Consider the following 55,822-nt stretch of genomic DNA (forward strand, 5'->3'; position numbering starts at 1 on the left):
TCGACCTGCTCAAGCAGCTGCTGTCGGCAGCACAGCTGGTCGGCTGGGGCGCGCTGGGGCTGTACCTGCTGTGGCGCGCGGGCGTCAAGATCGCGCAGGTCGGCCTGGACCGCCGGTCGCCGGGCCGCGACGCGCTGCTGACCGTCGTGCTCGCCGCGCTGATCGGCATCCCCGGCCTGGCGTTGTACTTCATCTCCTACCACCTGGGGTTCAGCCTGGCGGTGCAACCGTCCACTTTGGGCGACACGTGGTGGCGGCCGATCTCGCTGACGCTCTCGGCGTTCGGCAACGCCTTCGCCGAGGAAGTCCTGGTCATCGGCTATCTGCTCACCCGGCTCCGGCAGCTCGGCGTCCGGGAGAACAACGCCGTGTTCGGCGCCGCCGTGCTGCGCGGGTCGTACCACCTGTACCAGGGGTTCGGCGGGTTCGTCGGCAACTTCATCATGGGGCTCGTGTTCGGGCGGCTGTGGCAGAAGACCAACCGGCTGTGGCCGCTGGTCGTCGCGCACACGCTCTTCGACTTCGTGTCGTTCGTCGGATATTCGCTGCTCAAGGGTCACGTTTCCTGGTTGCCCTGAGTACGCTCGGCGGGTGATCGACGAAACGGCACCTCCCCGGGTGGACAGCGAAGTCGGACCCCTGCGCGCCGTGCTGCTGCACCGGCCTGGCAACGAGCTCAAAAGGCTGACGCCCCGCAACAACGACCAGCTGCTGTTCGACTCGATCCCGTGGGTCGACCGGGCCCAGGCCGAGCACGACGCGTTCGCCGAGGTGCTGCGCAACCGCGGCGTCGAGGTCCTGCTGCTGGCCGACGCGCTCCGGACGGCCCTGGACGACGACCGGGCGCACGCGGCGGGCGTGCACGCGGCGGTCGACGACCGGCGGCTGGGCGGCGACCTCGCCGACTCGCTGCGTTCGCACCTCTCCGGCGTCGACGCGGCCGGCCTCGCCGAAGTGCTGATGGCCGGCATGACGTTCGAGGAACTGCCGTCCGCGGAGGGGGCGTCGCTGGTGCGGATGATGAACCACCCGCACGACTTCGCCGTCGATCCGCTGCCGAACCTGCTGTTCACCCGCGACTCGTCGGTGTGGATCGCCGACCGGGTGGCGATTTCGTCGCTGACGATGCCCGCGCGTCGCCGCGAAACCGCGGTGCTCGACCTGATCTACGCCTACCACCCGCAGTTCCGCCACGCCGCCCGCGCGTACGGCGCGCATTCCGCGCCGATCGAAGGCGGTGACGTGATGCTGCTGGCGCCGGGCGTGCTCGCCATCGGCGTCGGCGAGCGAACCACGGCGGCCGGCGCCGAGTCGCTCGCCCGGTCGGTGTTCGCCGACGGCATCGCGCACACCGTGCTGGCGGTGCCGATCGAGCAGTCTCGCGCGACCATGCACCTGGACACGGTGTGCACGATGGTCGACGCCGACGCGGTGGTGATGTACCCGCTGGCGCGCGACTCGCTGACGGCGTTCACGCTGCGCCCGACCGGCGACGGCGGCGTGAAGGTCGCAGGCCCGGCGCCGTTCCTGGTGGCCGCGGCCGAGGCGATGGAGATCGACCGGCTGCGCGTCATCGACACCGGGCTCGACCCGGTGACGGCCGAACGCGAGCAGTGGGACGACGGCAACAACACCCTCGCACTGGCCCCCGGCGTCGTCGTCGGCTACGAGCGGAACGTCGAGACCAACGAGCGGCTCGAAGCGGCCGGCATCGAGGTGCTGCCGATCGCGGGCTCCGAGCTGGGGTCCGGCCGGGGCGGGCCGCGATGCATGTCGTGCCCGGTCCGGCGCGATCCGTTGTGACAAATGAAGTAAGCCTTCCCTAAAATAGCGCGTCATTTTAGGGGAGGCTTACTTCATTTAGGTGAGTCTTCTTTAGGAATGGTAACCCTAATAGGGCCAAGATCACCAGTACGAAGTGGCATTCAATCCCTTTCTGAAGTATGTTCTTGGACATGGCCCTCACCAAGAAGAAAGAACCGCGCTCGAAGTTCTACGAACTGCTGCAGGCGCAGATCCACAACGAGTTCAACGCGTCCCAGCAGTACATCGCGCTCGCGGTGTGGTTCGACGCCGAGGACCTGCCGCAGCTGGCGAAGCACTTCTACAAGCAGTCCGTCGAAGAGCGCAACCACGCGATGGCGCTCGTGCAGTACATGCTCGACCGCGACCACCACGTCGAGATCCCCGGCACCGGGGAGGTGCGCAACGACTTCTCCGGCGTGACCGAGCTCATCGAGCTCGCGCTCGAGCAGGAGAAGGAGGTCGCCGCCGACATCTCCGCGCTGGCCAAGGCCGCCCGCGCCGAAGAGGACTACATCGGCGAGCAGTTCACGCAGTGGTTCCTCAAGGAGCAGGTCGAAGAGATCTCCCAGATGAACACGCTGCTGAACGTCGTCAAGCGGGCGAACGGCAACTTGTTCGAGGTCGAGAACCACCTGTACCGCGAGTCCGTCGGCGACGCCGGCACCGACTCCCAGATGCCGCCGGTGGCCGGCGGCAAGCTCTGACGCACTTCTGCGTCTGACGGAAACCCGGGCTCTCCCCCTGTGGACAGCCCGGGTTTCCTTTGCGCCCGGACTCAGCCGGCGCAGTCCTGGTCGACGCTCATCAGGCTCGTCTGCACGACCCCGGTCTCGCCGAGCTTGAAGTGGTATTGGGCGGCGGCGCTCGCCGGGGCGACGACGCCACCGGTCTCGGCCTTGGCCGTGGGATAAGCGGCGAGCACCTGGTCCTTGGTGGCGCCGGCGCCGATGCCTTCGGCGGTGTGCGCGACCACGTCGGGGGTCACGACGACCAGCCCGACGGCCTTCGAAATGACGACGCTCGCGGAGGCGGGCAGCCCGCTGCCCTGTGCCTTGTAGACGGTGCAGCTCGCGCCGGCCTCCGGGTCGCTGAGCGCGACGGCCTGGGCGGTCACCTCGGCCTCGGACATACCGAGCTTGAGCTTGCCGAAGCCGTCGGCCGCGAGCAGCGGCCCGCTCGACACCGCGGGGAGCGTGGACGGCTTCTGGGTGGCCGACGGCCGCCGCGGAATCGACGTCGGCGAATCCGGCGGCGCGGAGACCTGGATGCTCTGGGTGCTGGCCGGCTCGGGCGCCGACGTCTCCGGCGCGCGACCGGCCGTGAGGTTCTCGGGCGGTTTGACGCTGCTCTCGGTCCCGTCGGCGGACATCACCGCAGTGCCGTCTTCGGCGTGGAGCCGGATCACGGTCAGCCCACCCGAGACGGCGACCACGGCCGCCGTGACCCCCGCCGCGGCCAGCACGGCGTGCCGACGACGCCGGCGGCGACGCGCACCGGCGACGATGACCGTGCCGGCGCCCGGCGGCGGCGGCAAGTCGAGCCGCTCGTCGGCGAACAGCGCGCGCAGGCGCTGCTCCAGCTCGTCCTCGGAGATGTTCAACCCGCACCACTCCCTTCGCCTCCGCCGTCGCCCGGCTTCAACTTCAGCCGCAGCGACGTGATCGCCTTGCTGGCCTGGCTCTTCACCGTGCCCTGCGTGACGCCGAGGGCACTGGCGATCTCCGCTTCCGAGAGACCTTCGTAGTAACGCAGCACCATCACGGCACGTTGTCTCGGCGGCAGCGTTCGTAACGCGCGCCACAGCGGCTCGTGCTCGAACGGGTCAGCCGGGACGTGCGGGCTGGTGTCCGGCAGATCGGCGACCAGGTTCTCGCGACGCGTGCGGCGCCAGCGGCTCACGTGCGCGTTCGCCATCGACCGGCGGACGTAGGCCAGCGGGTCACCCGTCTTCTCGTGCACGTAGGACCAGCGCGAACCGATCTTCTCGAGCACGGTCTGCACCAGGTCCGCCGCGTCGTGCGGATTGCCGGTGAGCGCGTGGCCGTACCGCAGCAACCCCGGCAACGTGGCCTGGACGAAGTCCCCGAAGTCGACGAACTCGCCCGGCAACGTCGCGGCCCTCCCTCGGCCTGCGCTGGTCACCCAGGTCTCTCCCCCGGTGAAGACGGGTGCCGCAGCGGTCACCGTATCGCCTCCCATCGGGGTCGGGTAGCCAGAAGCCGAGTCACCTTCCTCCCCAACACGCATCACAGCCCCCTCAGGTTGCCTGCGTTCCCCGCCAAATCCCCAGACGTTCGGCGGGGTGCTGAGTTGCCCACCTCAGCGGTGTGCGAGCGAGGCCGGCAGCCGGAAACCGCCGCCGTCCGTCTCGCGGAACTGGTGCACGCCGACGACCGCGGCGCGCGGGATCGGGCCGTACACGTGCGGAAACCGGATCCCGGCGGGGTGCGGCGGCGCGCCGTCTTCCCAGCGTACCGGCGCCCCGACCTTGGCCGGGTCGATTTCGAGCAGCACCAAGTCGGTCCGGCCCCGGAAGAGCGCGTCGGCCGGGAGGTGCGCGGTGCCGAAGTCGGAACAGTGGATGAACCCGGCTTCCCCCAGCGACGGCGGCCGATAGTCGCCGTCCGGTACCACTTCGGCCCAGTCGGCCGCCCCGCAGATGTGAAGTATCACGCCGAGAATCGTCCCACCGGCGCGATCCGGCGGCGGTGTCTCGTGCGCCACATAATGCCTGGTTGAACGCTCATCCAGCGTCGCCGGACCACCGGTGTGTCCCGGTGGTCCGGGCGCTCGCTCCCGCGGTCAGCGCAGGGTGAGCTGACGGCCGATGAGGCCGTCACGAGCACGGCGCTCGGCGGCGTTCAGCGGCTCGCCGTCGAGCGACTTCAACGCCGTCTCGAGGCGGGCGCCGAGAGCGTCCTTCGCCTCCGCCCACTCACGGGCGTGGGCCTCGGGGTCGAGGTCCCAGACCGGGACCAGCAGGCCGTGCGCCCGGAACGAACCCGCGTAGCGCGAGCCCTCGCCGAGCCCGAGCTCGCCGGCCGCGGACAGCCGGGCCAGGGCCTGGAGCAGCAGGTTCTCCGGCTCCGGGCGCACCCAGCGCAGGTGCGCCTTCTCGCCGGCGAGAACCCAGTAGGCACCCGAGCCGAGCCGTTCGGTGGGCATGATCGCCGCGTTCGCGCGCTCGAGCGACACCGCGACGTCACCGGTGGCGTCGGCATCCTCCGGCAGCCACCAGGCGAAGTCCTGGTGCAGCGTGACGTCGAGCTCGGCACCCGGCGTCAGCAGGTCCTGGAGGCGCGCGTGCTCGTCGGCGGACGGCGGGGTGGTCGTGTCCGGCACGCCGAGGACGTCGCCCTCCTTGGCGTCCAGCAGCCACTTCAGCGACCGGCCGAGGTCGCGGCTGATGTCCGAAGAGCGGGTCTGCACCTGCAGGCCGAGGTAGCGCTCGCCGTCCGAGCGGACGAACGCGGCCGCCGCCATCGGCAGCACGGTGCCGAGCGTGACGTCGCCGCCGTCGGCGAGGGTCAGCTTGGCCGTCGCGGACGGCACGAACTCACGCAGCGCGATCAGCTCAGGCTCCGCCGCCAACCCTTCGAACGGCTGGCCGACGAAGACGTCGCGCACCTTCGGCTTGCGGTCCGACGCCTGCTTGGGACCCTTCTTGCGCGCGCCCTTGCCCACTGCTGCCTCCTCTGGCTCGGCTTCAGACGCTATCGAAGGGTTACCCTCGCGACGTGTTCGACCCCCGCGATCCCGCCTTTCTCGAAGACCCGTACCCGGCGTTCGCCGCACTCCGCGCGAAGGGCGACGTCCATTTCCACGACGGGCTGGGCCTCGCCGTCGCGGTGTCGCACGCCGCGTCGTCGGCGGTCCTGCGTCACCGCGGGCTCGGCCGGATCTGGCAGGACGCCCAGCCGCTCGAACGGTTCGCCTCGTTCAACCTCCTGCACCGCAACTCGCTCCTGGAGAACGAGCCGCCGGCACACACGCGGCTGCGCCGCCTGATCGCGGGCGCGTTCGGCCGCGGCCACGTGCAGCGGCTGCGTCCGATGGTCGCGACGCTCGCCACCCGGATGGTCGACGACCTGGCGGCCGCGATCGCCGCCGACGGCAGCGCGGACCTCCTGGAGCACCTGGCCCAGCCGCTGCCGGTCGCGGTGATCGCCGAGTTGCTCGGCGTGCCCGGAACGGACGGACCGCGGATGGTCCAGCTGTCCAACGCCATCGTCAAGATGTACGAGTACGGCCTTTCCGAGGAGGGACGCGACGCCGCCGAGCGGGCGTCCGCCGAGTTCGTCGCCTACGTCCGCTCGGTCGCATCGGCCCGCGCGGACTCGCCGGGGGACGACATCGTCAGCGACCTCCTCCGCAGCGAGCTGACGCCCGACGAGCTGGTGGCCACCGCCGTGTTGCTGCTGATGGCCGGCCACGAAGCGACGGTCAACGTGCTCGGCAACGGCATCACGGCCCTGCTCACGCACCGGGACCAGTGGGAGCGCCTGCTGGCCTCACCTTCCCTTCTGGATTCGTGTGTCGAGGAGCTGATTCGCTTCGACGCGCCGTTGCAGCTGTTCGAGCGGACGGCGACCGAGGACGTGTCGATCTGCGGATATGTCGTCGAACGCGGACAGAAGATCGGCGCACTGCTGGGTGCCGCGGCTCGCGACCCGCAGGTGTTCGACGAGCCGGACCGCCTGGACATCGGCCGGACGCCGAACGCCCATCTCGGGTTCGGCCTCGGGATTCACTACTGCGTGGGTGCTCCTCTCGCTCGAGTGGAGATCGCCGCCGCGTTGAGCGCGTTGGCGGAGAAGCTGCCGGGATTGAGGCTGGCCGAGGCTCCGCGTCGACGGCCGGAGTTCGTGATCCGCGGCTTGCGGGAGCTTCGGGTCACGGTGTGACGGTGTCCCGCCGTGATCGGGGCGGATCTCGCGTGACCGGAAGCGGAACTCGCGTGATTGGAGGGGCATCTCGCGTGATTGAGGGGGCATCACGTGTGATTGGCGGGTCGACACGGGTTGTCATGGGGTTACTCCGGTGAAGAGGTTGTCTTCGAGGTCGGGGCCTGGGGTGGGGTGGGCCAGGTGGTAGTCCTCGTAGGGCCAGACTTGGCGCTCGATTTCGCGTGAGTGGGCGAAGAACGGGTGGGCCGGGTCGACCTGGGTTTCGTGGGCCAGGAGGGCTCGGTCGCGGGTCGCGAAATAGGACTCGCAGCGGACTCGGGTGGTGACCGTCAGGGTTTCTTCGGGCGGGAGTTCGTCGAGGACTGGGCCCATCGCGGAAGCCAGGCCGGCGGCCAGGGTGGCGTCGTGCAGTGTTTGGAACCAGGCTCGGCTCAGAACCGCTTGGTAGTACAGCTTTTGTGGTTGCCACGGTTCGCCGGTGCCCGGGTAGCGGTCGGGATCGGCGGCCGCCGCGAACGCTTCGACCGTCACCTCGTGGGTGCGGACGTGGTCCGGGTGGGGATAGCCGCCGCTTTCGTCGTACGTGATCACGACGTGCGGACGGAACTCCCGGATGAGGGCCACCAGCGGCGCGGCGGCTGCTTCCAGTGGCAGGGCCGCGAAGCACCCTTCGGGCAGTGGCTCGCGCAGGCCGGAGTCGACCAGGCCGAGGAAACGCTGGCGCACGCCGAGGATCCCGGCCGCGGCGGCCATCTCCCGGCGACGGACCGCGGGCAGGTCGGCGCGGGTTTCGGCGGTGTCGACGGCCGGGTTGAGGATGTCACCGCGTTCGCCGCCCGTGCAGGTGGCGACGAGGACGTCGACACCTTCGGCGGCATAGCGGGCCAAAGTGGCCGCGCCCTTGCTGGACTCGTCGTCGGGGTGGGCGTGGACGCTCAGGAGGCGAAGGGTCATCGGGTGCTCCTCGGGGGGAAGAAAGCCGCGGGGATCAAGGTCAGGACGGACATCGCCAGTGCCTTCATTAGGTTGAACCTCAGATTAGGTTCGACCCACTCACTGGGTCAAGCACAATCTTGGGTCCGACCCAGTAGAGTGACACCATGAGTGAGGGACTCCGGGCCCAGAAGAAGCACGAGACCAGGAAGACCATTTCCGACGTGGCGACGCGGCTGTTCATCCGCGACGGCTTCGAGGACGTGACGATCGCGGAGATCGCCACCGAGGCGCGGGTGGCCAAGATGACCGTGACGAACCACTTCCCCCGCAAGGAAGACCTGGTCTTCGACATCCGCGCGGACTTCACGACGTGGCCGTCTTCGCTGATCCACGACGGCGTCTTCCACGACACCCGCGAGCTCTACTTCGAAGCACTGGACGCCCACCACGCGCTGGCCGGCTTCTCGGGGCGCGGCTTCGCGCGGATGATCAGGCAGAGCCCGGTCCTGACGAACGCGCTGCACGAACTGCACCGCGAGCGCGAAGCGAACCTCTCGAGCCTGCTGACCGGACGCCACCCCGGCGACGGCCTCAAGCCCGCGCTGGTCGCCGCGCACCTCACGACGCTGCTGCGGGTGCTCTTCGACGACGTCTTCGACCGGACGATCGCCGACCAGCCCAAGGACGCGATCGTGGACGCCGTGTGGCCCGTCGCGGAACAGGCCTTCGACCAGCTCGAACCGGCCTTCGGCGGGTACTAGCGCGCGGCGCCGGCCGGGCGCTTGGCGCGCAGTTCCGGCTCGGGCGCGCCCTCGACCTTCACCACGCGCATCTCGCGCACGGCCAGGGCGTCCGAGGGCGCCAGCAACGCGGAAAACCGCCGGACCACCAAAGCCGTCACCACGGCGAGCGCGGCCGCGGAGAGGTCGGTGAGGGCGACCAGGACGACACTGTCCGCCATCGACTGCACGTCGTCACGGAAGCGCCAGACGATCGACGCGCCGAGCAGGACCCAGTTCAGCAACCAGACGCCCCACCACACCAGCACTTCGCGCGACGGCTTCGGCCGGACGTCACGCGGGCGGCGCAGCACCGCGTGTTCCAGCTCGCCGACGACGGACAGCGCCAGCGGGAGGTTCGCCACCGGCACGACGACGCCGACCAGCACCTGCCACACCGGCCTCGGCGGGTCTTCGCCCGAGACGTCCGCCGCCGCCTGGCGGGCGACCAGCAGCCACCAGACCGACAGGCCGGCGGGCAGCAGCGCGAGGACCGAGGACAGCAGCCCGGCGGTGAGCACGAACCCGTCGGAGAACGCCACCACCGAGCGGGACAGCGCGGAGTCGCGGCCCTGCACGAGCAGCACGTACCGCCAGATCTCCGCGCCGGCGGCGGCCACGGCGAGCACGGCGAACGCGGCGAGGACGACGACCAGGCTGCGGCTGAGCACCGGCACCCGGTCGATCGGGCGGATCTCGTCGGACGCCGTGCCGGGCACCGACGTCGGGCGGCGCCAGACCAGGCTGGGGAAACCCCAGCGGGGCGGCACCGGGTACGACGGCGGCCCGGAGTACCGCTCGGGCACGACCACCCGGCGCCGCGGCCACGCCCCGGGCGGCGGGGTCGCCACCCAGCGCAGCTTCGGCCGGTGGACCGGACGGCGGTGGTAGGGGTACGGCTCCGGCTGGGCGGCCAGCGTCCGGCCCTGCAGCTGCTGCGTGGTGGGGGCCGGGGCCTGGCGCGGCCAGTACCCGGGTGGGGGCGACGGAGGCTGACCCGGGTGCAAGGCTAGATCACTTCGGGTTCGATGCCGGGGTGCTCGCCGACCATCGGACGGCCTTCGCGCTGCCACGCGCCCATGCCGCCGGCGACGTTCACCGCGTCCCAGCCGCTCTGGTTGAGCCACGCGGCCGCCCGCGCGGACCGGCCGCCACTGCGGCAGATCACGTGGATCGGCTGGTCATCGGGCAGATCCGCAAGCTCGCCGACGCGCGCGGGAAGCTCGCCCATCGGGATGTGCACGGCGCCGGGCGCGTGCCCGGCGGCCCACTCGTCGTCTTCGCGGACGTCGAGCAGCACGAGGCCGTCCTTGGGCAGGTCGCGGACCTCGGCGGTCGGCAGTTCAGCAGGGCTCACCACGATCCCCATGCTGCCATGCGGGGGCGTTGCCCGCGCGTGAGGTCGCCGACGCGCGCGGGCAGTGACGACCCACTCAGTGCGCGACCGCCTTTTCGGCGCCCGCACCGGTCAGCGCGCGCACCTCCATCTCGGCGTACTTCGCGGGGTTCCGCTCCTTCGACAGGACCGTGCCGAGCCAGCCGAGCAGGAACGCGGCCGGGATCGAGACCAGGCCAGGGTTGTCGAGCGGGAACCAGTGGAAGTCGACGCCCTGGAGCATCGACGCGCTCTTGCCGGTCTTCGCGTCCACCGGCTTGCCGGAGACCGCCGGCGAGAAGACGATCAGCACGATCGTGACGACCAGCCCGCCGTAGATCGACCACAGCGCGCCCTGGGTGTTGAACCGCTTCCAGAACAGCGAGTAGAGAATCGTCGGCAGGTTCGCCGAGGCCGCCACGGCGAACGCCAGCGCGACCAGGAACGCCACGTTCTGGCTCTTCGCCAGGATGCCGCCCGCGATGGCCAGCGCGCCGATCACCAGTGCCGTGATCCGGGCGACCCGCACCTCGCCACCCGTGGAGATCTGCCCCTTCTTGAGCACGCTCGCGTAGACGTCGTGCGCGAAGGACGCCGAAGCCGTGATCGTCAGGCCGGCGACCACCGCGAGGATCGTCGCGAACGCGACCGCGGAGATGAACCCGAGCAGCACCGGGCCGCCCAGTTCGAGCGCCAGCAGCGGGGCCGCCGCGTTCGTCGTGCCCGGGGCCTTCGAGATCTTGTCCGGCCCGACGAGCGCACCCGCGCCGTAGCCAAGCACCAGCGTGAACAGGTAGAACACGCCGATCAGCACGATCGCCCAGACCACCGAGCGGCGCGCGTCGCGGGCCGTGGGCACCGTGTAGAAGCGCATCAGCACGTGCGGCAGGCCCGCCGTCCCGAGCACCAGCGCGACGCCCAGCGACAGGAAGTCGAGCTTGGTCGTGCCGGTCTTGCCGTACTGCTTGCCCGGGTCGAGCAGTGCCGCGCCGCCCTTGCCGCCCTTGTCGACGGCGGCCTGGAACAGGCTGGACAGGTTGAAGCCGTACTTGCCGAGCACCCACAGCGTCATCGCGAACGCGCCGACGATGAGCAGCGCGGCCTTGATGATCTGCACCCACGTCGTGCCCTTCATGCCGCCGATGAGCACGTAGAGGATCATGATCACGCCGACGACGGCGATCACGACGTCCTGCCCCGCCTCGCCGGAAATGCCGAGCAGCAGGTTCACCAGACCGCCCGCGCCGGCCATCTGCGCGAGCAGGTAGAAGAACGACACGATCAGCGTCGAAATCGCCGCCGCCGCGCGCACCGGCGTCTGCTTCATGCGGAACGCGAGGACGTCGCCCATGGTGAACTTGCCGGTGTTGCGCAGCAGTTCCGCGACCAGCAGCAGTGCGACGAGCCAGGCGACCAGGAAACCGATGGAGTAGAGGAAGCCGTCGTAGCCGTTGATGGCGATCGCGCCGGCGATGCCGAGGAACGACGCCGCCGAAAGGTAGTCACCGGAAATGGCGATGCCGTTCTGCGGGCCGGTGAACGCGCGGCCGGCGGCGTAGTAGTCCGACGCCGTTTTCGTGTTGCGGCTGGCCCGGAACACGATCACCAGCGTGATCGCGACGAAGACCAGGAAGATGATGATGTTGAGGGTGGAATTGCTGCCCTCCACGCCCGCCGCGAGGTTCATCGGCCCGGCTCCCCTTCGATCCGGGCGCGGATCTCGTCGGCGACGGGGTCCAGCCTGCGGTTGGCGTACCGGACGTAGAGCCCGGTGATCACGAACGTCGAGACGAACTGCAGCAGGCCGAAGACGAGGCCGACGGTGATGTTGCCGAACAGCTTGGTGCTCATGAAGCCGTGCGCGTAGTCCGCCAGCAGCACGTACAGCAGGTACCAGAGCAGGAACAGCGCGGTCATCGGGAACACGAACACCCGCAGCCGGCGGCGCAGGTCCGTGAATTCGGGACTTCCCTGGATTCTCTCCCAGTCGGTCTGCGGCTCCGCGCCACCGACTTCTTGTTCGGTGCTGCTCACAGCGGATCTCCACCTTCCCGTTCTCGTCCGATCGGGCGCCAGAGCTTAAGTAGAAACCCACTGGGAGATTCCCGCACGCCGTCATTTACCAGACCGCGACTCACCCGATCAGGTAAAGAATTTCTGACCGGCTGTCAGCACTTCACTTGCGGTGGCGGCCGCGGCCCGCGATGCGGGTCTTTTCCTCGGCCTGGCCGAACCGCGCAACAGCCCTGTCCCGCATGAAGCCGAGCGGGTCGGGCGCGTGCAGCCGCAGCATGATGTCGTGGACGTGCTCGGGACGCCCGTAACCGGTCACGCGGCTGACCAGATACGTCGTCACGAAGGCCATCGGGACGGTGATCAGCGCGGGCTGGCTGACGAACCAGGGCGCCCAGTCGCCGGTGTAGCCGCTCACGACGTCGAGCACGAGCGCGGCCAGCACCAGACCACCGCCGACGAACATCCCGGCCAGCGCGCCGGGCCAGGACAGCTTGCGCCACCAGATGCCCAGCACCAGCAGCGGGCTGAACGTCGACGCGGCGAGCGCGAACGTCAGCCCGATCGACAGCGAGATGTCCTCCGGCCGCAGCGCGACCGCCAGCGCGATGGGGAACAGCGCGACCAGCCCGGCCGCCACGCGGAAGTCCCGGACCCGGCCGGGCAGCAGGTCGGTCGACACGACCCCGGCGACGCTCACCAGCAGGCCGGAAGTGCTGGAGAGGAACGCGGAGAAGGCGCCGGCCGCGGTGACCGCGCCGAGGATCTGCCCGCCTGCCCCCGGCAGGATCGCCGACGGCAGCCGCAGGATCGCCGCGTCCGTCTTGCCGGTGACCAGCAGTTCGGGGACGTACATCCGGGACAGCGCGCCCAGCAGCGTCGGGAACAGGTAGAACAGCCCCAGCAACAGCAGGACGTGCACGGTGGTCCGGCGCGCGGCCTTGCCGTCGGGGTTGGTGTAGAAGCGGACCAGCACGTGCGGCAGGCCCATCGTCCCCAGGAACGTCGCGAACATCAGCGAGTACGTCTGGAGCAGGTCGGTGAGGCTGCCCGAGCCCGGGTGCAGCCAGTTCGCGTTGTCCGCGGTCGCGTCGCTGACCACCGGCACCGGCGTACCGGCCATGAACTTCAGCGTGGTGCCTTCGGAAACCGTGTGGGGCGCCAGCGGTGTCCAGTGCGTCGGGCCGGCCGCCGGGCCGTTGTCGGTGCGGCCGTAGGCGTACAGGTACGTGTCGGACGTGACGTGCAGCGTGACGTCGGTCTGCACGTCCACCGTGGTGTCGCTGACGAACACCGGCGGCGCGGGTGCGCCGAGCGGCCGGAACCCGTCCGGCCCGCCGCCGGCGAAGAAGACCATGCACAGCACGAACGCGGGCACCGAGATCGCGAACAGCTTGACCCAGTACTGGAACGCCTGGACCACGGTGATCGCGCGCATGCCGCCGGAGATCACGTTGAAGGTGACCACGATCATCACCGCGACCGCACCCGCCCACGCCGGCACGGGCAGGATCGTCGCGAGGGTCAAGCCGGCGCCCTGCAGCTGGGGGGCCATGTACAGGATCCCGATGAACACGACGAACGCCGTGGAGAACCGCCGCAGGCCCTTCGAGCCGAGCCGCATCTCGACGAAGTCGGGCAGCGTGTACGCGCCGGACCGGCGCAGCGGCGCCGCCACGAACAGCATCAGGGCGAGGTAGCCGGCGGTGAAGCCGATCGGGAACCACAGCGCGTCGGCGCCGTCCTTGAGGACGATCCCGGCGATGCCGAGGAACGACGCCGCCGACAGGTACTCGCCCGAGATCGCGGCGGCGTTGCGGCGGGACCGCACGGTCCGCCGGGCGACCAGGAAGTCGTGCGTGGTCGTCGCCGAACGCGAGGAGCGGTGACCGAGGTAGGGCGTCACCACGGCGACCAGCACGATGCCGGTCAAGGCCCACGGGTTCAACTGCACGGGAGGAATCCTCGCACGTCTGTGCGCGAAACTAGTTTTCGATCATGTCCACGAACGCGCGTTCGTTGCGCTCGGCCAGCCGGTTGTACCAGATTCCGACGCCGAACAGGAACGGGAACGGCAGCACGCCGAGGATCAGCCAGGCCACCGGGATGCCCAGCAGGCTCAGCGAGGAGAACCCGGGAACCACGTAGAACAGCACCGGCAGCGAGCCGAACACCACGACGACGAGCAGCGCGAGCAGCAACGCGGTCCGCAGCTGCACCTTCACCAGGTGGTCCTGGACGAGCAGCTTCCCCCAGCTGGTCTGCTCTTCCAGCTCGACGCGGGCGCGCAAGGTGCCGGCACCGCGACGCGGGTCGGCGAGGATCACCCGCTCCCGCTTGGGTTTCGCGTGGTGTTCCGGCTTCGGCGGCTCGTCGTCCGGGGCCGGCGGCAGCGACTCGACGACGGCCCGGTCGCCCGGCTGAGACTGCGGCTGCGGCAGTGGCTGCGGCAGCTGCCGATGACGGGGCCGCCTCCCGAGCGTCGGATCGGGTTCGCGGACGCCGTTCGCGCGGCGCTCGTAGAAGTCGTCGGTCATGGCCGGTCCCGGCTCAGCCGTTCCGGCCCGAACCGACCAGCCGGTCCTTCAGCGCCCGGGTGTGCCGCCTGCTCACCGGCAGCACCTTCTCCTCGTTGCCGATGACGACCTGGTAGCCGCCCTGGCCCATGCGCAGCTCGGTGATCAGCGGGAGCGCGACCAGGAACGACCGGTGGATCCGGACGAACCCGGCCTTCTCCCAGCGTTCCTCCAGCTGGGCCAGCGGGATGCGGACGAGGTGGCTGCCTTCGGTGGTGAACAGCCGGGCGTAGTCGCCCTGCGCCTCGACCCAGCGGACCGACGAGCGCGGGATGAGCTTGGTGGTGCCGGCGAGCTCGACGGGGATGACCTCGTCGTCGTTCTTCACCGGCTCGCCGCCCATCGCGCCGGGCGGCGGCGCCGCGGCCGCGGCCAGCTTGTCGAGCACGCGGGAGATCGCGCGGTCGAGGCGGTCCTGCTGGTACGGCTTGAGCACGTAGTCGAGGGCGCCGAGGTCGAAGGCGTTGACCGCCTCCTCGGCGTGCCCCGTCACGAACACCAGGCACGGCGACGGGCGCAGCGCGGCGAACACCCGGGACATCTCCATCCCGGAGAGGCCGGGCATGTCGATGTCGGCGAAGACGGCGTCGACGATCGGCAGGCCGCGGTCCTTGCGCTCGCGCAACCGCGGGTCGTCGGTGGACAGCAACCGCAGCGCCTCGGAGGCGTCGATCGCCGGGAACACCTTCGCCACGTGCGGGCTGTTGCGCAAGCAGTGGACGAGTTCGTCAAGACCGTTGGGCTCGTCGTCCACAGCCAGGACCACGAGCTTCCGGGTGTCATCGTGAGCACTCACAGTGAAACGCATCCTGCCCATTGCCGAGTGCAATGTCCAGCCCCCGTCCGCCTTAAGTGAGGAGACCCGCGACCGGAGCCGCGGGCCTCCTGCTCTCAATGCACGAACGTGAACCAGTTGAGGTTCACGAAGTCGGCCGGCTGGCCGCTCGTGAACGTCAGATACACGTTGTGGACACCGGTGACCGCGCTGATGTTCGCCGGGACGGTCCGCCAGCTCTGCCAGCCACCGGTGTTCGCCACCGCGAAGCTGCCGATGGGCGCGTTGGACCGGCTGTCGAGCCGCACCTCGACCAGTCCGCTGACCCCGCCCGCGGCCCCGGACGCCACGCGCGCCTGGAAGTTCGTCGCGGCGCTGCCGCCGAAGTCGATGCCGGGGTAAAGGGCCCAGTCGCCGTTGCCCGCGGGCCCGATGTTCTGCCCGCCGCCGGTGTCGGTGGTCGTCTGCTTGGCCAGGCCGTTCTGCTGGGTGTAGGACTCCGCCTGGATGGTGGCGTAGGCGCTGCCGCCGTTGCCGGGCGGAGTCGTCGTGGTGGGCGGGGTCGTCGTGCCGCCACCGCCGCCGCGGGTGGTCACCGTGACGTAGTCGACGACCATGGGGTGCCCGGGCACGATCCCCGGCCCCGGCGTGGTCGTGCCGGAGTTGTTGTTGGGGAACGCGCCGCCGATCGCGACGTTCAGCAGCACGAAGTAGCCCTGGTGCGTGGTCATGTTCGCCCAGGTGGTCGCGTCGAGCTGGTTCTGGCTCACCGAGTGGAACTGCTGCCCGTCGACGAACCAGCGGAGGACCTGCGGGCTGCTGCTCGCGTCCCATTCGAAGCGGTAGGTGTGGAAGGCCGACTGGCAGCTGCTGCCCGGGCAGGCCCGGTTGTTCGGCAGACCGGTGGTCTCGTTGCACGGGCCGCCCGGGTTGACGCCGCAGTGCAGGACGCCCCACACGGAGTTGATCCCGTTGACGTTTTCCATGATGTCGAACTCGCCGATGGCGGGCCAGTTCCAGTAGTTGCCGCGGTAGGGGCCGCCGAGGGCCCAGAACGCCGGCCAGTACCCGAGCGCGGCCGCGCCGGTGACGTCCGGCATCTGGATCCGGCTTTCGATCCGCATGACGCCGCCCGCCGGGGGCTTGAAGTCGGCGCGCTGGGTTTCGATCCGCGCCGACGTCCAGTTGCCCGCGCCGTCGCGCAACGGCGTGATGCGGAGGTTGCCGGAGCCGTCTTGAGAGACGTTGCCGGGGCTCGACGTGTAGTTCTGGATCTCGCCGGTGCCCCAGTTGGCGGGGCCGCCCGGGTAGCTGTGGCCGGTGTCGATGATCCAGTTCGCGCCGGACGGGAGCGAGCCGGAGCCGCCGGTGAAGTCGTCGGCGAACACCGTCGTCCAGCCCGCTTCGGGCGGCGGGATGGACGCCGCGGCGGGCAGGGTCAGGGGGATGGCGATGAGTGCGGCGCCGAGCACCGCGCCGAGAACGAGCCTGCGGGAGTGGGGCATCGGGTGCGACCTCCTTGTCGACCGGATTTGTTGCCGTTCACAACAAAGCCCGTCGACAAGGAGACCCGAGGACCTCCTGCGATTCCAGAGGCGTTACACGGGAAGGGTGATCCAGGTCACAAAGTCTGCCTGGAAGTACCCGAACCGGACATCGGCGTCAGAGGCCGAAGCGCGACCAAGCCACCTTCTGCGACACGGCCTCCAGCACCGCCGCCGCCGCGGCCGGCGCGCCGAGACCCAGCCGGGCCAGCAGCGGCCTCTTCGGCTCGGCCACCGAGATCTCGGCGTCCGGGAACCGCTCGGTGACGATCTGCCGGAGGCTGCCGAGGCCGTCGACCAGGCCCAGCTCGACCGCCTTCGCGCCGAGCCAGACGTCCCCGGTGAACAGGTCTTCCGATTCGGCCAGCCGGTCGCCGCGGCGCTCCTTCACCCAGTTCACGAACAGCTCGTGGAGCTGGGTGTGCATCTTCTTGAGCCACTCGACGTCTTCGGGCTTCTCCGGCGAGAACGGGTCGAGCCGCGACTTGTTCGCCCCCGCCGTGTGCAGCCGCCGCTCGATGCCGAAGCGCTCCAGCAGCCCGGGGAACCCGAACCCGCCGCTGATCACGCCGATCGAGCCGACCATCGACGTCCGGTGCGCGTAGATCTCGTCGGCCGCGCAGGCCAGCCAGTACCCGCCCGACGCGGCGACGTCCTCGCAGAACGCCAGGACCGGCACGTTCTTTTCGTCGGCCAGCTGCCGGATCCGCTCGGCGACCAGCCCGGACTGCGTCGGCGCGCCACCCGGCGAGTTCACCAGCAACGCGACGGCCTTCAGCCGGTCGTGGCCGAACGCCCTGGTCAGCGCCGATTCCACCGCGGTCAGGTTGATCGCTCCCCTGGCCAGCGGCGACGGCGACGGCGTGATCACGCCGTGCAGCCGCACCACGGCCACGACGTCCTTGCGCTCGACGCGGTCGGCGAGCACCGGGATCCGCGAAGCCAGCTTGTCCGTAACGCTCATGACGCCAGGCTAGCGGGATTCAGCCCATGGGGAGGATGCCGGAACGCGTGCCGTTGACGCCGTTGACCTCGGCACCGTTCAGCTGGGCCGGACCGCCCTGGTGCGGGACATCGGCCTCGCCGGCGTCGTTCTCGGAGCTGTAGTCCGGCATGTTCGGCCGGACGCCCGGGACGAACTTCGGCACCCGCAGCGTCACCTTCATGCCGGCGCCGGGCGCGGTCTCGACCATCACCGCGTAGTCGCTGCCGAAGACCTGCTGCATGCGCTGGCTGATGTTGCCGAGCCCGACGTGCGCGCCGGTGCTGTGCGCGTTCTTGACGTCCTTCAGCCGCCGCGGGTCCATGCCGATGCCGTCGTCCTCGACGCTGATCAGCGCCTCGGTGCCGTAGTCCTGCGCGATCACCGTGACGCAGCCGCCGCTGGGCTTGCTCGCGAGGCCGTGCTTGACCGCGTTCTCCACCAGCGGCTGGATGATCAGGAACGGCACGACGACGCTGAGCACCTCGGGCGCGATCTTCATCCGCACCTCGAGCCGACCGCCGAAGCGGGCGTTCTCGATCGTCAGGTAGCGGTCGATGTTGCGCAGCTCCTCGGCGAGCGAGGTGAACATGCCCGACGTCCGGAACGAGTACCGCGTGAAGTCCGCGAAGTCCTGAAGCAGCTCCCGGGCCTCTTCGGGATCCGTGCGGATCAGCGCGGAGATCGTGTTGAGCGCGTTGTAGACGAAGTGCGGCGAGATCTGCGCCCGCAGCGCCTTGATCTCGGCCTGCTGGAGCTGCTGCTTCGACTCGTCGAGCCGGGACAGCTCGAACTGCGTGCAGACGAACTGGGCGACGGCGTCGGCCATCTGCACCAGCCGCCCGCGGGTGCGGCCGACGACGATCAGCGCGGCCTCGGTCTCGCCCTCCACCAGCAGCGGCACGATGACCGCCGTCTTCATCCGGCAGGTGCCGCGGTGGTTGCACGGCATCCGGTCGTGCGCCACGACCTCACGCCGGTGCTTGCGGATCGCCGCGCCGATGGCGTCGACGAGGTCGACGTAATGCTCGTTCGCTTCGCCGTCCCAGGACAGCAGCGTGCCCTCGCTGTCGGTGATGCCCACGGCGACGCAGTCGAGCATCTGCAGCAGCTGCGTGGTGATCTTGTCGGCGGCCTCCTCGTCCAGGCCGGCGCGGAGGTTCGGCGCCGCTTTCGACATCCGGTGGACGGCCTGCAGCATGGCGTCCTCGACGACGCTCGCCGGCTTGCGCTGCTTCACGAGCAGCACGATCACCACGATGGCGAGCAGAGCCGCGACACCCCAGGGGACGACCTGCGCGAGCGGAAACCCGGACACGGCGTCCATGCTCTGCGCTCGACCAACCGGGTGCAAGGCCTGATCCCACTTTCTGTCCAACTGTGATGACCGAGGGTTGGGAGGACCCTACCCAGAGTCTGATTCACCCCTTGACAGTCACTGTCCGCAACGCGCGGGAGGCGTGCCCTGTTCCACCCCTTCCGGGGAAAGCCGCAGGAAAACCGCGCTTTCGCCGGCGGCGAACACGACGTCGGCGTCGGACGGCACAGCACGTGCAGCCGATCGGGCGAATCTGCGCTACTTGAGCAGGCGCGACATCCGGCGGTCGGCGAGCGGCTTGCCGCCGGTCTGGCAGGTCGGGCAGTACTGGAACGACTTGTCGGCGAAGGAGATCTCGCGGATGGTGTCGCCGCAGACCGGGCACGGCAGCCCCGTCCGCGCGTGTACCCGCAGGCCCGACCGCTTCTCGCCCTTCAGCCGGGCAGCCTTCTGTCCCACCGAGCGCTGGACCGCGTCCGTCTCGATCTCGACGATCGCCTCGGCGAGGGTCTCGAGCGCGCCGTCGTCGAGCTTGCCGATCGTCGCGTACGGAGACAGCTTCGCGCGGTGCATGATCTCGTCGGAGTAGGCGTTGCCGATCCCGGCGATGAGCGACTGGTCGGTGAGCGCCCACTTCAGCCGGGTGTTCCTCCCGGCGAACAACTCGCGCAGCCGGGCGGCGTCCAGCACGAGCGCGTCCGGGCCCAGCCGCGCCACGCTCGCGATCTCCTGCGGGTCCTCGACGATCCACACCGCGAGGCCCTTCTTCGTGCCCGCCTCGGTGAGGTCGAAGCCGGGCCCGGTGGCGGACTCGAGGTGCACGCGCAGCGAGATCGGGCCCTTGCCCGGCTTCAACGGCGCCGCGGCGAGCCCGTCGGACCAGCGCAGCCAGCCCGCGCGGGCCAGGTGGACGACCAGGTGCAGGTCACCGGCGACGACGTCGAGGTGCTTGCCGTGCCGGGTCGCGCCGGTGATTTCCCGGCCGTGCAGATCCGTCCACGGCGGCATGGCCGTCTTCAGCACGCTCAGCGACGCGACGTCGATCCGGAAGATCGTCCGGCCGACGGCGTTCTCGCGCAGGTGGTGAGCCAGTGCTTCGACTTCGGGCAGCTCGGGCATGGCTCCAGTCTCCTACTCGACCGGGTGCAGCGGCCCGTCGAAGTCCGGCAGCGAGTGCCGCTGGATGGTCTTGGAGATCTTCTTGACCTCGCCCTGCACGGTGAACATGCCGCGGATCGTGCCGACCCAGCGCTCGGACGGCCGGTCGCCGGTCACGTCGCCCTCGGTCTCCGCGACCACCGTCCACGGACGGCGCAGGATCCACCGGAGCGGGAAGAACAGCACCACGAGCAGCAGTGCCAGCAGCACCCACGCCGGGATGTTGACCTGGTCCGGCGTCCACACGACGAGGATCACGGCCAGCAGCGTGGTCACCACGATCATCGCGATGCCGGGACCGTAGCTGCCCGCGACGTCGTGCTCGAAGTCGTCGGCCGTCGCCGGCGCCCGCCATTCCATCTGGGCACGGACCACCCAGTCGCGGCCGTCTTCGCCGCGCACCAGCCGGTTCATTCAGTAGCCTCCCGGGCCGCCCGCAGGGTGAGCACCTCAACGGTACCGTGCACGGGCTCACCCGCGCGAGGGAGGAATCGGGCATCCCCACCCGCCGAACCTGATCATCGCTGATCAGGACTCGCCGCGGTGGTCGAGGCCGAATCGGCCGGTTCGCCCGAATCGGTGACCTCGGACGTGCCGGCCGGGCACGGTTTCCCCGAAGTCGGCGTCACCGTCGTCGACGGCTCGGTCGTGGCCGTGTCCTGGTCGTCCTTGGGCTTGGGGTCATCGGCAGCCGTCGATTCCCCGGCAGGCGTCGACGACGCGTCGGGACGGCCGGTCGGCGACAGCGCGGGCGCGCCGGCGTCCTCCGGCACGGTCTTCCCGGCGGCGGACTCGGTGGTCATCGTCATGTCGGGCCGAGACGTGTCCAGCCGCGGCGACGTCGCCGGGTTCACCGGCGCGAACGACGAGGACGCGAGATCCTCGCGCGGGGTCACCGCCCCGGCACCGCCGCCCGTGTCCCCGGTGGGAACGTCCCCGGCCACGGACACGCCGGGCACCTCGTTCGCAGCGACCTGGCGGCCACCGGAGTGAGCACGGGCCGGAACGGCGATCCCGGTGCCGCGGCCGTTGAGCACCCCGATGCCGATCCGCGGGTCCTGCTGCGGCTGCGGTGGCGGCTGGTGGTGCGTCTCGGACGGCGGCACCACGACGAGCTCGGGCGCACCGCCGGTCAGCCCGACGTCCTGCACCGCCGTCGACCCGAACAGCACCGGCCCCGCCGCCACGCCGACCGCGCCCACGGCGGCGGTCGACGCCAGCGCGAGCCCGATCTTGACCTTCGAACCGACCAGGACACCCTTGATCGTCGCGCCCAGCCCGGCCAGCACCCCGCCGCCACCCACCGACGCGGCCGCCGGCACCAGCAGCACCAGCACCCCGGCGTGCGCGCGCAGCGACGAGCAGACGTCGCGCAGCTCGTCCTGGGTCGCACGGCACGACGGGCAGCCGTGCAGGTGCGCCTTGATCCGCTCGGCCTCGGCACCGGTGACGCTGCCCGCGGTGAACCCGCCCAGCTTCTCGACGACCGCACGGCACGAATCCGGCCCGCGATTCACCGAAAGGTGTGCCTGCAGGTACGCCGCGCGCAGCCCCTGACGGGCCCGCCGGGCCAGGGCCGCGGTGGCGTTGGCGCTCAACCCGAAATGGGGAGCGACCATCGCGGGCTGCTCGCCCTCGACCTCGGTCTGCCACAGCACCGTCCGCCAGCGCTCCGGCAGGCTGGTGAACGCGGTGGTGATCAGCGTGTGCTCCGCGGTCCGGGCGTGCGTGTCGGCACCCGCTCCGGCGCGGAAGGTGAGCTCGTCGTCGGAAACCGGCACGTCCCGGCGGGCACCGTGCCACTCCCACGAAACCCGGCGAGCGACGGTCAGCAGGTAGGCGCGGACGTAGTCCCTCGGGCCGGAGCCACGGCGAAGGGCCTGCAACACGCGGAAGAACGTCTCCGCGGTGATGTCTTCGGCCTCGGACCGGTCGGCCGCCAGGCTCTGCGCGAGCCGGCGGACGGCGCCGGCGTGCAGCTCGAACAGCTCCCCGAACGCGGCGTCCTCGCCGTCACGGAGCCGTTGCAGCAGTGCCTGCTCGTCGGATTCCGAGGCCGCTGGTGGCGGCACCGTGCCCAGCTCGGTCATCCGGCCCGGCACCTCCTCCCCGAAGGTCTCCCCATTCGGTCGAATGGAGACACCATACGGAGGGAAACAGCCGTCGTCACCCCTTGTACGCCAGCTGTGACACCGAAGCACCGGTCAGGGGCACAGGGGACCCCCCGATCGGCGCGGGTTCCCGTGGGTATAAAGTGTTTCCCATCAGCAAGGCAGTGCGGATGTAGCGCAGCTGGTAGCGCATCACCTTGCCAAGGTGAGGGTCGCGGGTTCGAATCCCGTCATCCGCTCAGGACTAGGGACCGTGTGTCTGGTTACACCAGACCACGGTCCCTTCGCCATTTCACCTGGGGGCCGAGCCCCCGGACCCCCACGGTGCGGCCGCTTCGGCTTCGTGCGCCCGTTGGGTTGGGTCAGGCTGCCGGGCTCTTGAAGGGGTCGTGCTCGGCGAGGAGCTTGTCGAGCCGGGCCTGGTCGACACGGGAGACGACCGAGGTCTCGTCCTGTCTGTCCCGGACGCACTTGGCGAGCGTGAACGTCGAGGTGACCAGGTAGAGCATGCCGAGGGCGAGGAAACCGCGGATCCAGCCGTCGACCGGCAGGTACGCGATTCCGCCCGTGACCGCTGCCAGTGCCAGGCCGAACGAGAGCGCCGCCTGGATGTAGAAGGCCGTCGTGGTGGGGGACGTGGTTCCCGTTTTGGTCATGTGACCACGGTCTCGTCCCGGCGGTTCGGGTGTCTTGAGCAGTACTACTCAGCCGCGGTTGCGATGTGGCTACAGCTCGTAGACGTCCAGGATCGTGGGGGCCACCGGGGTCAGGTGGGGGTCTTCGCGTTCCGTCACCTGGCCGCGGGCCATGCGGTACACCCGGAAGTTGTTGTCGTTCTCCGTGTCCTGGTCGTCCCACGTGTGGAGGAGGCCGTAGGAGCCCGGCGCCAATTCGCCCGCCCGGGTGAACAATTCGAGGAGTTCGGGGCCGAGACGGCCGCCGTGCTTGTCGAAGCCGCCGAAGTGGAGCATCGGCATGCCCGCGCTCCAGCGGAGGTCGACGAGGTCGAAGTCACCGGCGTCGCGGATCGCGCGGTGCACGCGGTCGACCAGACGCTCCAGCAGCGCGGCGTCGTCGTCGCCGCTCGCGGTCGCCTGGATGGTCACCCAGCCGTGATATTCGAACACCCGCAGAACGGTAGCAAGAGATCAACCAGCGGCTCAGCGGGCCAGCTCGGACGGCTCTGCGGGGGCCCGGGTGGCGGAGCCCCCGGCCCGGGGCGAAGCCCCGGTTGTCTCGGTCGGCTTGCCGTCGCGGCGCAGGACGTTGGTCAGCACCCCTTCGCCGAAGCGCTCGAACGCCGGCACCAGCTTCTCGCCGAACACGCACAGCGTCCGCTCCCATGGGTGCCCGAGCGTGCCGAACGAGAAGTCCTCGGCCAGGAACAGGTGGTAGTCCGCGCGCGGGAACACCGGCACCGGCCACCGGGCGCCCTCGGTCATCAGGTGCGGCCGGATCCGGAAGGACTGGTGCTGCCAGTGCAGGGCCCACATCCGGCCGTCCGGGCCGCAGGCCTCGCGGAACGCGGCCAGCGCGATGGCCGCGACCTGGTGCTCCTCCACCGCGTACGGGCCGAGCCGGAACTCCGCCGACCCGCGATCGGTGTCACCCGGCGAAAGGTCCCAGGTCCGCGACGGCGCCGGCTCGCGGAAACCCGGCCAGGCGTGGGCGTAGGTGCTCGGCCAGAACGCCAGCTTGTCGTACACCCAGTACCAGGCGGGCTCGTCGACGACGCGGGAGACGGCTTCCCAGGCAGCATTCACGGTTACGACCTCGAGGTTTGGCCAGGCACAGAAGAACACGCGAAAGCTTCGTGTTCGGTCTCCGGTTTGTCCAGTCCCGGTCCGCTGACCGCGAACTGTGTCACTCATCCGGGTGGGTTCCGCCAAATTGTCACCATGAGAGTCCTCTTCGTCCACGGCGCGTTCGTCCGCGACGGCGCGTGGTGGTGGCAGCCCACGGCCGACGTCCTCGCCCGCCACGGCCTGCGCAGTTTGGCGGCGGTGCTGCCGAGTTGCGAAGGTGAGCCGCGCGGTGACCTCTACGCCGACGCGGCGGCCGTCCGCGCGCTGCTCGACGCCTCCCCCGAACCCGCGCTGCTCGTCGGGCACTCCTACGGCGGCATGGTGATCACCGAAGCCGGCCGCCATCCCGCGGTCCGGCGGCTCGTCTACGTGACGTCGTTCCTGCCGGACGTCGGCGAGGCGCTCGCGGACTTCGGGACCGGCGAACCATCGCCGTGGCACATCAGCCACGGCGATGGCACCGCCGGCGTCCGGAAGGAGTTCGTGCGGCCGCTGTTCGCCCAGGACTTCGACGACGCCACCTACGCCGCGGCCGCCGACCGGCTGACCTCCCAGAACGAGGCCGTGTTCGGCCAGCCAACGACTCGGGCGGCGTGGCGGAGCGTCCCGTCGACCTATGTCGTCTGTGGCGAAGACCGCGCGACGCTGCCCGAGACCCAACGGGCCCAGGCGGCGCGCGCCACCGACGTCGTCGAACTGCCGGTGGCGCACCACCCCTTCGTCACGCGGCCGGACGTGATGGCCGAGGTGCTGCTCAGGCGGCGTCCCAGAGCGTGAGGAACGCCGAGGCCTCGCTGCGGGCCCAGGGCCGCAGCCGTTCGCGGTCGCGGGCGGACAGCTGGTACTCCTTCGCGCGGCGGACGTCGATCACCAGCGCCTGCCCGCCGGGCAGGACGTCGGGCATCGCCTGCTCCAGCACCCACAACGCGAGCTGCGCGGAGTCCTTCGCGAGCGGCTCCTCCTTGAAGTAGAGCCAGACCGCGTACCGGCGGCCGTCGCTCTTGCGCAGCCCCATCTGCGGGCTGACGCCGATCTCCAGCTCACCGATCCGGCACCGGCCGCGGCCGACCTCGACCAGCCGCGGCGACTTCCGGCCGAGGTACCGCAGCCAGCCCTCGGCTATCGCCGCGTAGTGCGGTTTCGTCCGCTCGTCGGCGGCGTTGACGAGCGCGCGCAGTGCCACCTCGTCCTGGTTCGCCGCGCGCCCGGACCGCACCGCGTTGGCCGCCCGCCGGTAGTAGTTGAACGCCGCCCGTGCCGGGTCTTCGTACTGACGGCGCTGCCGCCGGACGAACGACGACCGCGACGGACCGGAACTGGCGCTGTAGCCCACGAACGTGGACAGGGTGATGTAGGCCATGGCCCTGCCTTCCTCCATCACGCCACCCGCGCTCGCGGGCGGCATCTCCCCTGGACAACGCCAATTTTAGAACATATGTACGACAGTTTCGGGGTCCTGAAGGGTGACGCGGGCGGGGTCTCCCGAAAACGGCGGACTTGCGCTACGTTGCCGATCAACCTCAAACCGCAACCTCGCAGGTCGGCAGTCCGTGCCAGACTGATGCCCCGAATGGTGGATGGGGGTCCCAAGGATGAGCTGGCAGGAAGAGCTTCGCCGTCTCGACGCGGAGCTTGCCGAAGGTCGCATCGAGCCCGCTGACCACCGCAAACAGCGGGACGAGCTGCTCGCGCAGGCCTCCGGTTCGACGGTGCCTTCGCCGGTGCCCTCACCGCTGCGCCGTCCGGGTGAGGCCTGGCGCAGCGCGAACCCGGCCAGCCACCCGGCACCCGCCCAGTACGTCCCGCCGCCGCAGCGCATGGAATCGCCCCGGCCGGCTGTGCCGCACCAACGGCCGCACCAGCCGCCGCCACCGCCGTGGCAGCGGACCGGGCTGCCGGTTTCGCCCGCCACCAGCCACGTGCCCGCGATCCCTGACCACATGACGACCGCCCCCAGCCCGGCCGACATCACGCCGACGCGCTACCTGAGCGTCGACGGCCCGGCGGAGCGGGGACCGGGCAGCCGGTTCCCGCCGATCACGCCGCCGGGCGGCGAATCGCAGCCGGCGCAGCCGCTGCCCGGACCGGAGGAGGTGCCCGGCAAGCACCGGTGGGCCACCGACGGGGAGCCGTCGTCCGAGCGCTCCTGGACGAGTCGGCCGTTCATCGTGCTCGGCGCGCTGGTGGTGGTGGGCGTCGTCGTCGGCGCGACGATGTGGCTCGGGAAGGACGATTCGAAGCCCAACGCGCTCGCGACGTTCACGCCTGTCGTGACCCAGCCGCCCGCCGCCGCGGCCCAGCCGCAGCTGGAGGACGAGGTGCCGCCGCTGCCCGGGCTGCAGCACCCGGAGAGCTCCACGATGTCCTTGGCCCGCGGCCTGGACCTCAAGCTGTACCCCAAGGAAGCCGCGCAGATCTTCTCGCAGCACGGCGTCACGCAGTTCGTGTACCGCGCCTCTTCGGCCGGTGACACCGGGTTCCTCGGCTACGCGATCCCGGCCGAGAACGAGGACGGCGCGAAGGCGATCGTCGACTACCTGCGCGAGGCCGCGTCCGCGGGCGGGTTCGTCCCGGTCACCGCCGACCCCGGGATGGTCACCGGCCGCAACGGCGACCTCCGGATGAACGGCACCTGGTACACCTCGGGCAAGGTCGCGATCGTGCTCTGGGCGTCACAACCGTTCGCCAAAGACAAGAACGAGCTGAAGACCAGCCTCGACAACGCCGTCGCGGTGTTCAAGAAAGCCCTTCCGCCAAGCTGATCAGTCGCGCCGGTCCAGCAGCGCGGCCAGCGTGCGGCGGGCGACGTCGGCGCCGAACAGCCGGTCCACCACGGTCTTGCCCTCTTCGGACAGCCGCTGCCACAGCTTGTCGTCGTCGAGCAGGGTGACGATCTCGTCGGCGAGCTCCTGCGCCGAGCCGCCGACGAGGACGTCCCGGCCGTGGGTCAGGTGCATGCCTTCCGCGGCCAGCGGGGTGGCGACCACCGGGACGCCGTAACCGAGGCTCTCGCCCAGCTTTCCCTTGACGCCCGCGCCGAAGCGCAGCGGCGCGACGACGACCCGGGCCTCGCGGTAAGCGCTGTCGAGGTTCGGCACCCAGCCGCGGACGACGACGCCGTCGCTTTCCAGGTCGAACATCTCCTGCGGCGGGTTGCTGCCGACGATCTGCGCGACCGCGTCCGGGCGCCGCCGCCGCACGAGCGGCATGATCTCGGTCGCCAGCCAGCGGGCCGCGTCCCGGTTGGGCAGGTGGTCGAAGCTGCCGACGAACAGCACGCCGGACCGTCCTTCCGGGACGGCCACCGAGCCTTCGGCGTAGTGCACATTGGACAGCACTTCGACGCGCGCCGACGGCACGAGCTCCCGCAGCAGCTCACGCTCCACATCGGACACGACGAACGTGACGTCGGTGGCGCGGGTCAGGCCCAGTTCGGACTCCCGCAGCACTTCGGCGCGACGCCGCAGCGTCAGCTCCTCGCGCGTGTTGCCGAGCTGCGCGGCCAGGTCGGCCTGGCGGTTGAGCCGGACGAAGTGGAGGTCGACCGTGTCGTAGGCGATGACGCAGTCCGGCGCGTGCTCGCGGACCTGTTCCAGCAGCTGCCAGGCGACGTGCGGCCGTGACAGCACGGTCAGGCTCAGGTCGGGTCCGGCGTCGCGCAGGAACTCCAGCTGCTCGCCGAGCCCGGTGATCACCGTGACGCCCGCGCGGTACAGCGCGTCGACGTACGGCTCGTGGAGCGCGTTGTTGAGCGGCATGAAGACGACCCGGTGGCCGAGGCCGACGAGCAGCTCGAGGATGCGGAACATCCGGACCGAGCCGGAGTCCTTGTCGGGCATGGGCACCTGGTGGTCGGCGACGAGGATCGTGCCGCCGCGGTGGCCGTCCTTGGTGCGCTGCCGCCCGGCCCAGACCGCACGCGGGCTCGCCTCGGGGAAGTGGTCGCGCAGCTGGACGCTCCACTTGTCGACGAAGACGCCCCGGTTGAGCTCCTGGTGCCGCTTCACGCCGGAGGAGACGTCGGTGCCGTTGGTGATGCCTTCGTGGTGCACGACGACCGACGCGGGCTGGACCATCGTCCGGTACCCGGCCGCCCGGACGGCGAAGGCGAGGTCGGTGTCCTCGTAGTACGCGGGGGCGTAGCGCTTGTCGAAGCCGCCGATGCGCTCGAACAGCTCCCGCCGGACGAGCAGCGCCGCGCCCGAGCAGTAGTCGACGTCGCGCAGCGCCTGGTACCAGGGGGCGTCCGGGTTCTGCAGCCTGCCGTAGTTCCAGCCGGTGCCGTCGGCCCAGATGATGCCGCCGCACTCCTGGAGGCGGCCGTCCGGGTAGACCAGCTTGGAACCGACGAGCCCGACGTCGGGCCGCGATTCGACGACGGCGACCAGCTCGTCCAGCCAGCCCGGCCGGACCTCGGTGTCGTTGTTCAGGAACATGACGAAGTCGCCGCGCGCGTGCTCGGCGCCGAGGTTGCAGGCGCCGACGAACCCGAGGTTCTTCGGCGCGCGAACCAGCCGGACCCCGGCGCAGCCGGCGACGCGGTCGGCGGAGTCGTCCGGCGAGGCGTCGTCGACGACGACGACCTCGAACGGCGTCGAGGGCAGGTGCCGCTGGATCGAGTCGAGGCAGCCGCGGGTGAACCGCCAGTTGCCGTAGACCGGGATGACGACGCTGACGATCGGGTGGTCGCTGGTGGTCACCGCGACCGGGCCGGGCGCCGGGTCGGGCGCACCGGGCAGCACCCCGGCGGGACGGCCCAGCGCCGTCTCGTAGAAGTCGCGGCGGCGGCTGCCACGGGGCGCGTACCGCTCGATCGCGCCGCGGTACTTCCCGATCGCCTTCTGGACGAGCGCGGACGTCTCGGCACGCAGCTTCTCGTTCTCGGCGGCGAGCCTGCCGATGGTTTCGCCGAGGCTGGTGTTGTTGCCGGCCAGCCACTCCAGCCGTTCGCGGTCGTAGCCCGCCTTGCGCTGGAGCCGGTTCAGCTCGTCGGCCGCGCGCTGCCGGTCTTCGCGGGCGCGCTCGGCCTGCCGGAGCGCCTCGTCGCGCTCGGTCGCGGCGCGCTGTTCGGCCGCGGTGACCTGGGCGAGCTCACCGGTGAGCCGGGTGACCGAAGCCGTCGCCTGGTCGCGCTCGGCTTCCGTGCGGCCCAAGCCGTCGCGCAGGCGGGCCGCCTCGGCGGCGGCGCGGGCGACGAGGGTCAGCTTCGGGTCGACCATCGCGGAAGTCGAGGGCACCTCGACCGGCTCGGCCGACGCGACGGAGACGAAGTACGTGTGCGGCGCGCCGGGTTCGACGACCCAGCCGTCGCCGTCGTCGGCCTGCACGGTGAGGACCTCGGCACCGGCACCGGCGCCGTTGTCGTGGATCAGCGAGCCGACGGCGACGTTCTGCCGCAGCACGACGACGTGCGCGAAGCTCGCGGACAGCAGCGTGCGGAACGCGGACTCGGTCAGCTCGTGCACGTGGTACGGGTTCTCGTTGCCGTGGTCGTGCGTGTAGACCTCGATGTCCGGGGTGCTGCAGAGGAAGACCCCGCCCGGCGCGAGCCGGTTGCGGACGAGCTCCATCAGCCGGTCCTGCTCGTCGACGTGCTCGATGGCCTCGAAGCACGTGATGACGTCGAAGACCTCGCCGTCGAGCGCCCGCGGGTCGGTGATCGAGCCGACCTCGAAGCGCAGGCCCGGGTAGCGGGTGCGGGCGTGCTCGACGGTCGTCGGGTCGATCTCGAGGCCGACGACCTCGGCGGCCGGACGCGCGAGCAGCGAAGCGCCGTAACCCTCGCCGCTGGCGAGGTCGAGAACGCGCTTGCCGTCGGCGAAGCGGGCCGCGAACGCGTAGCGGTGGTAGTGCTCGTAGATCACCTGGAGGTCTTCGGTCCACGGCACGCACCGCTCGCCGGTCCACTCGATCAGCCGCTCGCCACTCGTCCCCTTGGCCATGCGGGGCAGATTAGCCGTCCGGCCGATCTCACCTTTCGAGCAGCCCCAGCCCGACCAGGACGTACGCCAGCGTGCGCCGGTCGCCACCGGCCGTGATCGACCAGTCCGCGTCGAACGAAAGCCGCACCTGCCGGTGCGCGTCGAGCCGGACCGGCAGCACCTGCTCGGTCAGGCCCGGTCCGACGTCGGCCTTCGCGACCGGGGCGCCGTCGACGGAGACGGTGACGCTGCCGTGCTCGGTGGCGTCGTCCGGCAGGTAGGTCCGGAAGTCCAGGGCGTCGACCGGGGCCGTGGTCAGGACCGGGAACTCGACCGACGGCGCCGCCCAGTCGTCGTGGGCGATGCCGTTCATCCGGCCGGTCACGATCCCCGCGCCGCGCACCAGCCGTTCGCCGTTGGTGCCACCGGGGCGGAACGAGACGCGGCCGGCCGGGTCGACGACGCGGGTGTCCCGCACCGACCGCTCCGGCGTCCGGTCGCCGTGGACGCGCAGCAGCCGCGGGGACGGGTGGAACAGCGCGGTCAGCCGCGTCCCGGTGACGAGCCCGAGGTCGAGCAGGCTGTCGTCGAGGACGCCGATCTCGTCGATCAAGCCGACGTGCGCAGGGTCGTCCATGTCGAAGTTGTGGCCGTAGATGCGGTCGACGAACGGGTCGATCACGTTGCCGTACGGCAGGAACAGGCTCGGGTGCAGGAAATCGAGGAGCACCGGCAGGACGTCCTGCGCCCGGATGCCCTCGAAGCCGTCGGCGGCGCAGTCGACGTCGACGAACTGCTCGTCGATCTGCCCGGTCAGCGCGTTCCGGCGCAGCTCCGGCGGCAGCGTCGCCCAGATCCGGTCGACGACCTCGTGGGCCTCGGGCCACCGGCGGTGCCCGTTGCGGCCGATCATGTCGTGCACCACCAGGACGCCGTCCGCGCTCAGGCTGCTCTTGATCTGGCCGTAGAGGTGTTCGAGGTCGAGCACGTGGTGCAGCGCCTGGAACCCGACGACGACGTCGTGCCCGGCGTCGGCGCGCCACGTGTTGAAGTCCGCGGTGATCAGCTCGACGCGGTCGGCCACGCCCTGCTCGCGGGCCGACGCCTCGGCGCGGGCCTGCATCTCCGGGTTCAGTTCGAGCAGCCGCAGCCGGACGTTGTCCAGACCTTCGGCGGCGAGGCCGCGCAGCCAGCCGAGCTCCTGGTCGCCGTTGCCGCTGCCCAGCGACAGCACGACGGCGTCCCGCGAAAGGTTCCGGGCCCGTTCGGCGATCTGGCCGACGATCAGCTCGTCGAGGCCGGGAACACCGAGGGCTTCGAGCTTCGGGCGCACGTGCCGGTTCGACCACCGGTGCGCCGACGGCGGCAGGTTGCCGTGGATCTCCTCCTGGCCGGCAAAGGTTTCGCGCTCCCTGGCCAGCCGCTGGTCATAGCCCGGCCCTCGGCTACCGCTCATCGCCGTCCCCTCGCGTTCACCCGTTCGGGGCCGCCCGTCACCGGCCCGGCGCTAGGATACGGCTGTGTCGTCCCGTCCTCCGTCGCAGTTGCCCACCGAGCAGGGCCTGCCGAGGACCCCGGAGTCGTGGCTCCCCAAGGAGCACAACCTCTACCGGCCCCGGCACAGCAAGCGCCAGCGCACGGCCTTGGCCTGCGCCGCCTTCTTCTTCGTCACGCCGCTGCTCCTTTCGGTGCTCGGCGTGCGGCCCGCCGCCTTCGAGAACCGGCCGCTGCGCGACTTCCCCAGCCTCGGCGCCGGCTGGGGGTTCTTCACCGGCATGTCCGGCTGGGCGACCGACCACCTGCCGCTGCGGCAGGCCGGTGTCCAGGCCGCCGACGCGATCAGCACCGGCCTCTTCGGCGACCCGCCGGGCTCCGGCCAGGGCACCAGCCACGACGGCGGCACGGTCGGCGTCGACCAAGGCAACCAGGGCAAGCCGAACACCGGCGACGTCCCCGGGTACGTCTACCCCACCGTGCTCCCGGGCAAGGACGGCTGGATGTACCTCGGCGAGGACGTCAACGCCCGGTGCCGTCCGGTGATGGACACCGACCACGTCGTCGCCGCGCTCCGGAAGCTGCGTGCGGCCGTGGAGAGGTCCGGGCGCAAGTTCGAGCTGGTCATCGCGCCCGACAAGTACAGCGAAGAGCCGGCCCACCTGCCCGACACCTACGTCGGCAAGCCGTGCGCGCAGGCGCGGACCGCCGAGTTCTGGAACCGCGTGCCGCGCGAGACCGGCGCGATCGACCTGCGGCCGGCGCTCGCCGACGCCGAAAAGCGCGTCGGCCACTCGCTGTACGACCGCAACGACACCCACTGGTCGTTCGACGGCGGCCTGGTCATGACGTACGCGCTGGGGGCGGCGATCGCGCCCGGCAGCACCGCGGGCTGGCAGGCGGCGCCGAACGGCGTCCGGCCGTGGCCCGCGGACCTGGCCAGGGTGCTGGGCCGCGACGAACAGCGGCAGCTCACGACGTACAGCCTCTCCACCGACGGCGGCGCCGACCGGACCCGCTACATCGCCAGCGACTTCAAGACCCCGCTGCACCTGAGCCAGCCGGACGGCGCCAAGCCCGCCGGGTCGATCGCCCGGAACACGGCGGTCGTGGCCGACTCGTTCACCCAGTTCGCCAGCCCGTTCCTGGCCGCGACCTGCCAGGACGTCACCATCGTGCACGCCGAGACGGTCGCGCAGAGCACCGCGCAGGAAATGACGAGCCTGTTCGCCGACCGCGACATCGTGACCTTCGAAATGGTCGAGCGCAGCGTCATCGGCGGGTCGTCCGCGCTGCTGCGCGACCAGACCATCGACCTGCTCGGGCAGGTGCTCGCCGCCCACCCCCGCTGAGGCGCCGAGGCGTCCACCACGCGAAGGTAACGACGGGGTGGTGGGCGACGACCAGGTGAACACACCCGTGCACAATGACTCCGTGCGGCCGCGCTCCCGGGTGAGGAGCACCCACACGTTCGCAGATTCGCAGGCGATTTACCCAAGGGGGTACCGGGGTGACCTGGCAGGAAGAGCTGCGCAGGCTTGACGAAGAGCTCGCGGCGGGAAACCTGACGGCCGACGAATACCGGGCGCGACGTGACCGGGTGCTGTCCATGGCCGTCTCGACCGGCGACCAGTCCCAGGCCCCCGCCCAGCCCGCGCAGCAGCAGGTGCCGAGCACCGCTGCCGACACGCAGATCATCGCGCCGGTGTCCCCGCCCGACCACCAGGCGAACGCGGCCGAAGCGACGCAGGTCGTCTCCGCGGCCGATGCCGCGGGCGCCGAGCGGACCCAGGCCGTGCCGCCGTGGCAGCAACAGCAGCAGCACCCGAACTCGCCGTCGGGCGGGTTCCCGCAGCCGATGCAGCAGCAGCAGCCGCCGCCCCCGTACGGCCAGCACTCCCCCGCCGGCGGGTTCGCCCAGCCGATGCCGCAGCAGAACCCGTGGGGCGCTCCACAGCAACCACAGCAGGACGTCAGCCCGCCCTGGGGTGGGTCGGAGTTCCCGCCGCTGGCGCCGCCGTCGAACAACGCGGACTGGATCAGCCAGGGTCCGGAGAGCTTCCAGACGCAGCCGTCGTCGGGCAAGGGCAAGAAGATCGCCTTCGCCGTGGTCGCGTTCCTCGTGGTCGCGGGCCTCGGCTTCGGCGTCTGGGCCCTGTTCATCAAGGACGGCGGCAGCCCGACGCCGCCGGTGGCCCAGAGCTCGAGCCCGCAGCCGCCGCCCGCGCCGACCGTCAAGCCGCTCCCGGAGCCGCCGGCGGCCAAGCCGGAGCCGGGCGACAACTCGTCGGCGCTGGTCACCCCGGCCGGCACCACCCGCGCCGGTGGTGGCGAGTTCGACATGGACAAGCTGCAGTCGGCCAAGTACCTGCCGACCACGGTCGTCGAGAAGCTCAAGCAGAGCGGCATGACCGAGGGCCTGCTCAAGACGACCAAGGACGGCGACGTCACGCTGGGCCTGTTCGCCCTCGAGCTGCCCAACGCCCAGGCCGCGTCCGCGGTGGCCGCCGAATACGGCAACGCCGAGCAGGAAGGCGGCCTGACCGTCAACCGCAACCTGTCCCTGCACGGGGTGCCGGTGTTCTCGGCGGCGGACAGCAGCCAGCAGGTCTACCGCGCGGTCTACGTGCTCTACAACCGGGTCGTCATCATCGACTCGTTCGGCCCGCAGAAGGACGCGACGCTCAGCTCGTTCAAGACGCTGCTGACCGCGCAGGTCCAGAAGTCGCCGCCGACGGAGCGCACCAACAACTAGCTCACCCGAACGGGTGAGTTCGGCCGTGTCGGTGAACGCGGTCCCCCTCCCGGACGCCTTCTGAGCAGAGCATCGGCCGGGAGAGGAGGCGCCGTGATCTGGTTCGGCCTGGTCGGTGTCCTCGCCGTGGTGTTCCTGGTGCGTGCGGTCCGCGTGGTGCGCCGGGTCAGGCGGGGCGACGCGGCGTGACCAGCCCGGACTCGTAGGCCAGCACGACCAGCTGGGCGCGGTCGCGGGCGCCGATCTTCGTCATGATGCGGCTGACGTGGGTGCGCGCGGTCGCCGTCGAGATCACCAGGTGGGCGGCGATTTCGTCGTTCGACATGCCGCCCGCCACGAGACCGAGGACCTCGCGCTCGCGGTCGGTGATCTCCCGGACGGCGCTGGTGTCGATGCGCCGGTTCTCCGGGCGCCCGACGAACTCCTGGATCAGCCGGCGCGTGACCGTCGGCGCCAGCAGCGCCTCCCCGCTCGCGACGACCCGCAGGGCGCGCAGCAGCTCGACCGGCTCGGTGTCCTTCAGCAGGAACCCGCTGGCGCCCGCGCGCAGAGCCTCGTAGACGTACTCGTCGACGTCGAAAGTGGTCAGGACCAGCACTTTCGTGCCCGCCAGCTCGGGGTTCGCGGTGATCCGGCGGGTGGCTTCGAGGCCGTCGACGCCCGGCATCCGGACGTCCATCACGACGATGTCCGGCCGGTGCTCGATCGCTCCGGCCACCGCTTGCTCGCCATCACCCGCCTCGCCGACGACGTCGAAGCCGTCCTCGGTCTCCAGCAGCACGCGGAACCCGGCGCGGACCAGGATCTGGTCGTCGGCCAGCAGGACGCGGATCATGCTTCTCCCTCGATCGGTAGCTCGACGCACACTTCGAAACCGCCTTCGACCGGCCCGGCGGTGCACCGCCCGCCGAGCGCCGCGGCGCGTTCGCCCATACCGCGCAGGCCGTGACCCGGAGCCGGCTGGGTGGTGCCGCGGCCGTCGTCGCGCACCCGGAGCGAGAAGGACCCGCTTCGGCGTTCGAACCGCACGTCGACGTGTTCCGGCCGGTCGGCGTGCCGGACGACGTTGGTCAGCGACTCCTGCAGGATCCGGTAGGCGGCCGCGTCGACCGGCGCCGGGAGGTCGCCGGCCTCGCCGTGGACGTCGACCGTGAGCCCGGCGTCGCGGGCGTGCCCCAGCAGTTCACCGGCCTGGGCGAGGCTCGGCGCGGGGGCCTTGTCCTCACCGGACCGCAGCACGGCCAGGGTCGCGCGCAGGTCCTTGAGCGCGGACGCGCTGGCCGCCTTGATGTTGAGCAGGGCTTCTTTCGCCTGCTCGGGCCGCCGGTCGGCGACGTGCGCGGCGACCCCCGCCTGCACGTTGATCATCGCGAGGCTGTGCGCGACGACGTCGTGGACCTCGCGGGCGATGCGCAGCCGTTCCTGCTCGGCGAGCCGGTGCCGGTGCTCGTCGGCCTGCTCGCGCCGGGCGGCGAGCGCGTCGAGCTGGTACCGGACGGCGGTGCCGACCCCGATGACGGCGACCAGCCAGACGACCAGGAACCCGGCGCCGACGGCCAGCGTGAACGACCCCGACGTCACGATGTGGACCAGGTAGAGGACGGCGAGCGCGGCGGCGCCGGTGATCCCGGCGGTGAGCGGGCCGCGCTGCCGGGTGAGCAGGAACAACGCGATGGTCGGGACGACGATGATCGGCCCGCCGGGCAGCCCGGAGGAGTAGTAGCCGAACGCGGACGCCGTCGTGGCCAGGAAGAGCGTGAGCGGGAAGCGGTGGACCACGAGCAGCGTCAACGCGGTCGCGGCGAGCCACGCGGCCGCGACCGGGGTCATCGGCGCCGCGCCGGGCTGCCAGCGCGACGCACCGCTGGTCGCCCCGAGCACAAACCCGGTGACGACGACGGTGCGCACCACGCGCCCCACCCAAGGCGGCCATCTCATGCCGCGAAAACTACCGGTCGGCGAGCCGCCGCGCGTCCGTCCCGGAGCGGCTCCCGCCGTACGTCGGACGCCGTAGTCAGTCGAAGAAGAGCGGCAGCTTCGCCGCCGTCTCCTCGTCGGCGGGGGTGTAGGTCGACATCGTGATTTCCGACCGGCGGCCGTAGTAGAGGTAGGTGAAGTTGAACTGCAGCAGCCCGACGTCCGGGTGCAGGTACCGCTTGGTGCGGATCGGCTCGGAGTTGACGTCGTGGTGCGGCCACAGCTCGGCGAACAACGGCGACTCCGCCTTGAGGCGCTTCACCAGCTGTTTCCACGCCGGTTCGGCGACGTGGTCGGCCATCGCCGCGCGGAACGACGCGATCACGCGCGGGATGTTCGTCTCCCAGTCGAGCATCCGCTTGCGCCACTCCGGGTTGAGCAGGCACTGGACGAGGGTGTTGCGGTCCTCGTACGGGATGGCGTCGACGTCGCCCATCAGCCAGGTGTAGCCGCGGTTGTAGGCCAGCAGGTCGCAGCGGGCGTTGCGCACCACGACCGGGTAGGGCTCCAGCTTCCTGAGCATCAGCTCCATCGACGGCGTGATGACCAGACAGTCCTTCACGCGCTCCGGCTCGGGCGCGCCGGCCAGGCGGAAGAGGTGGGTGTGCTCGTGCGGGTCGAGCCGCAGCGTGCGGGCGATCGCCTGCAGGACCTGCTCGGACGCGTTGATGTCGCGGCCCTGCTCCAGCCACGTGTACCAGGTGACCCCGACGCCGGCGAGCTGCGCGACCTCTTCGCGGCGCAGCCCCGGCGTCCGGCGGCGGCCGGCGATCGGGAGGCCGACCTGCTCGGGCGTGATCCGCTCGCGCCTGCTGCGCAGGAACCTCGCCAGCTCCTGGCGGCGGAGCTCGGATTCGACGGCGGTGGTCATGGTGCCAGGATGGCACGCCGTCGAAACTGGTACCAGGTAGTGACCGGTACCTGGATAACCAGCAACTGGTACCAGGTTCGGTTGGGGTTGATCGTAGTAGTCATGACCACGACCCCACTCGCGCCGATTCCCGCCGGCGCACCGGCCCGGCCGGGACTGACCCCCGCCGGCCTGGTCACGGTGCTGCTGGGGGCGGCGCTGCCGATCATCGACTTCTTCATCGTCAACGTCGCACTCCCGACGATCGACGCCGACCTCCACGCCTCCACCGCCACCCTGGAACTGGTGGTCGCCGCCTACGGCATCGCGTACGCGGTGCTGCTGGTGGTCGGCGGCCGCCTCGGCGACTCGTTCGGCAGGCGGCGGCTGTTCTTCGCCGGGCTCTGGCTGTTCACCCTGACGTCCCTGGCCTGCGGACTCGCCCCGACGGCGGGCACGCTGGTGGTGGCCCGCGCCGCGCAGGGGGCGGCGTCGGCGCTGCTGCTGCCGCAGGTGCTCTCGATCATCCAGGCGACGACGTCGGGCGAAGCTCGCTCGCGTGCGCTGGGTCTGTACGGCGCCACGGGGGGCCTCTCGACGGTGGTCGGGCAGCTCCTCGGCGGCGCACTGGTGGCGGCCGACGTGTTCGGCACCGGCTGGCGGCCGATCTTCCTGGTGAACGTGCCGATCGGCCTGGTCGTGCTGGTGATGGCCCGCAAGCTGCCGGAAAGCCGCGCGCACAACCCGCTGGGCGTCGACCGCCTGGGCACGGCGCTGCTGGCCGTGACGCTGTTGTCGTTGCTGGTGCCGTTGATGGAGGGCCGCGCACTGGGCTGGCCGGCGTGGTCGATCGCGCTGCTGGCGGTGTCGCCCTTCGCGGCCGCGGCGTTCGTGCACGTCGAACGGCGTTTGGAGCGGCTCGGGGGAACGCCGCTGCTGCCGCCGTCGGTGATGCGGCTGCCGAGCGTGCGGCGCGGGCTGGTGGTGGCGATCCCGTTCTTCGGCGCGTTCGGCTCGTTCATGTTCGTCTTCGCGATGACGCTGCAGGTGGACCTGCACTTCGGCCCGCTGGGCGCGGGCGCCGCGCTGACACCGCTGGCGGTCGCGTATTTCACGGTGTCGATGCTGAGCAGCCGCCTGGTGACGCGCTACGGCCAGAAGGTCGTCCCGGTGGGCGGCGCGATCACGGCGATCGGCATGGTGGCGCTGCTGTGCACGACCTTGGCGACGTGGCCGCACGTGACGATCGCCGACCTGGCGCCCGCGATGGTGGCGATCGGCGTCGGGAACGCGCTGGCGATGACGACGCTGTTCCGGATCGTGCTGTCCCACGTGCCGACGGACCTGGCCGGGGTCGGGTCGGGCGTGATGACGACCAATCAGCAGACGTCGCTGGCGCTGGGCGTGGCGACGCTGGGGAGCTTGTACGCGGCGCTTTCGGGCTCGATGGGGGGCCGGGCCGCGTTCGCGGTGGTGATCGGCCTGGTCGCGGTGCTGGCGACGGTGGTCGCCGTCACCGGGCGGCGGTTGCCGGATCCCCGCGGGTGAAGTCCGTGAATGGGATTCCCGCACCAGGCCGTCCAGGCTCGGGGTCGGAACAAGATCCTGCGGGTCATGGACGCGTACGGCTATCCCCACGAACTCGAGTACCGGCGTGAGGTCGCGCCCGGCGAGCGGGTGCACGAATACACCGAACTCGTCGACGACATGGGGTTCGTCCTGGAGCACCGCAGCGAGCGGTACGAGGGCTGGACCGTCCGGTACGGGACCGCTTGCGCGCACGACTACCTGTCCCGCAAGCGGGCCCGGCCCGGGGTCTTCCTCGTCAGCGTCTACCGGCTCTTTCCCGGGCGGCGGGACCACGTCGTCACCATCCGGGTGAACTGGCCGCCGAAAAAACCCGAAGTTCACCCGTCGGAGAAAGCCTCCGCCAGGCGACGATGAGGGTGTGACGGAACCTCGGGTACGACCGGACCCGGCCTTCGCGCTGCTCGGGCTGTACGAAACCGCGCTGCCGGAGGTCTACGGGTACCTGCTGTCCCGGTGCGGTGACCGCACGCTCGCCGAGGAACTCACTTCCGAGACGTTCCTCGGGGCGGTCGCCGCCTGTCGCAAGGAGTACGCACCTCCAGTGAGCACCGGGTGGCTGATCGGCGTCGCCCGGCACAAGCTCGCCGACCACTGGCGGCGCAAAGAACGTGAGGAACGCGGGCTGCGGCTCGTTCACGACAGCGAGCCGGACGTCGAGGACCCGTGGGACGAGCAGCTCGACGCCCTGCGCGCGAGACAGGTGCTCGAATCCCTCGGGCCGCACCACCGGGCCGCGCTGACCCTGCGGTACGTCGACGGCCTCGGCGTGCCCGAGGTCGCCGGCCACCTGGGGCGCAGCGTGCACGCCACCGAGGCGTTGCTCGTGCGGGCCCGTGCCGCGTTCCGACGTGCCTACGAAGAGAAGGAGGGTCGCGATGCCTGAGCCTTTCGACGCGCTTCGCCGTCCCTCCGAGCGGGTCGCCCCCGACCCGGACTTCGCCGCCGAACTGCGCGACAACCTGCGTCGCCTGATCTTGAACGGAGCCGACATGACGACCACCGAAGCCCCTGCGACCCACGCCGAAATGCGTTCGCTGACGCCGTACCTCGCCGTTTCCGATGCCCGTGCCGCGCTCGACTTCTACGTCGAGGTCTTCGGCGCGGTGCGCCGCGGCGACCCGATCCTGATGGACGACGGCCGGATCGGGCACGCGGAGCTGGCCATCGGCGACGCCGTGCTGATGCTCGCCGAGGAGTACCCCGAGATCGGGCACGTGGCGCCGCGCGAGGGCGGCGCGTCGGTGCGGGTCGAGGTCCCGGACGTCGACATCAGCGTGGCCCGCGCGCTGGAACTGGGCGCGACGCTGATCCGCGCGGTGAGCGACTCGCCGTACGGCCGGGGCGGCTCGTTCCGCGACCCGTTCGGCCAGCGCTGGCTGGTGTCCCAGGCTACCTCTCCGGCGGCGGGCCCGAAGCCCGCGCGGCACGGCGAGGCGATGTACTTCACGTTCCAGGTCCCGGAGGCCGAGCCGGCGAAGGCGTTCTACGGCTCGGTCCTCGGCTGGCAGTTCTCGCCCGGCTCGACGGCGGACGCGTGGCAGTTCTCGGGTCCGGGTCTCGAAGGTGGCCTGTGGGCCGGGGACCGGCAGGTCGGCTGGAAGCTGATGTACGCGGTCGACGACCTCGAGTCGGCGCTGGCGCGGGTTCGCGAACAGGGCGGCCAGGCGGGCGAAGTCGAACACCACCCGTACGGCACCACCGCCGACTGCACGGACAACCAGGGCATCGAGTTCTGGCTCTGGCAGCGGCCCGCGAAGTGAGGAATCCCATCCGCCGGGATGCGCGAACAGGCGCACACTCGAAGCATGGCCGGGCAATGGGTGCCGCGTGACCACGACGAGCTGACCGCGGGCTGGCGGTTGTGGCTCGAACTCGGGTCGTCGGTGTGGCCCCGGCCGGATTGGGACGGCACTCCCGACGAAGCCGTGCGCGGGCTTCAGGAACTGCTTCAGGCGTGCGACGAAGTCCTCGCGGAATATCTCGCCGCGGGTGGGTCGGCCGAGGCCGAGGTCGCCGTGCTCGTCAGGTCCCTGCACCCGGCCGCCTGCTGGGTCCGGGAGCTGTGGTCGGGCGACACCACGCCCCTCGACGGAGAACGGCTCGCTCTGCTGCACGGCGATCTCGCCGGGTTCGCCGAGCACGCCCTCGGCGTGCGTACTTTGCTCGCCGAGGGCGGCGGCTGGGCGTCGTTGACGCTCTAGCGGCCTGCCGCGTAGCCCTGCATGCCCCGGGCGTTCGCCGCCGCCCGGAGCATGCCCGAAGAGCGCGAGACCGCCGAGAGGCGGCCCAGGGCCCAGTCGCCCGCGTCGACCACGACGTGCCCGCGCGCCCGCAGCGCGTCCAATGTGGACGAACCGAGCCGGGACTCCGCCACCAGCTCGCGCGGCGCCCACGAGCGCGGGTAGAACGAACTCGGGAACGCGTTCGTGTGCCAGGCCGGCGAGTCGATCGACTCCTGGAGGTTCAGGCCACCGTAGACGTGCGCGAGCCAGAAGCACAGCTGCCACTGGTCCTGCTGGTCGCCGCCCGGGGTGCCGAACGCCAGCGTCGGGACGCCGTCGCGCAGGGCCAGTGACGGCGACAGCGTGATGCGCGGGCGCTTGCGCGGGGCCAGGGAGTTCGGCAGGCCCTGCTCCAGCCAGAACATCTGCCCCCGCGAGTCCAGGCAGAACCCCAACGAAGGGATCGTCGGGCTCGACTGCAGCCAGCCGCCCGACGGCGTCAGCGACACCAGGTTGCCCGCCGCGTCGACAACGTCGAGGTGCACTGTGTCGCCGCGCGTCTGGCCCTGGGGTCCGACCGTCGGCTCGCCCGTCGCGCCGCCTTCCACCTGGACGCCTTGCAGGGAGTCCAGGATCGCCGGCAGCCGTGCCGGGCCACGAGCGTCGCCGGGGCGGAGGCCGGGAGACGCCGTATCGGTGATCAGAGCACGTCGCTCGTCGGTGTACGACGCGGAAAGCAGCACGTCCAAGGGCACGTCGGTGTCGCCGTACCACGCCTCGCGGTCCGCGAAGGCCAGCTTCGCCGCTTCGACCGCCAGGTGCACCGTGCGCTCCGACGGCACACCGTCTACATAGGACAGCTCGTCCCGGAAGCCGTGCAGCAGCAACGCCTGCTGCAGCAGCGCCGGGCCCTGCGTCCAACCGCCCATCTTGAGCAGGCGCCAGTCGCCGACGTCGGCGAACGCCGGGTCCTCGTAAGACGCCGACCACGACGCCAGGTCGTCGCCGGTCAGCAGGCCCGCGTGGTCACGGCCGGAGTCGTCGCGGAACGCCTGGCGGCTGAACTCGTCGATCGCCTCCGCGACGAACCCCTGTGACCAGGCACGACGTCCCGCGTCGATCTGCGCCTCCCGCCCGGAGACGGACTCGGCCTCCCGCAGCAGCCGCTCCCACGTGTCCGCCAAAGCCGGGTTCCGGTGGAGGCCGGACGCGGGCTTGCCGTCCGGCATCCAGAGCGCCGCCGACGTCGGCCAGTGCTCGGTGAACAGGCGAGACACGGCGCTGATCGTGTCGCCGACTCGCGACACCAGCGGGACGCCGTTGCGCGCATAGCCGATCGCATACGACAGCACCTCGCGAAGCGGCTTCGTGCCGTAGTCGCGAAGCAGCATGAGCCAGCCGTCCCAGGCTCCCGGGACGGTCGCCGGGAGCAGGCCGCTGCCCGGGATCATGGCCAACCCCAGCGAGGCGAAATGCCCGGGCGTGGCCCCCGCGGGCGACGGCCCTTGGCTCGCCAGCGCCCGCGGGGTCGGATCGTCCGCTGTCACGAAGAGGCCGGGCACCTGGCCCGCCGGGCCGCACAGGTGCGGCTCGGCGACCTGCAGGACGAACCCGGCCGCGACCGCCGCGTCGAACGCGTTGCCGCCGTCCTCCAGCACCGCCATCCCGGTGGCCGAAGCCAGCCAGTGCGTCGATGCCACCATCCCGAAGGTGCCGGCCAGCTCCGGCCTCGTCGTGAACATGCCCCGATAGTACGCATTGCTAAGGAACTTCTACCAGGACGACGGGCGCTTCCGCTCCGGCTCGTACGGCTGCGTGATGATTTCCATCCCGTTCCCGCCGGGATCGAGGAAGTAGACACCACGGCCGCCGTGGTTGTGGTTGATTTCGCCGAGCTGCTTTCCCGCCGGATCGGCGTGGTAGGTCACGCCGGTTTCGACGAGCCGCGCGAAGACGGCGTCGAAGTCGTCCTCCGGGATCAGGAAGCAGTAGTGCTGCAGGCGAAGGTCCTCTTCGGGGACGCTCGCGAAATCCAGCCGGACGCCGTTGCGCGTCTCGACGGGGATGAACGGACCCCATTCCTCCCCGACCTCGAGGCCGAGCAGGTTCGCCAGGAATTCGGCGGATTCCCGGTTGTTCCGGGACGGGACGATCAAATGGTTCAATTCAACGGAAACGGATACCGACACGATTGAAATGCCTCCAGGGCACTCCCGCCACCTCCATGTCTCACCCAGCCGGTGACCGACACGCGATGCCGTGCCGATCACCCTAGCGGGCCACACACGATCAAGCAGTGCTTTTTCAAGAGACCTTGATTCGCGCCGCCGCCCGCGGCCGTCCGACGCCCTGCCAGGACAGCCCGGCGTCCACGATCACCCGCGGGTCGAGCAGGTTGCGCGTGTCGACGACGTCGATGCCGTCCATCAGCTCGGCCATCGCGGCCCAGTCGAGGTGCTTGAACTCGGCCCACTCGGTCAGCACGACGACGGCGTCCGCGTCCTTCGCGACCTGGTAGGCGTCGTCGACCACGGTCATCCCGGCGATCTCGCCGTCCACGGCCGGATCGTAGGCGATCAGCTCGGCGCCCAGCGCGCACAGCACCGAAGCCACCGCCAGTGCGGGCGAGTCGCGCAGGTCGTTGGTGCCCGCCTTGAAGGCCAGGCCGAGCACGCCGATCCGGGCGCCGGCCAGTGTCCCGCCGACCGCGCCGGCGATCTTCGCGACGATCCGGTCGCGCTGGGCGATGTTCTCGTCGATGGCCGAGGTCAGCATGCGGAAGTCGTAGTCGACCGACTCGGCGACCTTGACCAGCGCGCTGGTGTCCTTCGGCAGGCAGGAGCCGCCCCAACCGGGGCCCGGCTTGAGGAACGTTCGCCCGATCCGGCGGTCGTAGCCCATCCCCTCGGTGACCAGGGAAATGTCCGCGCCCAGCCGTTCGCAGAGTTCCGCGATCGAGTTGACGTAGGACAGCTTCAGCGCGAGGTAGCAGTTCGCGGCGTACTTCACGAGTTCCGCGCTGGCCGCGTCGGCGACGACGACCGGCGCGTCCAGCTCGGCGTACAGCTCACCGACCCGGCGCGCGGCCGCGAGGTCGTCCGAGCCGACGACGATCCGGTCCGGGCCCAGGAAGTCCGCGACCGCGGTGCCCTCGCGGAGGAATTCGGGGTTCGACACCACCGGCACGTCGGTCCGGCCGACCATCTCCTGGATCCGCTTCGACGTCCCGACCGGCACGGTCGACTTGGTGACCAGCGCGCAGCCGGTGGGCAGGACGTCGCCGATTTCGGCGGCCACGGCCTCGACCGCGCGCAGGTCCGCGGAGCCACCCGCGCCCATCGGCGTCGGCACGCAGAGGAAGACCGCCTGCGCGGTCCTCACCGCGTCCCGCGCGCCGACGACGAACTGGAGGCGCCCGGTCGCGATCCCGCGGTGCACCAGGCCCGCGAGCCCGGGTTCGAGGATGTCGACGCGGCCCGCGGCCAACCGGGAGACCTTCGCGCGGTCGACGTCCACGCAGGTGACGTAATGCCCCAGGCTGGCCAGGCAGGCCCCCGTGGTCAGTCCGACGTAACCGGTTCCTACCACCACGATCCGAGCTGGCGTCATGCTGCTGAAGGTGACAGCCGGACGTGACCACCGCGCTAACGGAAACGGTCGCCCCCGAAAGCGGTGAGCGAAGACACGAACCGCTCGTGCGAACGAGCGTTAACCTGAGTCCGCGAATCGGAGCAGCGAAGGGAACGGCACAGATGCAGATCACCGACACCGCGGCGCTCGTCACCGGGGGCGCGTCCGGCCTCGGGGGAGCCACGGCGAAGGCCCTCGCGGCCAAGGGCGCGAAGGTGTTCGCGCTCGACCTGGCGTCGTCGATCGAGAAGGCCGAGCAGGTCGACGGCATCACCTACGTCGAGGCCGACGTCACCGACGTCGAGCAGGTCGAGGCAGCCGTCGCGACCGCTTCGGGCTCGGGCGTGCCGCTGCGGACCGTGGTGAACTGCGCCGGCATCGGGCCGTCCGCGCGGATCCTGTCCAAGAAGGGCCGTCACGACCTCGCGCTGTACGCGAAGGTCATCCAGATCAACCTGGTCGGCACGTTCAACGTGCTGACCATCGCGGCCGAGGCGATCGCGAAGACCGAACCCCTCGAAGACGACGCCCGCGGCGTCATCATCAACACCGCCTCCATCGCGGCGTTCGACGGCCAGATCGGGCAGGTCGCCTACTCGTCGTCCAAGGGCGGCGTCGTCGGCATGACGCTCCCGGCGGCCCGCGACCTGGCCTCGCACGGCATCCGCGTGCTGACGATCGCGCCCGGCATCGTCGACACGCCGATGCTCGCCACGGTCAGCGACGAGTTCCGCGCGTCGCTCGCCTCCGGCATCCCGTTCCCGAAGCGGCTCGCGCGGCCGGACGAGTACGCGCAGCTCGCGCTGTCGCTCATCGACCACGACTACCTGAACGGCGAGGTCGTCCGCATGGACGGCTCGCTGCGGATGGCTCCCCGCTGACACAGGGCGGCACTTTCACACCGAAAGTGCCGCCCCTCGCGGTCAGCGCGTCAGCCGGACCTCCAGGCCGATACCGTCGGTGGTGACCGAGCAGCCGCCGAACGCGCTTTCCGCGGCCAGTGCCTCGAACTGCGCCGGCGTGAACGCCCGGTGCCGCAGCCAGGCGAGCGTCCGGCGCACGGTGAAGCCGGCGACCACGCCGACGTCCATCCGGGCCACCTCGCGGTCGATGTCCGCGCCGCTGGCCTCGTGGTTGAGGTCCTGGATCACCGCGAACCCGCCGGGCCGCAGCACCCGGTGCATCTCGTTCAGCGCCGCCACCGGCTCCCGGAAGTTCTTGAACGCGGCCTGGCAGATCAGGAAGTCGAACGACTCGTCCGCGAACGGCGCGTTCGTCACGTCACCCTGCCGGAAGCCGACGTCCACGCCGGCCTTGCGGGCCTCTTCGAGGGCGATCTCCACCATCGTGTGGCTGATGTCGAGCCCGGTGACGTGGTAGCCGCGCTTCGCCACTTCCACGGCGAAGAAGCCGGGGCCGGGCGCCACCTCCAGGACCTCGGCGCCGTCCGGCAGCCCGGCCGTCACCTCCGCGGCCTGCTGCCGGTACTGCGCGAGCTGGGCCTCCGTGCCCCGGTTCTTGGCGTACCAGCGGGCCTGGAAACCCTCCATCTCGGGCACTTTGTGCTTGCGGGTCGTCTCCATGGATCTCTCCTCTTCGGTGGGACCGAACCGAAGAGCGCACCCGGTTATCCTTGCGGTGCCACCTCGGGGCCGGGCGTGCTCGGTTCGGGGTCGAGGACCCCGGGCGGTGTGCCAGCACCTCCCGGGGTCCGTGCTATTTCTCTTCCCGGAGCTCCCCCAGGTCAGCAGGGATCTCGCCGGTCTCGTACCAGCGTCGCCATGCCTCGATGCCGGGCAGGGCGCCACTGGTCAGTTCGTCGAGGAAGCCGCGTACCCAGCGCGCTTCGGCCTCCGTCATCGCGAGGTCGTACTCGACCTCGATCAGGAACATCCGCGGCATCAGCGGCCGCAGCTGCTCGAGCCCGGCCCGCTGGTTCCCGGCCCGTTCGTCGAGCAGCGCGAGCCGCTCCCGCAACCGGCCGATCGCCTGGTCCGGACCGAGGACGCCGATCATCGACAACCCGGCCTTGAACCGCGGGGGTTCCGGATCGACCGTGCCGACCAGCTCGCGGACCCAGTCCTCGAACTCCTCGCGCCCGGCCGCGGTGATCCGGTAGACGGTCCGCTCGGGCCGTCCACCGTCCTTGACAATCTCGACGGCCTCGACGAAGCCGTGTTTCTCCAGGTTGGCGACGACCGTGTAGAGCGAGCCCCACTTGATCGGCATGTCGGTGTCCTTGCCACGCTCCTTGAGCACGGTCGCCATCTCGTACGGGTGCATCGGACGTTCCAGCACGACCGACAGCACGGCCAGGCCGAGCAGGTTGCCGACCTTCCGCCGCTTCATCCCGACTCCTCGTCTACGAGTACTCGTAGACGAGTATTACGGAAAGCGCATCAGCAGGCAAGTGTCTTAGTCGACAAAGCACCTCAGAGGTCGAACATGAACGGCACTTCGTCCTGCGCCCGCGCGTCGATCCACTCGCGCAGCGCCCGGGTCGCGAGGACGTCGTCCTCGTTGTAGCGCAGCAGCCGTTCGCGCTGGTCGTCGTCCGGCTTCTCGCCGTCCATGCCCACCGCGTCGCGGTACCAGCGCATCGACGCCTCGCCGCCCGCCTCGGGGTCGCGCCACGAGAACCCGGCCACCGGCGCGATCACCTTCAGCCCCTTGCCGTGGGAGCAGAGGAACTGGTCGGTGACGCTGCGGAAGAGGTCCACCCACTGCTCCGAGTCCACAAAGGACTGGATTTCTTTCTTGGCCGGAACGCCCGGGTGGTCGCCGAAGCGCTCGACGGAACCGAAGAGCCAGCGGTTCTCGGCGAGCGCATTGTAGCAGTAGGCGCGGAAGGTGAGCCCGGCCGCTTCGGTGCGCTCGCGGACGTCGGTGAGCCACGCCCAGAACTCGGCGAAGGACCGGGCCTCGTCGTCGGTGGGCAGCGGGTCCCACGTCGCGAAGGCGCGGTAGCCCTGCGGGAGGCCGATGTCGGCGCCGCTGAGCAGGCAGCCCCAGAGGTACGCGCCGGCGTCGCCGAAGCTCTCCATGTCGACGTCGACCTCGACGTCGGCGCGCGGTACGTCGACCGCCTCGACGCGGCGCACCAGCGTCAGGTCGGCCAGCCAGGCCCTGGCGAGCACGACCGCGTCCGGGAAGGTGACGCCCGTCCAGTTCACCGCCGGCGGCTCGCCCGCCGGATCGAGCGCCGCCAGCTTGTCCACAGTGGACACCCCGGCCCGGCGCAGCTCCACGGCGTCCTCGCCGCGGACGACGAGGCTGACGTCACGGGTCTCGGTGAGCACGACCTCGCAGGTCGGCCACCACGGGCAACGGCGGCACTCCAGCACGCGCGACGGCTCGGCGAGGGGTTCTTCGCCGTTCGCGGCCGCGGTGGCGATGGCCAGGCGGTCGGCAAACCGGGCCTGGTACTCGGTGAGCGCGTCGCGCCCGCCGGGCCAGGTGCCCGCGGTCAGGTCGTGCCAGACGACGACGTCGGCGTCGAGGCCGATCACGCCGCCGAGGGCGAAGCTTTCGTCGGCCTGCCCGAGCGTCTGCAGCATGCGGCGGATGTGCACGAGCCGGAGCTGGTCACGCGGTTGCGAGCGGACTTTGCGGCCTTCGTCGGCCGCGCGGTGCGCCGGGTCGAGGTCGGTCAGCTCGGTGACGATCGCGCCGGTACCGCGGTCGGTGATGCGGTGGCGCACGACGAGCACCGGGACGTAGCCGCGGCCGGTCCGGACGAGCAGGTCGATGCCGCCACGCCGGTGCCCGGCCGGATCGACCGGCAGCAGCGCGCCCCAGATGTAGCGCGCCCCGTCGGTGAAGGCCCGCAGCGTCTGCTCGACGCGCTCGTGGGCGGGCAGGTCGCGGCCGATCTTGACCCAGTGGTCGGGGTTGGCCGCCATGAGCCGGGTGACGATGTCCTCGCGGTGCGCGGTGGCGTCGGCGATCCGCTGCTGCGCGGTGGGGTCCGGCGGGGACAGCGGGACCTCGCGCATGGCGGGATCGTGTTCGAGGTGCACACGGCGGCGGCAGCGGCTGACCGCTCCCGCGTCGAGTACCACCTCGGTGTTCATGGAGATCACTCTAGATTCCCACCGCCGAGCCGACATGCCCGCCACCCGGGCGACCAGTAAGTTCGACCCCGACACGTCGCAGGAGGTGCCATGGCGCGCAAGGCCAAGGTCGAGGGTGAAGCCAGGTTCACCCCTAAGAGGGCGAAGAACGCGGTCGCGGTGGCGAAGGTGCTCGGCCCGGCGGTGATCCCGGTGGTCGCGCCGCTCGCGGTGCGCGCGGCGGGCGTCGCACGGGAGGCGTACGACCGCTACCAGGCGCGCAAGCTGGGCGTTTCGGTCGACCAGCTGGGCTCGTACACGGGCCGCGGCGCGGCGCGGCACGCCCGGATCGCGGGGCTGGCCGAAGGCTGCCGGGATCTGCAGAAGTCGGACAAGGCGTCGAAGGCGGACACGGAGTTCGCGCAGGGCGCGCTGGGGACGTTGGAACAGCTGTCGGCCTCGGTCCGCGCGGCGGAGCGGATGCCGACGGCACGGCGGAAGTCGGTGCACCGGGCGGTGGCCGGCGAGCTGGAGCGGCTGGAGGGCCAGCTGCTGCACCGGCTGGGGATCTGAACGCGGCGGCCCCCGGCGCCTTCGCACCGGGGGCCGTTCCGGCTACTTCACGAAGCCCTTCTTGACCATCCAGTCGTGGGCCACCTTGCCCGCGTCCTGGCCGTCGACGTCGACCTGTTTGCACAGCTCGATCATCTGCTCGTTGTCGATCGCCGCGCTCACCTTCTCCAGCGGGCCGCGGACCTCCGGGTGTTGCTTCAGCCACTCCGTGCGCAGGGTTGCCACCGCGTTGTACTGGGGGAACGCCTTCTTGTCGTCCTCCAGCACCCGCAGGTTCAGCCCAGAAATGCGGCCGTCCGTCGTGAACACCTCGCCCACCGGGCAGGTTCCGCTCGCCACCGCCGAATAAATGGTGCCGATGCCGAAGTTCTTCACCGTCGGCTTCTGGAAACCGTACGCCTTGACCGCCGCCGGGAAACCGTCCTGACGGCTGGTGAACTCCGTTTCCAGGCAGAACACCGCCTGGTCCGGCTTCTGCTTGATGAACGCCGCCAAATCGGAGGTCGTCTTCAGGTTGTTCTTCGCGCCGTAGGCCTCGGTGACGGCGAACGCGTATTGGTCGTTCAGCGGCGAATAGTTCAGCCACGTGACGCCGAACTTCTCCTCGTCCGCCTTGGCCGTCGCCTCGTACTGGGCCTTCTCGCCGCCGGGTACCGGGAGCTCGTTGCCCTGGTAGTTGATCCAGCCCGTGCCCGTGTACTCCCACGTGACGTCCGTCTGCCCGGACAGCAGCGCCTGGCGCGACGAGTTGGAGCCCTTGATGTCGGACAGGTCGACCACGTCCGCGCCCGCCGCCGTCAACGCCATCTCGGCCATGTACGCCAGGATGATGTTCTCGGTGAAGTCCTTCGACCCCACTGTCACCTTCAGCCCCTGCAAGGCGGGGATCGGCTGGATCGTGCCCGGCCGGATGTCGTACGGCACCGCCTGGTTGACCGTCAACCCGCAGGAAGACAGCGTCACGCCCAGCAGCGCCACGACGGACAGTCGCCGGAGTTTCATCGCAGCCCCTTCGGTCCGAAGTACTGTTCGGCGACCGCGCCCACCCAGTCCACCAGCAGCGCCAGCGCGACGGCCAGCACCGAGCCGGTGATCAGCACCGGTGTCAGGTTGAGCTTGTAGCCGGTGTCGATGAGCAGCCCGAACCCGCCGGCGTTGACGAACATGCCGAACGTCGCCGTGCCGACCGCCAGCACCAGCGACGTGCGCAGGCCGGCCAGGATCAGCGGGACGGCCAGCGGCAGCTCGACGCGCCACAGCACCGCGCCCGCCGACATCCCGATGCCGCGGCCCGCGTCGATCAGGGCCGGGTCCACCTGCTGGATGCCGACCATCGTGTTCCGCAGCACCGGCAGCAGCGAGTAGAACGCCAGCGGCAGCGCCGCGACCCAGATCCCGCCGGTCGCGCCGGTGACGATGAACCACAGCACCAGCACGCCCAGCGCGGGCGCGGCCTGCCCGATGTTCGCGATGGCCAGGAAGATCGGGGCCAGGAAGCGCGCCCACGGCCTCGTGACGATCACGCCGAGCGGCACCGCGACCAGCACGACGATCGCCGTCACCACGAGCGTCATCAGCAGGTGGTCCCACAACGCCGTGAACAAGGTCGGCGCGTTGAGCGTCTCCTTCTCCGTCGCGTTCAGGCCGCTGGAGAACACCGAGACCAGCGTCACCGCGACGATCACCAGCACCACGACGGGCTGGGCGAACAACCGGACGCGTTCCGCGCGTTTGGAACCGGACTCGGTGCTGAAGCCGGTGTCGACGGCGACCGTCGTCATGCGGACACCTCTTCGCCGTTCGTGTGCTCGTCCCGCAGCTGCTGGATGGTCGCGATCACCGTGTCGAGCTGGATGGTGCCCGCGTACTCGCCGCGCGCGCCGGTGACCGGCACCGAGCCACCCTCGGCGAGCATCGCCTCGAGCGCGTCCTGGAGCGTCGACTGCAGGCTGACGACGTCGCGCAGCGGCTTGCCGAGGTTGGCCAGCGAAGACGCCGAAGTGAGTTCGCGCGCGTGCACCCATCGCGTCGGACGGCGGCGCGCGTCCAGCACCAGCGCGAAGTGCCGGCGCGACTTGTCGAGCTTCTCCCGGACCGACGCCGGTGTCTCGTCGACCGTCACCGTGAGCGCGTCCTGCTGGAGCTCGACGTCTCGGACGCGCAGCAGCGTCAGCTGCTTCAGCGACGCGCCCGCGCCCACGAACCCCGCGACCGTGTCGTCCGCCGGGTTCGCCAGGATCGCTTCGGGCGTGTCGTACTGCAGGATCGTCGACTGGTTGCCGAGCACGGCGATCTTGTCGCCCAGCTTCACGGCTTCGTCGAAGTCGTGCGTGACGAACACGATCGTCTTCTGCAGCTCGCTCTGCAGCCGCAGCAGCTCGTCCTGCAGGTTGCCGCGGGTGATGGGGTCGACCGCGCCGAACGGCTCGTCCATCAGCAGCACCGGCGGGTCCGCGGCGAGCGCCCGCGCCACGCCGACGCGCTGCTGCTGACCGCCCGACAGCTGGCGCGGGAAGCGGTCGCGGAAGTCGGCCGGGTCGAGCCCGACCAGGTCCATCATCTCTTCGACCCGGTCGTTGACCTTCTTCTTGTCCCAGCCGAGCAGGCCCGGCACCACCGCGATGTTCTGCGCGACGGTGAAGTGCGGGAACAGCCCGGCCTGCTGGATGGCGTAGCCGATGCGACGGCGCAGGGTGTCGACGTCGAGCTTCAGCGCGTCCTCGCCGCCGATGGTGATCCGGCCGGACGTCGGCTCGATCAGCCGGTTGATCATCCGCATGGTCGTGGTCTTGCCGCAGCCCGACGGGCCGACGAAGACGACGATCTTGCCCGCGGGCACGACCATCGAGAAGTCGTCGACCGCGGGCTCACGGGTGCCGGGGTACCGCTTGGTCACGTGCTCCAGCTCGATCTCGACGCCGGAGACTTCCTCGTTCTCAGCCACGGACACCCCTTGAGACGGTGAAGCGCTTGATCAGGACGTAGACGCCGTCGAGGAGCAGGGCGAGGATGACCACCCCGACCGTGCCGGTGACGGCTTGGTTGAGGGAGTTCGTGCTCCCCGCGTTCGTGAGCCCGGAGAAGACCTCGGCGCCGAAGCCGGGACCCTTCGCGTAGGCGGCGATCACCGCGATGCCCATCAGCATCTGGGTGGCCACCCGCATGCCGGTGAGGATCGCCGGCCAGGCCAGCCGCAGCTCGACGCGGGTGAGCACGCCGAAGCGGCTCATCCCGATGCCGCGGGCGGCGTCGGTGACCGCCGGGTCGACGCCGTCGAGCCCGACGATGGTGTTCCGGACGATCGGCAGCAGGCCGTAGAGCACCAGCGCGATCACGGCCGTCGTCGGACCGAGCCCCGAGAGGGGGATCAGCAGGCCCAGGAGGGCAAACGACGGGACCGTGAGGATCGTGCTCGCGAGTGCCGTGGCCACCGCCGAACCGATCGGGCTGCGGTACACCGCGACCCCGATCAGCACGCCGAGGACCGCGGCGATGATGGTGCACTGCACCACCATGCTGGTGTGCAGGTAGGCCTCCAGCCACAGCTTGCTCGCCCGGTCGGAGATGTAGTCGAAGAGGTTCATCCGTGTTCGCTCTCCCGCCCTTCGCGTCAGCCTTCACCCGAACGGGCTAGCGCTGACCGACGGCTCAGTACCCACGGCACCAGCCGTCCAAACCCCGGTCTTCGGCCCACCGTGGCCTACCCGCCGACAATCGGCAACAAATTGCCTGAACCACGGCGTCGTGTGGAACGTGAACTCGGTGTGTGCTCTGTTCACGGGATCACAACATCGCGGAAAAGCAGACCCCTTAGGCTGCTCTTCATGAGCGATCCGGCCCGGCGTCCCGCCGTGCTGGGTGCTACCCGTGGAGCATTGCTCGCCGTAAGTGCTGGAGCACTCTCCGTCACGGCGCACCGGCTCGCCGACGGCGGCCTGCCGGATCCGGCCATGACCGTGCTGCTCACCGGTCTGTTCGGCTGGACCGCGGCCGCGCTCGCCCGCAAGGCCCGCGGGCCGATCGCCACGATCACCCTGCTGGGTGCCGCTCAGCTGGTGATGCACCTGCTGCTCACCACGCTCGCCGGCCACCACGACATGTACGCGATGCCCGGCACCACCGGGCTCGGCATGATCACCGCGCACGCGAGCGCCACCGTGCTGACCGCGCTCCTGCTCGCCCGCGCGGACACGATGCTCCTCACGGTGCTGGCCGTGCTGCGCGCGATCCTGCCGCGGCTGCTGACCCCGTTGCCGGTGCCGTCGGCACCGGCGCTCGTCCCCGTCCGCGTCGACGCGCCCAGCCACCTCGTCGGCGTCGACCTGCGCCGGATCCGCGGGCGGCGCGGCCCGCCCGTCCACTCCTGAAACCCAGCTCATCCCCGAAACGGCCGGTCCCCGAACCGAGCCGCCCCTTTTTCTTGAGTTCATCAGGAGTGAACCCATGTCCCAGCACGTCTTCAAGCGCGCCGGTTTCCTGGCCGCCACCGTCGGTGTCGCCGGTCTCCTCAGCGCGGGCATCGCGTCCGCGCACGTCACCGCCAACGTCTACGGCCCGCAGCCCACGAAGGGCGGTTACGCCGCGATCGTGTTCCGCGTCCCGAGCGAGGAGCCGAACACCATGACCACCAAGGTGGCCGTCGACTTCAAGGCCGACTACGGCATCGGCAGCGTGCGGACCAAGCCGCTGCCCGGCTGGACCGCCGAGGTGACCAAGTCCAAGCTGCCCGCCCCGATCACCAAGGACAACGGCACGAAGATCACCGAGGCCGTCACGGCGGTGACCTGGACCGCGCAGCCGGGCAACGAGCTGAAGGCCACCGACTACCAGGAGTTCTCGGTGAGCTTCGGCCCGCTGCCGACCAACGTCGACGAGGTCGAGTTCCCGGCGCACCAGACCTACAGCGACGGCAAGGTCGTCGACTGGAACCAGCCGACCCCGGCGAACGGCGAGGAGCCCGAACACCCGGCGCCGACGGTCAAGCTGGCCGCGAAGGCCGAGGGCGACGGTGACCACGCCGGGATGGCCGCGGGCACGGCGTCCACGACCGGCGAGCACACTGAAGCCGCCGCGGCGACGTCCGACAGCACGGCCCGCTGGCTCGGCGGGGCCGGCCTGCTCGTCGGCGCGATCGGCCTCGGCGTCGGGGCCGGTGCGACCGTCCGGGCCCGCAAGGCCACGGCCAAGTCGGGAGGCAACAGCTAGATGCGCAAAGCGCTCGTCGCGCTCGCACTGACGGTGGTGGCCGTGCTCGGCACGGCCACCCCGGCGCTGGCGCACAACGTGCTGATCTCCTCGGACCCGGCGAACGGCGCGTCCGTCGCCGCCGGGCCGCCGAAGATCAGCCTGACCTTCGACCAGTACGTGCAGGGTGCGGACGTCAACCAGATCGCGGTGACCGGACCCGGCGGCGGACAGTGGGCCGAGGGACCGATCAGCGTGGTGAACAACGTCATCAGCGCGCCCCTGCGGCCGCTCGGGCCGGCCGGGAAGTACACCGTCGGCTTCCGGGTGCTGTCCGCGGACGGCCACCCGGTGACCGGTGAGCTCACCTTCACCCTGACGACGGCGGGCACCGGCACGCCGGCGACCGTCGACGCGGCCCGGTCACCGGGCGGCTCGTCGCAGGCGTCGCCGCAGTCATCCTCGACCGGCGTGCCGATCTGGGTCTGGATCGCCGGCGCCGTCGTGCTGCTGGCGATCGGGCTGACCGTCGCCCTGCGAGCGGGCGGGCAGCCCAGCCGGGAACACCCGGCGGAAAAGAAGCAGTAGCTCAGATGTCCCAAGCCGAGACCACCGCCAAACCCCGCTACTCGACGCTGCTGTGCGTCGTGACGGCGGGCCTGCTCGGCGCCCTCATCGGCGTCGCGCTCACCGCCACCGCCCCGGTCCCCGGTGTGGTGCAGCCCGGTGCGGTGGTCTCGGCCGGCATCCCGGTCGTGCGGGTCCTGCTCGACCTCGCCGCGGTCACGACCATCGGCCTGGCGCTGCTGTCGGTGCTCGTCGGCTACGACCGGCCGAAGCTCACCGAGCCGATCATGCGGCTGGCCCGCCCGGCGGGCGTCGCGGCCGCGCTGGTCTGGGCCACGGCCGCGGTCGTCGCGCTGATCCTGCAGACCGCGGAGTACAAGCCCGGCTCGTCGACGCTCTCGCCGTCCGACATCGGCCGGTACATCGCCGATGTCGGCGCCGGGAAGGCGCTCGTCATCGTCGCCGCGCTCGCGCTCGGCCACGCCGGGATCGGCGCGCTCGCGCTGCGCTTCGGCGAGAAGGTGCCCGCCGAGGTCCGCGTCGGGCTCGGCCTGTTCGCGTTGCTGCCGCTGCCGGTCACCGGGCACGCGTCGAACTGGAACTACCACGACTACACGATGATCTCGATGGAGCTGCACGTGATGAGCGCCGTCGCCTGGACCGGCGGCCTCGGCGCGATGACCGTGCTGCTCGTGGCGAACCGGACGCTGCTGGCGCACGCGCTGCCCCGGTTTTCGAAGCTCGCGACGCTCTGCCTGGCCATCTCCGCGGCGACCGGGCTGTTCAACGGCCTGGTCGAGATCTCCCTCAACCCGACGATCGGGTTCTGGGCGGCGATCTTCACGACGCCGTACGGGCAGTTGCTCATCCTCAAGGCCGCGTGCACCGGCGTCATCGCGCTCCTCGGCGCCCACGTCCGCTG

The 55,822-nt window shown here is 70.7% G+C and carries 57 protein-coding genes and 1 tRNA gene (2 of these 58 cut by a window edge); 21 read left to right on the top strand and 37 right to left on the bottom strand.

Annotation, left to right across the window (positions count from 1 at the left end; all coding sequences use genetic code 11):
* The 3 genes from CF165_RS01865 to CF165_RS01875 form a co-directional block, all read left to right on the top strand.
* A protein-coding gene (locus CF165_RS01865; protein WP_093945651.1) for a CPBP family intramembrane glutamic endopeptidase crosses the window boundary here: on the top strand, positions 1-578 show its 3' portion. It extends 235 nt beyond the left edge of the window; only the last 578 of its 813 coding nucleotides appear in the window; the start codon falls outside the window, past its left edge; the stop codon is at positions 576-578.
* 40 nt (positions 579-618) lie between these two features.
* Positions 619-1,803, top strand: coding sequence for an arginine deiminase (locus CF165_RS01870; protein WP_167441320.1), 1,185 nt, complete (start codon positions 619-621; stop codon positions 1,801-1,803).
* Positions 1,804-1,955: 152 nt separating this feature from the next.
* Positions 1,956-2,510, top strand: coding sequence for a ferritin (locus tag CF165_RS01875; protein WP_093945764.1), 555 nt, complete (start codon positions 1,956-1,958; stop codon positions 2,508-2,510).
* 71 nt (positions 2,511-2,581) lie between these two features.
* Here the strand turns inward: CF165_RS01875 and CF165_RS01880 are convergent, their stop codons facing one another.
* The 4 genes from CF165_RS01880 to CF165_RS01895 form a co-directional block, all read right to left on the bottom strand.
* Positions 2,582-3,406, bottom strand: coding sequence for a hypothetical protein (locus CF165_RS01880; protein ID WP_093945653.1), 825 nt, complete (start codon positions 3,404-3,406; stop codon positions 2,582-2,584).
* Positions 3,403-3,915 carry a SigE family RNA polymerase sigma factor gene (locus CF165_RS01885; protein WP_093945654.1) on the bottom strand — a complete coding sequence of 171 codons (513 nt, stop codon included), beginning with the start codon at positions 3,913-3,915 and terminating at the stop codon, positions 3,403-3,405. Before CF165_RS01885 ends, CF165_RS01880 begins: the two co-directional genes overlap by 4 nt.
* Positions 3,916-4,125: 210 nt before the next feature.
* Positions 4,126-4,479 (bottom strand): DUF952 domain-containing protein, encoded by a 354-nt coding sequence (locus CF165_RS01890; protein ID WP_167441314.1) that lies wholly within the window; start codon positions 4,477-4,479, stop codon positions 4,126-4,128.
* Between the two features lie 129 nt (positions 4,480-4,608).
* Positions 4,609-5,490: a DUF5926 family protein gene (locus tag CF165_RS01895; RefSeq protein ID WP_093945655.1), complete on the bottom strand. Its 882-nt coding sequence runs from the start codon at positions 5,488-5,490 to the stop codon at positions 4,609-4,611.
* A 53-nt stretch (positions 5,491-5,543) separates the two neighbouring features.
* Between CF165_RS01895 and CF165_RS01900 the strand changes: the two genes are divergently transcribed.
* Positions 5,544-6,710, top strand: coding sequence for a cytochrome P450 (locus CF165_RS01900; RefSeq protein WP_093945656.1), 1,167 nt, complete (start codon positions 5,544-5,546; stop codon positions 6,708-6,710).
* Positions 6,711-6,830: 120 nt separating this feature from the next.
* On the opposite strand, the gene mca is transcribed toward CF165_RS01900, so the two are convergent.
* Positions 6,831-7,667 carry a mycothiol conjugate amidase Mca gene (mca, locus tag CF165_RS01905; protein ID WP_093945657.1) on the bottom strand — a complete coding sequence of 279 codons (837 nt, stop codon included), beginning with the start codon at positions 7,665-7,667 and terminating at the stop codon, positions 6,831-6,833.
* A 146-nt stretch (positions 7,668-7,813) separates the two neighbouring features.
* On the opposite strand from mca, the gene CF165_RS01910 reads away from it, so the two are divergent.
* Complete coding sequence (locus CF165_RS01910; protein ID WP_093945658.1) at positions 7,814-8,410, top strand: TetR/AcrR family transcriptional regulator; 597 nt, start codon at positions 7,814-7,816, stop codon at positions 8,408-8,410.
* On the opposite strand, the gene CF165_RS01915 is transcribed toward CF165_RS01910, so the two are convergent.
* The 13 genes from CF165_RS01915 to CF165_RS01975 all read right to left on the bottom strand — a co-directional run bounded on the left by CF165_RS01915 (position 8,407) and on the right by CF165_RS01975 (position 22,259).
* Positions 8,407-9,435 (bottom strand): DUF4328 domain-containing protein, encoded by a 1,029-nt coding sequence (locus tag CF165_RS01915; protein WP_093945659.1) that lies wholly within the window; start codon positions 9,433-9,435, stop codon positions 8,407-8,409. The two genes, CF165_RS01910 and CF165_RS01915, sit on opposite strands and share 4 nt — an antisense overlap.
* Before the next feature lie 2 nt (positions 9,436-9,437).
* A complete protein-coding gene (locus CF165_RS01920) occupies positions 9,438-9,797 on the bottom strand; it encodes a rhodanese-like domain-containing protein (RefSeq protein ID WP_086847539.1) in 360 nt (119 codons plus the stop codon).
* A 64-nt stretch (positions 9,798-9,861) separates the two neighbouring features.
* Positions 9,862-11,490, bottom strand: a complete 1,629-nt coding sequence (locus tag CF165_RS01925) for a monocarboxylic acid transporter (RefSeq protein WP_093945660.1) — start codon at positions 11,488-11,490, stop codon at positions 9,862-9,864.
* Positions 11,487-11,837, bottom strand: coding sequence for a DUF485 domain-containing protein (locus CF165_RS01930; RefSeq protein ID WP_093945661.1), 351 nt, complete (start codon positions 11,835-11,837; stop codon positions 11,487-11,489). The genes CF165_RS01925 and CF165_RS01930 overlap by 4 nt, the downstream gene beginning before the upstream one ends.
* Before the next feature lie 142 nt (positions 11,838-11,979).
* A complete protein-coding gene (locus CF165_RS01935) occupies positions 11,980-13,770 on the bottom strand; it encodes a sodium/solute symporter (RefSeq protein WP_093945662.1) in 1,791 nt (596 codons plus the stop codon).
* 31 nt (positions 13,771-13,801) lie between these two features.
* The gene (locus CF165_RS01940) at positions 13,802-14,353 is read right to left on the bottom strand and encodes a hypothetical protein (RefSeq protein ID WP_093945663.1); all 552 of its coding nucleotides are present in this window, start codon (positions 14,351-14,353) and stop codon (positions 13,802-13,804) included.
* Between the two features lie 13 nt (positions 14,354-14,366).
* Complete coding sequence (locus CF165_RS01945) at positions 14,367-15,200, bottom strand: LytR/AlgR family response regulator transcription factor (protein ID WP_167384504.1); 834 nt, start codon at positions 15,198-15,200, stop codon at positions 14,367-14,369.
* Between the two features lie 83 nt (positions 15,201-15,283).
* Positions 15,284-16,672, bottom strand: a complete 1,389-nt coding sequence (locus CF165_RS01950; protein ID WP_093945664.1) for a glycoside hydrolase family 16 protein — start codon at positions 16,670-16,672, stop codon at positions 15,284-15,286.
* Positions 16,673-16,829: 157 nt separating this feature from the next.
* A complete protein-coding gene (locus CF165_RS01955) occupies positions 16,830-17,675 on the bottom strand; it encodes a S49 family peptidase (protein WP_093945665.1) in 846 nt (281 codons plus the stop codon).
* 19 nt (positions 17,676-17,694) lie between these two features.
* Positions 17,695-19,020, bottom strand: a complete 1,326-nt coding sequence (locus CF165_RS01960) for a histidine kinase (protein WP_093945666.1) — start codon at positions 19,018-19,020, stop codon at positions 17,695-17,697.
* Between the two features lie 249 nt (positions 19,021-19,269).
* Entirely contained in the window at positions 19,270-20,130 is an 861-nt protein-coding gene (locus tag CF165_RS01965; protein WP_093945667.1) for an Fpg/Nei family DNA glycosylase, read from the bottom strand.
* Between the two features lie 12 nt (positions 20,131-20,142).
* Positions 20,143-20,583, bottom strand: coding sequence for a hypothetical protein (locus tag CF165_RS01970; protein WP_020642704.1), 441 nt, complete (start codon positions 20,581-20,583; stop codon positions 20,143-20,145).
* A gap of 104 nt (positions 20,584-20,687) precedes the next feature.
* A complete protein-coding gene (locus tag CF165_RS01975) occupies positions 20,688-22,259 on the bottom strand; it encodes a sigma-70 family RNA polymerase sigma factor (protein WP_093945668.1) in 1,572 nt (523 codons plus the stop codon).
* Positions 22,260-22,446: 187 nt separating this feature from the next.
* Between CF165_RS01975 and CF165_RS01980 the strand changes: the two genes are divergently transcribed.
* Positions 22,447-22,519, top strand: a tRNA-Gly gene (locus CF165_RS01980).
* Between the two features lie 123 nt (positions 22,520-22,642).
* Here the strand turns inward: CF165_RS01980 and CF165_RS01985 are convergent.
* The 3 genes from CF165_RS01985 to CF165_RS01995 all read right to left on the bottom strand — a co-directional run bounded on the left by CF165_RS01985 (position 22,643) and on the right by CF165_RS01995 (position 24,043).
* Positions 22,643-22,936 (bottom strand): YiaA/YiaB family inner membrane protein, encoded by a 294-nt coding sequence (locus CF165_RS01985; RefSeq protein WP_093945669.1) that lies wholly within the window; start codon positions 22,934-22,936, stop codon positions 22,643-22,645.
* A 69-nt stretch (positions 22,937-23,005) separates the two neighbouring features.
* On the bottom strand, positions 23,006-23,407 hold the full coding sequence (locus CF165_RS01990) for an immunity 7 family protein (RefSeq protein ID WP_093945670.1): 402 nt from the start codon (positions 23,405-23,407) through the stop codon (positions 23,006-23,008).
* Between the two features lie 33 nt (positions 23,408-23,440).
* Complete coding sequence (locus tag CF165_RS01995) at positions 23,441-24,043, bottom strand: DUF2716 domain-containing protein (protein WP_205660743.1); 603 nt, start codon at positions 24,041-24,043, stop codon at positions 23,441-23,443.
* A 135-nt stretch (positions 24,044-24,178) separates the two neighbouring features.
* Between CF165_RS01995 and CF165_RS02000 the strand changes: the two genes are divergently transcribed.
* Positions 24,179-24,862: an alpha/beta fold hydrolase gene (locus tag CF165_RS02000; protein ID WP_093945672.1), complete on the top strand. Its 684-nt coding sequence runs from the start codon at positions 24,179-24,181 to the stop codon at positions 24,860-24,862.
* Here CF165_RS02000 and CF165_RS02005 read toward each other — a convergent pair.
* Positions 24,840-25,463 carry a hypothetical protein gene (locus CF165_RS02005; protein WP_240521424.1) on the bottom strand — a complete coding sequence of 208 codons (624 nt, stop codon included), beginning with the start codon at positions 25,461-25,463 and terminating at the stop codon, positions 24,840-24,842. The two genes, CF165_RS02000 and CF165_RS02005, sit on opposite strands and share 23 nt — an antisense overlap.
* Positions 25,464-25,677: 214 nt before the next feature.
* On the opposite strand from CF165_RS02005, the gene CF165_RS02010 reads away from it, so the two are divergent.
* Positions 25,678-26,847 (top strand): hypothetical protein, encoded by a 1,170-nt coding sequence (locus tag CF165_RS02010; RefSeq protein ID WP_093945674.1) that lies wholly within the window; start codon positions 25,678-25,680, stop codon positions 26,845-26,847.
* On the opposite strand, the gene CF165_RS02015 is transcribed toward CF165_RS02010, so the two are convergent.
* Positions 26,848-30,027, bottom strand: a complete 3,180-nt coding sequence (locus CF165_RS02015) for a glycosyltransferase (RefSeq protein ID WP_093945675.1) — start codon at positions 30,025-30,027, stop codon at positions 26,848-26,850. It lies immediately after the preceding gene.
* Positions 30,028-30,055: 28 nt separating this feature from the next.
* Positions 30,056-31,462, bottom strand: a complete 1,407-nt coding sequence (locus CF165_RS02020) for an SAM-dependent methyltransferase (protein WP_093945676.1) — start codon at positions 31,460-31,462, stop codon at positions 30,056-30,058.
* 64 nt (positions 31,463-31,526) lie between these two features.
* Between CF165_RS02020 and CF165_RS02025 the strand changes: the two genes are divergently transcribed.
* On the top strand, positions 31,527-32,852 hold the full coding sequence (locus tag CF165_RS02025) for an alginate O-acetyltransferase AlgX-related protein (RefSeq protein ID WP_338023389.1): 1,326 nt from the start codon (positions 31,527-31,529) through the stop codon (positions 32,850-32,852).
* Positions 32,853-33,010: 158 nt separating this feature from the next.
* Positions 33,011-34,255 carry a flagellar basal body-associated protein FliL gene (locus tag CF165_RS02030; RefSeq protein WP_093945678.1) on the top strand — a complete coding sequence of 415 codons (1,245 nt, stop codon included), beginning with the start codon at positions 33,011-33,013 and terminating at the stop codon, positions 34,253-34,255.
* Positions 34,256-34,421: 166 nt separating this feature from the next.
* On the opposite strand, the gene CF165_RS02035 is transcribed toward CF165_RS02030, so the two are convergent.
* The 3 genes from CF165_RS02035 to CF165_RS02045 form a co-directional block, all read right to left on the bottom strand.
* Positions 34,422-35,090, bottom strand: a complete 669-nt coding sequence (locus tag CF165_RS02035) for a response regulator (protein ID WP_093945679.1) — start codon at positions 35,088-35,090, stop codon at positions 34,422-34,424.
* Positions 35,087-36,166, bottom strand: coding sequence for a sensor histidine kinase (locus CF165_RS02040; protein WP_093945680.1), 1,080 nt, complete (start codon positions 36,164-36,166; stop codon positions 35,087-35,089). The genes CF165_RS02035 and CF165_RS02040 overlap by 4 nt, the downstream gene beginning before the upstream one ends.
* Before the next feature lie 103 nt (positions 36,167-36,269).
* The gene (locus CF165_RS02045; protein ID WP_093945681.1) at positions 36,270-37,103 is read right to left on the bottom strand and encodes a helix-turn-helix transcriptional regulator; all 834 of its coding nucleotides are present in this window, start codon (positions 37,101-37,103) and stop codon (positions 36,270-36,272) included.
* A 102-nt stretch (positions 37,104-37,205) separates the two neighbouring features.
* Here CF165_RS02045 and CF165_RS02050 point away from each other — a divergent pair, with 102 nt between their 5' ends.
* From CF165_RS02050 to CF165_RS02070, 5 genes are read left to right on the top strand one after another with little or no spacing between them, the layout of a single operon-like run.
* Complete coding sequence (locus CF165_RS02050; RefSeq protein WP_093945682.1) at positions 37,206-38,630, top strand: MFS transporter; 1,425 nt, start codon at positions 37,206-37,208, stop codon at positions 38,628-38,630.
* Between the two features lie 9 nt (positions 38,631-38,639).
* Positions 38,640-39,026, top strand: a complete 387-nt coding sequence (locus CF165_RS02055) for a hypothetical protein (protein ID WP_093945683.1) — start codon at positions 38,640-38,642, stop codon at positions 39,024-39,026.
* Between the two features lie 4 nt (positions 39,027-39,030).
* On the top strand, positions 39,031-39,555 hold the full coding sequence (locus CF165_RS02060) for an RNA polymerase sigma factor (protein ID WP_072475243.1): 525 nt from the start codon (positions 39,031-39,033) through the stop codon (positions 39,553-39,555).
* Positions 39,548-40,432 (top strand): VOC family protein, encoded by an 885-nt coding sequence (locus tag CF165_RS02065; protein WP_093945684.1) that lies wholly within the window; start codon positions 39,548-39,550, stop codon positions 40,430-40,432. The genes CF165_RS02060 and CF165_RS02065 overlap by 8 nt, the downstream gene beginning before the upstream one ends.
* Positions 40,433-40,477: 45 nt before the next feature.
* Entirely contained in the window at positions 40,478-40,873 is a 396-nt protein-coding gene (locus CF165_RS02070) for a hypothetical protein (protein WP_093945766.1), read from the top strand.
* Here CF165_RS02070 and CF165_RS02075 read toward each other — a convergent pair.
* The 3 genes from CF165_RS02075 to CF165_RS02085 all read right to left on the bottom strand — a co-directional run bounded on the left by CF165_RS02075 (position 40,870) and on the right by CF165_RS02085 (position 44,503).
* Positions 40,870-42,636 (bottom strand): gamma-glutamyltransferase family protein, encoded by a 1,767-nt coding sequence (locus CF165_RS02075; protein WP_093945685.1) that lies wholly within the window; start codon positions 42,634-42,636, stop codon positions 40,870-40,872. The two genes, CF165_RS02070 and CF165_RS02075, sit on opposite strands and share 4 nt — an antisense overlap.
* Before the next feature lie 30 nt (positions 42,637-42,666).
* Complete coding sequence (locus tag CF165_RS52410; protein WP_240521425.1) at positions 42,667-43,050, bottom strand: VOC family protein; 384 nt, start codon at positions 43,048-43,050, stop codon at positions 42,667-42,669.
* Between the two features lie 148 nt (positions 43,051-43,198).
* Positions 43,199-44,503 carry a UDP-glucose dehydrogenase family protein gene (locus CF165_RS02085; RefSeq protein ID WP_093945687.1) on the bottom strand — a complete coding sequence of 435 codons (1,305 nt, stop codon included), beginning with the start codon at positions 44,501-44,503 and terminating at the stop codon, positions 43,199-43,201.
* Positions 44,504-44,646: 143 nt separating this feature from the next.
* Here CF165_RS02085 and CF165_RS02090 point away from each other — a divergent pair, with 143 nt between their 5' ends.
* Positions 44,647-45,405 carry an SDR family NAD(P)-dependent oxidoreductase gene (locus CF165_RS02090; protein WP_093945688.1) on the top strand — a complete coding sequence of 253 codons (759 nt, stop codon included), beginning with the start codon at positions 44,647-44,649 and terminating at the stop codon, positions 45,403-45,405.
* A 42-nt stretch (positions 45,406-45,447) separates the two neighbouring features.
* Here CF165_RS02090 and CF165_RS02095 read toward each other — a convergent pair whose 3' ends face one another.
* The 3 genes from CF165_RS02095 to CF165_RS02105 all read right to left on the bottom strand — a co-directional run bounded on the left by CF165_RS02095 (position 45,448) and on the right by CF165_RS02105 (position 48,597).
* Positions 45,448-46,107, bottom strand: a complete 660-nt coding sequence (locus CF165_RS02095) for a class I SAM-dependent methyltransferase (RefSeq protein WP_093945689.1) — start codon at positions 46,105-46,107, stop codon at positions 45,448-45,450.
* 133 nt (positions 46,108-46,240) lie between these two features.
* Complete coding sequence (locus CF165_RS02100; protein ID WP_093945690.1) at positions 46,241-46,873, bottom strand: PadR family transcriptional regulator; 633 nt, start codon at positions 46,871-46,873, stop codon at positions 46,241-46,243.
* Between the two features lie 83 nt (positions 46,874-46,956).
* Positions 46,957-48,597, bottom strand: coding sequence for a TM0106 family RecB-like putative nuclease (locus tag CF165_RS02105; RefSeq protein ID WP_167441315.1), 1,641 nt, complete (start codon positions 48,595-48,597; stop codon positions 46,957-46,959).
* A gap of 90 nt (positions 48,598-48,687) precedes the next feature.
* Between CF165_RS02105 and CF165_RS02110 the strand changes: the two genes are divergently transcribed.
* Positions 48,688-49,149: a DUF6474 family protein gene (locus CF165_RS02110; protein WP_093945692.1), complete on the top strand. Its 462-nt coding sequence runs from the start codon at positions 48,688-48,690 to the stop codon at positions 49,147-49,149.
* 42 nt (positions 49,150-49,191) lie between these two features.
* Here the strand turns inward: CF165_RS02110 and CF165_RS02115 are convergent, their stop codons facing one another.
* The 4 genes from CF165_RS02115 to CF165_RS02130 are packed head-to-tail and all read right to left on the bottom strand — an operon-like array spanning position 49,192 to position 52,733.
* Positions 49,192-50,151 carry a glycine betaine ABC transporter substrate-binding protein gene (locus CF165_RS02115; RefSeq protein WP_093945693.1) on the bottom strand — a complete coding sequence of 320 codons (960 nt, stop codon included), beginning with the start codon at positions 50,149-50,151 and terminating at the stop codon, positions 49,192-49,194.
* Positions 50,148-50,930: an ABC transporter permease gene (locus CF165_RS02120; RefSeq protein WP_093945694.1), complete on the bottom strand. Its 783-nt coding sequence runs from the start codon at positions 50,928-50,930 to the stop codon at positions 50,148-50,150. Before CF165_RS02120 ends, CF165_RS02115 begins: the two co-directional genes overlap by 4 nt.
* Complete coding sequence (locus CF165_RS02125; protein WP_093945767.1) at positions 50,927-52,093, bottom strand: ABC transporter ATP-binding protein; 1,167 nt, start codon at positions 52,091-52,093, stop codon at positions 50,927-50,929. The genes CF165_RS02120 and CF165_RS02125 overlap by 4 nt, the downstream gene beginning before the upstream one ends.
* The gene (locus CF165_RS02130) at positions 52,086-52,733 is read right to left on the bottom strand and encodes an ABC transporter permease (protein ID WP_003068987.1); all 648 of its coding nucleotides are present in this window, start codon (positions 52,731-52,733) and stop codon (positions 52,086-52,088) included. The genes CF165_RS02125 and CF165_RS02130 overlap by 8 nt, the downstream gene beginning before the upstream one ends.
* Before the next feature lie 291 nt (positions 52,734-53,024).
* Between CF165_RS02130 and CF165_RS02135 the strand changes: the two genes are divergently transcribed.
* From CF165_RS02135 to CF165_RS02150, 4 genes are all read left to right on the top strand, one after another.
* Positions 53,025-53,516, top strand: coding sequence for a hypothetical protein (locus CF165_RS02135; protein WP_093945695.1), 492 nt, complete (start codon positions 53,025-53,027; stop codon positions 53,514-53,516).
* A 76-nt stretch (positions 53,517-53,592) separates the two neighbouring features.
* Positions 53,593-54,354, top strand: coding sequence for a YcnI family copper-binding membrane protein (locus tag CF165_RS02140; RefSeq protein WP_093945696.1), 762 nt, complete (start codon positions 53,593-53,595; stop codon positions 54,352-54,354).
* Positions 54,355-54,921 (top strand): copper resistance CopC family protein, encoded by a 567-nt coding sequence (locus tag CF165_RS02145; protein WP_167441316.1) that lies wholly within the window; start codon positions 54,355-54,357, stop codon positions 54,919-54,921.
* A 5-nt stretch (positions 54,922-54,926) separates the two neighbouring features.
* Positions 54,927-55,822 carry the 5' portion of a CopD family protein gene (locus CF165_RS02150; protein WP_093945697.1) on the top strand. The gene runs 133 nt beyond the window's last position, so only the first 896 of its 1,029 coding nucleotides appear in the window; the start codon lies at positions 54,927-54,929; the stop codon falls past the right edge of the window.

It is taken from the genome of Amycolatopsis vastitatis (assembly GCF_002234595.1).
Taxonomy (GTDB): domain Bacteria; phylum Actinomycetota; class Actinomycetes; order Mycobacteriales; family Pseudonocardiaceae; genus Amycolatopsis; species Amycolatopsis vastitatis.

Coding starts and splice junctions, on each gene's coding strand:
- CF165_RS02035 (WP_093945679.1), bottom strand. CDS start 35,090: ATGATCCGCGTCCTGCTGGCCGACGACCAGATCCTGGTCCGCGCCGGG.
- CF165_RS01975 (WP_093945668.1), bottom strand. CDS start 22,259: ATGACCGAGCTGGGCACGGTGCCGCCACCAGCGGCCTCGGAATCCGAC.
- CF165_RS02000 (WP_093945672.1), top strand. CDS start 24,179: ATGAGAGTCCTCTTCGTCCACGGCGCGTTCGTCCGCGACGGCGCGTGG.
- CF165_RS02115 (WP_093945693.1), bottom strand. CDS start 50,151: ATGAAACTCCGGCGACTGTCCGTCGTGGCGCTGCTGGGCGTGACGCTG.
- CF165_RS02005 (WP_240521424.1), bottom strand. CDS start 25,463: ATGGAGGAAGGCAGGGCCATGGCCTACATCACCCTGTCCACGTTCGTG.
- CF165_RS01950 (WP_093945664.1), bottom strand. CDS start 16,672: ATGCCCCACTCCCGCAGGCTCGTTCTCGGCGCGGTGCTCGGCGCCGCA.
- CF165_RS02095 (WP_093945689.1), bottom strand. CDS start 46,107: ATGGAGACGACCCGCAAGCACAAAGTGCCCGAGATGGAGGGTTTCCAG.
- CF165_RS02020 (WP_093945676.1), bottom strand. CDS start 31,462: ATGAGCGGTAGCCGAGGGCCGGGCTATGACCAGCGGCTGGCCAGGGAG.
- CF165_RS02045 (WP_093945681.1), bottom strand. CDS start 37,103: ATGACCACCGCCGTCGAATCCGAGCTCCGCCGCCAGGAGCTGGCGAGG.
- CF165_RS02120 (WP_093945694.1), bottom strand. CDS start 50,930: ATGACGACGGTCGCCGTCGACACCGGCTTCAGCACCGAGTCCGGTTCC.
- CF165_RS02140 (WP_093945696.1), top strand. CDS start 53,593: ATGTCCCAGCACGTCTTCAAGCGCGCCGGTTTCCTGGCCGCCACCGTC.
- mca (WP_093945657.1), bottom strand. CDS start 7,667: ATGACCCTTCGCCTCCTGAGCGTCCACGCCCACCCCGACGACGAGTCC.
- CF165_RS01875 (WP_093945764.1), top strand. CDS start 1,956: ATGGCCCTCACCAAGAAGAAAGAACCGCGCTCGAAGTTCTACGAACTG.
- CF165_RS02065 (WP_093945684.1), top strand. CDS start 39,548: ATGCCTGAGCCTTTCGACGCGCTTCGCCGTCCCTCCGAGCGGGTCGCC.
- CF165_RS01925 (WP_093945660.1), bottom strand. CDS start 11,490: ATGAACCTCGCGGCGGGCGTGGAGGGCAGCAATTCCACCCTCAACATC.
- CF165_RS02015 (WP_093945675.1), bottom strand. CDS start 30,027: ATGGCCAAGGGGACGAGTGGCGAGCGGCTGATCGAGTGGACCGGCGAG.
- CF165_RS02145 (WP_167441316.1), top strand. CDS start 54,355: ATGCGCAAAGCGCTCGTCGCGCTCGCACTGACGGTGGTGGCCGTGCTC.
- CF165_RS01910 (WP_093945658.1), top strand. CDS start 7,814: ATGAGTGAGGGACTCCGGGCCCAGAAGAAGCACGAGACCAGGAAGACC.
- CF165_RS02010 (WP_093945674.1), top strand. CDS start 25,678: ATGAGCTGGCAGGAAGAGCTTCGCCGTCTCGACGCGGAGCTTGCCGAA.
- CF165_RS01960 (WP_093945666.1), bottom strand. CDS start 19,020: ATGGACGCCGTGTCCGGGTTTCCGCTCGCGCAGGTCGTCCCCTGGGGT.
- CF165_RS01945 (WP_167384504.1), bottom strand. CDS start 15,200: ATGCGTTTCACTGTGAGTGCTCACGATGACACCCGGAAGCTCGTGGTC.
- CF165_RS01940 (WP_093945663.1), bottom strand. CDS start 14,353: ATGACCGACGACTTCTACGAGCGCCGCGCGAACGGCGTCCGCGAACCC.
- CF165_RS02075 (WP_093945685.1), bottom strand. CDS start 42,636: ATGTTCACGACGAGGCCGGAGCTGGCCGGCACCTTCGGGATGGTGGCA.
- CF165_RS02130 (WP_003068987.1), bottom strand. CDS start 52,733: ATGAACCTCTTCGACTACATCTCCGACCGGGCGAGCAAGCTGTGGCTG.
- CF165_RS01955 (WP_093945665.1), bottom strand. CDS start 17,675: ATGAGCGTTACGGACAAGCTGGCTTCGCGGATCCCGGTGCTCGCCGAC.
- CF165_RS01920 (WP_086847539.1), bottom strand. CDS start 9,797: ATGGGGATCGTGGTGAGCCCTGCTGAACTGCCGACCGCCGAGGTCCGC.
- CF165_RS02110 (WP_093945692.1), top strand. CDS start 48,688: ATGGCGCGCAAGGCCAAGGTCGAGGGTGAAGCCAGGTTCACCCCTAAG.
- CF165_RS02085 (WP_093945687.1), bottom strand. CDS start 44,503: ATGACGCCAGCTCGGATCGTGGTGGTAGGAACCGGTTACGTCGGACTG.
- CF165_RS02050 (WP_093945682.1), top strand. CDS start 37,206: ATGACCACGACCCCACTCGCGCCGATTCCCGCCGGCGCACCGGCCCGG.
- CF165_RS01985 (WP_093945669.1), bottom strand. CDS start 22,936: ATGACCAAAACGGGAACCACGTCCCCCACCACGACGGCCTTCTACATC.
- CF165_RS02090 (WP_093945688.1), top strand. CDS start 44,647: ATGCAGATCACCGACACCGCGGCGCTCGTCACCGGGGGCGCGTCCGGC.
- CF165_RS02055 (WP_093945683.1), top strand. CDS start 38,640: ATGGGATTCCCGCACCAGGCCGTCCAGGCTCGGGGTCGGAACAAGATC.
- CF165_RS01970 (WP_020642704.1), bottom strand. CDS start 20,583: ATGAACCGGCTGGTGCGCGGCGAAGACGGCCGCGACTGGGTGGTCCGT.
- CF165_RS02105 (WP_167441315.1), bottom strand. CDS start 48,597: ATGAACACCGAGGTGGTACTCGACGCGGGAGCGGTCAGCCGCTGCCGC.
- CF165_RS01965 (WP_093945667.1), bottom strand. CDS start 20,130: ATGCCCGAGCTGCCCGAAGTCGAAGCACTGGCTCACCACCTGCGCGAG.
- CF165_RS02100 (WP_093945690.1), bottom strand. CDS start 46,873: ATGAAGCGGCGGAAGGTCGGCAACCTGCTCGGCCTGGCCGTGCTGTCG.
- CF165_RS02070 (WP_093945766.1), top strand. CDS start 40,478: ATGGCCGGGCAATGGGTGCCGCGTGACCACGACGAGCTGACCGCGGGC.